At 67.6% G+C, this 56,268-nt stretch carries 59 protein-coding genes, 1 tRNA gene and 1 pseudogene (2 of these 61 cut by a window edge); 24 read left to right on the forward strand and 37 right to left on the reverse strand.

Annotation, left to right across the window (positions count from 1 at the left end):
* Positions 1-426: the final stretch of an NYN domain-containing protein gene (locus tag A5744_RS14525; RefSeq protein WP_076062120.1), read on the forward strand. The gene continues 447 nt to the left of window position 1, outside the view; the window shows 426 of its 873 coding nt (coding positions 448-873); the start codon falls outside the window, past its left edge; its stop codon occupies positions 424-426.
* Positions 423-857, forward strand: a complete 435-nt coding sequence (locus tag A5744_RS14530) for a hypothetical protein (RefSeq protein ID WP_076062122.1) — start codon at positions 423-425, stop codon at positions 855-857. The genes A5744_RS14525 and A5744_RS14530 overlap by 4 nt, the downstream gene beginning before the upstream one ends.
* 1 nt (position 858) lies before the next feature.
* On the opposite strand, the gene A5744_RS14535 is transcribed toward A5744_RS14530, so the two are convergent.
* Positions 859-1,704, reverse strand: a complete 846-nt coding sequence (locus A5744_RS14535; protein ID WP_076062232.1) for a hypothetical protein — start codon at positions 1,702-1,704, stop codon at positions 859-861.
* A gap of 98 nt (positions 1,705-1,802) precedes the next feature.
* Positions 1,803-2,615 (reverse strand): C39 family peptidase, encoded by an 813-nt coding sequence (locus A5744_RS14540; RefSeq protein ID WP_083679299.1) that lies wholly within the window; start codon positions 2,613-2,615, stop codon positions 1,803-1,805.
* A gap of 99 nt (positions 2,616-2,714) precedes the next feature.
* On the opposite strand from A5744_RS14540, the gene A5744_RS14545 reads away from it, so the two are divergent.
* A complete protein-coding gene (locus A5744_RS14545; RefSeq protein WP_076062124.1) occupies positions 2,715-3,863 on the forward strand; it encodes an FAD-dependent oxidoreductase in 1,149 nt (382 codons plus the stop codon).
* Between the two features lie 55 nt (positions 3,864-3,918).
* Positions 3,919-4,359, forward strand: coding sequence for a flavin reductase family protein (locus A5744_RS14550; RefSeq protein ID WP_346425765.1), 441 nt, complete (start codon positions 3,919-3,921; stop codon positions 4,357-4,359).
* On the opposite strand, the gene A5744_RS14555 is transcribed toward A5744_RS14550, so the two are convergent.
* Positions 4,347-4,832, reverse strand: a complete 486-nt coding sequence (locus A5744_RS14555; RefSeq protein ID WP_076062128.1) for a polyketide cyclase — start codon at positions 4,830-4,832, stop codon at positions 4,347-4,349. The two genes, A5744_RS14550 and A5744_RS14555, sit on opposite strands and share 13 nt — an antisense overlap.
* Before the next feature lie 203 nt (positions 4,833-5,035).
* Here A5744_RS14555 and A5744_RS14560 point away from each other — a divergent pair, with 203 nt between their 5' ends.
* The 6 genes from A5744_RS14560 (at position 5,036) to A5744_RS14585 (ending at position 11,036) form a co-directional block, all read left to right on the forward strand.
* On the forward strand, positions 5,036-6,343 hold the full coding sequence (locus A5744_RS14560) for a PPE domain-containing protein (RefSeq protein ID WP_076062130.1): 1,308 nt from the start codon (positions 5,036-5,038) through the stop codon (positions 6,341-6,343).
* Positions 6,344-6,491: 148 nt separating this feature from the next.
* A complete protein-coding gene (locus tag A5744_RS14565) occupies positions 6,492-6,833 on the forward strand; it encodes a hypothetical protein (RefSeq protein ID WP_076062132.1) in 342 nt (113 codons plus the stop codon).
* 96 nt (positions 6,834-6,929) lie between these two features.
* Positions 6,930-8,756, forward strand: coding sequence for a serine/threonine protein kinase PknE (locus tag A5744_RS14570; protein ID WP_076062133.1), 1,827 nt, complete (start codon positions 6,930-6,932; stop codon positions 8,754-8,756).
* Positions 8,757-8,807: 51 nt separating this feature from the next.
* The gene (locus A5744_RS14575; RefSeq protein WP_076062135.1) at positions 8,808-9,482 is read left to right on the forward strand and encodes a hypothetical protein; all 675 of its coding nucleotides are present in this window, start codon (positions 8,808-8,810) and stop codon (positions 9,480-9,482) included.
* A gap of 39 nt (positions 9,483-9,521) precedes the next feature.
* Complete coding sequence (locus tag A5744_RS14580; protein WP_076062137.1) at positions 9,522-10,142, forward strand: TIGR03085 family metal-binding protein; 621 nt, start codon at positions 9,522-9,524, stop codon at positions 10,140-10,142.
* Between the two features lie 6 nt (positions 10,143-10,148).
* On the forward strand, positions 10,149-11,036 hold the full coding sequence (locus tag A5744_RS14585) for a hypothetical protein (protein WP_076062139.1): 888 nt from the start codon (positions 10,149-10,151) through the stop codon (positions 11,034-11,036).
* Here the strand turns inward: A5744_RS14585 and A5744_RS14590 are convergent.
* Positions 11,033-11,350: an STAS domain-containing protein gene (locus tag A5744_RS14590; protein WP_076062141.1), complete on the reverse strand. Its 318-nt coding sequence runs from the start codon at positions 11,348-11,350 to the stop codon at positions 11,033-11,035. The genes A5744_RS14585 and A5744_RS14590 overlap by 4 nt on opposite strands.
* Before the next feature lie 93 nt (positions 11,351-11,443).
* Between A5744_RS14590 and A5744_RS14595 the strand changes: the two genes are divergently transcribed.
* Positions 11,444-12,463, forward strand: coding sequence for a TIGR03617 family F420-dependent LLM class oxidoreductase (locus A5744_RS14595; protein WP_076062143.1), 1,020 nt, complete (start codon positions 11,444-11,446; stop codon positions 12,461-12,463).
* A gap of 215 nt (positions 12,464-12,678) precedes the next feature.
* On the opposite strand, the gene A5744_RS14605 is transcribed toward A5744_RS14595, so the two are convergent.
* Together A5744_RS14605 and A5744_RS14610 are read right to left on the reverse strand one after the other, a co-directional pair.
* Positions 12,679-13,158, reverse strand: coding sequence for a pyridoxamine 5'-phosphate oxidase family protein (locus A5744_RS14605; RefSeq protein WP_076062147.1), 480 nt, complete (start codon positions 13,156-13,158; stop codon positions 12,679-12,681).
* A complete protein-coding gene (locus A5744_RS14610) occupies positions 13,151-13,357 on the reverse strand; it encodes a hypothetical protein (protein WP_076062149.1) in 207 nt (68 codons plus the stop codon). Before A5744_RS14610 ends, A5744_RS14605 begins: the two co-directional genes overlap by 8 nt.
* A 462-nt stretch (positions 13,358-13,819) precedes the next feature.
* Here A5744_RS14610 and A5744_RS14615 point away from each other — a divergent pair, with 462 nt between their 5' ends.
* Positions 13,820-14,644 carry a nickel-binding protein gene (locus tag A5744_RS14615; RefSeq protein WP_170874499.1) on the forward strand — a complete coding sequence of 275 codons (825 nt, stop codon included), beginning with the start codon at positions 13,820-13,822 and terminating at the stop codon, positions 14,642-14,644.
* Positions 14,645-14,648: 4 nt separating this feature from the next.
* Here A5744_RS14615 and A5744_RS14620 read toward each other — a convergent pair.
* From A5744_RS14620 to A5744_RS14650, 7 genes are all read right to left on the reverse strand, one after another.
* A tRNA-Pro gene (locus A5744_RS14620) sits at positions 14,649-14,722 on the reverse strand.
* A 153-nt stretch (positions 14,723-14,875) separates the two neighbouring features.
* On the reverse strand, positions 14,876-16,267 hold the full coding sequence (gene der / locus A5744_RS14625; RefSeq protein ID WP_076062152.1) for a ribosome biogenesis GTPase Der: 1,392 nt from the start codon (positions 16,265-16,267) through the stop codon (positions 14,876-14,878).
* Positions 16,264-16,950, reverse strand: a complete 687-nt coding sequence (gene cmk, locus A5744_RS14630) for a (d)CMP kinase (RefSeq protein WP_083679300.1) — start codon at positions 16,948-16,950, stop codon at positions 16,264-16,266. Before cmk ends, der begins: the two co-directional genes overlap by 4 nt.
* Entirely contained in the window at positions 16,947-17,699 is a 753-nt protein-coding gene (locus A5744_RS14635; protein WP_076062156.1) for a pseudouridine synthase, read from the reverse strand. Before A5744_RS14635 ends, cmk begins: the two co-directional genes overlap by 4 nt.
* The gene (scpB, locus tag A5744_RS14640; protein ID WP_076062158.1) at positions 17,699-18,394 is read right to left on the reverse strand and encodes an SMC-Scp complex subunit ScpB; all 696 of its coding nucleotides are present in this window, start codon (positions 18,392-18,394) and stop codon (positions 17,699-17,701) included. Before scpB ends, A5744_RS14635 begins: the two co-directional genes overlap by 1 nt.
* A complete protein-coding gene (locus A5744_RS14645; protein WP_076062160.1) occupies positions 18,395-19,222 on the reverse strand; it encodes a segregation/condensation protein A in 828 nt (275 codons plus the stop codon).
* Positions 19,219-20,082, reverse strand: a complete 864-nt coding sequence (locus A5744_RS14650; RefSeq protein ID WP_076062162.1) for a ParA family protein — start codon at positions 20,080-20,082, stop codon at positions 19,219-19,221. Before A5744_RS14650 ends, A5744_RS14645 begins: the two co-directional genes overlap by 4 nt.
* A gap of 201 nt (positions 20,083-20,283) precedes the next feature.
* Here A5744_RS14650 and A5744_RS14655 point away from each other — a divergent pair, with 201 nt between their 5' ends.
* A complete protein-coding gene (locus A5744_RS14655; protein WP_076062164.1) occupies positions 20,284-21,036 on the forward strand; it encodes an O-methyltransferase in 753 nt (250 codons plus the stop codon).
* Between the two features lie 12 nt (positions 21,037-21,048).
* Here A5744_RS14655 and xerD read toward each other — a convergent pair whose 3' ends face one another.
* The 13 genes from xerD to tyrS all read right to left on the reverse strand — a co-directional run bounded on the left by xerD (position 21,049) and on the right by tyrS (position 34,221).
* The gene (xerD, locus tag A5744_RS14660; RefSeq protein WP_076062166.1) at positions 21,049-21,990 is read right to left on the reverse strand and encodes a site-specific tyrosine recombinase XerD; all 942 of its coding nucleotides are present in this window, start codon (positions 21,988-21,990) and stop codon (positions 21,049-21,051) included.
* Positions 21,987-22,610 carry an NUDIX hydrolase gene (locus tag A5744_RS14665; protein ID WP_076062168.1) on the reverse strand — a complete coding sequence of 208 codons (624 nt, stop codon included), beginning with the start codon at positions 22,608-22,610 and terminating at the stop codon, positions 21,987-21,989. The genes xerD and A5744_RS14665 overlap by 4 nt, the downstream gene beginning before the upstream one ends.
* On the reverse strand, positions 22,603-24,354 hold the full coding sequence (locus tag A5744_RS14670; RefSeq protein WP_076062169.1) for a CTP synthase: 1,752 nt from the start codon (positions 24,352-24,354) through the stop codon (positions 22,603-22,605). The genes A5744_RS14665 and A5744_RS14670 overlap by 8 nt, the downstream gene beginning before the upstream one ends.
* A 143-nt stretch (positions 24,355-24,497) precedes the next feature.
* Positions 24,498-25,442 carry a copper transporter gene (locus A5744_RS14675; RefSeq protein WP_076062171.1) on the reverse strand — a complete coding sequence of 315 codons (945 nt, stop codon included), beginning with the start codon at positions 25,440-25,442 and terminating at the stop codon, positions 24,498-24,500.
* A 12-nt stretch (positions 25,443-25,454) separates the two neighbouring features.
* Positions 25,455-26,636 (reverse strand): putative cytokinetic ring protein SteA, encoded by a 1,182-nt coding sequence (steA, locus tag A5744_RS14680; protein WP_076062173.1) that lies wholly within the window; start codon positions 26,634-26,636, stop codon positions 25,455-25,457.
* Positions 26,637-26,760: 124 nt separating this feature from the next.
* Entirely contained in the window at positions 26,761-28,512 is a 1,752-nt protein-coding gene (gene recN, locus A5744_RS14685; RefSeq protein WP_076062175.1) for a DNA repair protein RecN, read from the reverse strand.
* Positions 28,513-28,536: 24 nt separating this feature from the next.
* Positions 28,537-29,460 (reverse strand): NAD kinase, encoded by a 924-nt coding sequence (locus A5744_RS14690; RefSeq protein ID WP_076062177.1) that lies wholly within the window; start codon positions 29,458-29,460, stop codon positions 28,537-28,539.
* Complete coding sequence (locus A5744_RS14695) at positions 29,457-30,266, reverse strand: TlyA family RNA methyltransferase (protein ID WP_076062179.1); 810 nt, start codon at positions 30,264-30,266, stop codon at positions 29,457-29,459. Before A5744_RS14695 ends, A5744_RS14690 begins: the two co-directional genes overlap by 4 nt.
* Before the next feature lie 7 nt (positions 30,267-30,273).
* The gene (locus A5744_RS14700; protein WP_076062180.1) at positions 30,274-30,459 is read right to left on the reverse strand and encodes a hypothetical protein; all 186 of its coding nucleotides are present in this window, start codon (positions 30,457-30,459) and stop codon (positions 30,274-30,276) included.
* Between the two features lie 181 nt (positions 30,460-30,640).
* Positions 30,641-31,651 carry an HAD-IIA family hydrolase gene (locus A5744_RS14705; RefSeq protein WP_076062182.1) on the reverse strand — a complete coding sequence of 337 codons (1,011 nt, stop codon included), beginning with the start codon at positions 31,649-31,651 and terminating at the stop codon, positions 30,641-30,643.
* A gap of 13 nt (positions 31,652-31,664) precedes the next feature.
* Positions 31,665-32,462, reverse strand: coding sequence for a tetratricopeptide repeat protein (locus A5744_RS14710; protein ID WP_076062183.1), 798 nt, complete (start codon positions 32,460-32,462; stop codon positions 31,665-31,667).
* A 44-nt stretch (positions 32,463-32,506) separates the two neighbouring features.
* A complete protein-coding gene (locus tag A5744_RS14715) occupies positions 32,507-32,821 on the reverse strand; it encodes a DUF732 domain-containing protein (RefSeq protein ID WP_240563047.1) in 315 nt (104 codons plus the stop codon).
* 134 nt (positions 32,822-32,955) lie between these two features.
* Entirely contained in the window at positions 32,956-34,221 is a 1,266-nt protein-coding gene (gene tyrS / locus A5744_RS14720; RefSeq protein WP_076062187.1) for a tyrosine--tRNA ligase, read from the reverse strand.
* Between the two features lie 111 nt (positions 34,222-34,332).
* Between tyrS and A5744_RS14725 the strand changes: the two are divergent.
* A pseudogene (locus A5744_RS14725) lies at positions 34,333-35,232 on the forward strand (bile acid:sodium symporter); the annotation flags it as partial.
* 13 nt (positions 35,233-35,245) lie between these two features.
* On the opposite strand, the gene A5744_RS14730 reads toward A5744_RS14725, so the two are convergent.
* Entirely contained in the window at positions 35,246-35,869 is a 624-nt protein-coding gene (locus tag A5744_RS14730; protein WP_076062190.1) for a DNA-3-methyladenine glycosylase, read from the reverse strand.
* 45 nt (positions 35,870-35,914) lie between these two features.
* Between A5744_RS14730 and A5744_RS14735 the strand changes: the two genes are divergently transcribed.
* From A5744_RS14735 to A5744_RS14750, 4 genes are all read left to right on the forward strand, one after another.
* Positions 35,915-37,186 (forward strand): ammonium transporter, encoded by a 1,272-nt coding sequence (locus A5744_RS14735; RefSeq protein ID WP_076062192.1) that lies wholly within the window; start codon positions 35,915-35,917, stop codon positions 37,184-37,186.
* Between the two features lie 69 nt (positions 37,187-37,255).
* Entirely contained in the window at positions 37,256-38,020 is a 765-nt protein-coding gene (locus A5744_RS14740) for an ABC transporter ATP-binding protein (RefSeq protein ID WP_076062193.1), read from the forward strand.
* A complete protein-coding gene (locus tag A5744_RS14745; protein WP_205866311.1) occupies positions 37,954-38,772 on the forward strand; it encodes an ABC transporter permease in 819 nt (272 codons plus the stop codon). Before A5744_RS14740 ends, A5744_RS14745 begins: the two co-directional genes overlap by 67 nt.
* Before the next feature lies 1 nt (position 38,773).
* Positions 38,774-39,397, forward strand: coding sequence for a TetR family transcriptional regulator (locus tag A5744_RS14750; protein ID WP_076062196.1), 624 nt, complete (start codon positions 38,774-38,776; stop codon positions 39,395-39,397).
* On the opposite strand, the gene A5744_RS14755 is transcribed toward A5744_RS14750, so the two are convergent.
* The 3 genes from A5744_RS14755 to A5744_RS14765 form a co-directional block, all read right to left on the reverse strand.
* Positions 39,363-39,590, reverse strand: a complete 228-nt coding sequence (locus A5744_RS14755) for a Trm112 family protein (protein ID WP_076062198.1) — start codon at positions 39,588-39,590, stop codon at positions 39,363-39,365. The two genes, A5744_RS14750 and A5744_RS14755, sit on opposite strands and share 35 nt — an antisense overlap.
* A gap of 1 nt (position 39,591) precedes the next feature.
* Positions 39,592-42,606, reverse strand: coding sequence for an acyl-CoA synthetase (locus A5744_RS14760; protein WP_139331355.1), 3,015 nt, complete (start codon positions 42,604-42,606; stop codon positions 39,592-39,594).
* A 66-nt stretch (positions 42,607-42,672) separates the two neighbouring features.
* Complete coding sequence (locus tag A5744_RS14765; protein WP_083679301.1) at positions 42,673-44,142, reverse strand: HNH endonuclease signature motif containing protein; 1,470 nt, start codon at positions 44,140-44,142, stop codon at positions 42,673-42,675.
* Between the two features lie 118 nt (positions 44,143-44,260).
* Here A5744_RS14765 and A5744_RS14770 point away from each other — a divergent pair, with 118 nt between their 5' ends.
* Positions 44,261-44,554: a PepSY domain-containing protein gene (locus tag A5744_RS14770; RefSeq protein WP_076062201.1), complete on the forward strand. Its 294-nt coding sequence runs from the start codon at positions 44,261-44,263 to the stop codon at positions 44,552-44,554.
* 21 nt (positions 44,555-44,575) lie between these two features.
* Here A5744_RS14770 and fetB read toward each other — a convergent pair whose 3' ends face one another.
* The 4 genes from fetB to A5744_RS14790 form a co-directional block, all read right to left on the reverse strand.
* Positions 44,576-45,385, reverse strand: coding sequence for an iron export ABC transporter permease subunit FetB (fetB, locus tag A5744_RS14775; RefSeq protein WP_076062202.1), 810 nt, complete (start codon positions 45,383-45,385; stop codon positions 44,576-44,578).
* Positions 45,382-46,056: an ATP-binding cassette domain-containing protein gene (locus tag A5744_RS14780; RefSeq protein ID WP_076062204.1), complete on the reverse strand. Its 675-nt coding sequence runs from the start codon at positions 46,054-46,056 to the stop codon at positions 45,382-45,384. Before A5744_RS14780 ends, fetB begins: the two co-directional genes overlap by 4 nt.
* A 103-nt stretch (positions 46,057-46,159) precedes the next feature.
* Complete coding sequence (locus tag A5744_RS14785) at positions 46,160-46,528, reverse strand: hypothetical protein (RefSeq protein WP_076062206.1); 369 nt, start codon at positions 46,526-46,528, stop codon at positions 46,160-46,162.
* 58 nt (positions 46,529-46,586) lie between these two features.
* On the reverse strand, positions 46,587-47,555 hold the full coding sequence (locus tag A5744_RS14790) for a DUF1259 domain-containing protein (RefSeq protein WP_076062207.1): 969 nt from the start codon (positions 47,553-47,555) through the stop codon (positions 46,587-46,589).
* Between the two features lie 109 nt (positions 47,556-47,664).
* On the opposite strand from A5744_RS14790, the gene A5744_RS14795 reads away from it, so the two are divergent.
* From A5744_RS14795 to A5744_RS14805, 3 genes are all read left to right on the forward strand, one after another.
* On the forward strand, positions 47,665-48,408 hold the full coding sequence (locus A5744_RS14795; protein WP_076062238.1) for a response regulator transcription factor: 744 nt from the start codon (positions 47,665-47,667) through the stop codon (positions 48,406-48,408).
* Complete coding sequence (locus A5744_RS25230) at positions 48,408-49,757, forward strand: ATP-binding protein (RefSeq protein ID WP_170874500.1); 1,350 nt, start codon at positions 48,408-48,410, stop codon at positions 49,755-49,757. The genes A5744_RS14795 and A5744_RS25230 overlap by 1 nt, the downstream gene beginning before the upstream one ends.
* Positions 49,758-49,839: 82 nt before the next feature.
* On the forward strand, positions 49,840-50,319 hold the full coding sequence (locus tag A5744_RS14805; protein WP_076062211.1) for a hypothetical protein: 480 nt from the start codon (positions 49,840-49,842) through the stop codon (positions 50,317-50,319).
* A 14-nt stretch (positions 50,320-50,333) separates the two neighbouring features.
* On the opposite strand, the gene A5744_RS14810 is transcribed toward A5744_RS14805, so the two are convergent.
* A complete protein-coding gene (locus A5744_RS14810) occupies positions 50,334-50,696 on the reverse strand; it encodes a DUF732 domain-containing protein (protein WP_076062212.1) in 363 nt (120 codons plus the stop codon).
* Between the two features lie 534 nt (positions 50,697-51,230).
* Between A5744_RS14810 and A5744_RS14820 the strand changes: the two genes are divergently transcribed.
* Positions 51,231-52,994, forward strand: a complete 1,764-nt coding sequence (locus A5744_RS14820; RefSeq protein ID WP_076062215.1) for an ABC-F family ATP-binding cassette domain-containing protein — start codon at positions 51,231-51,233, stop codon at positions 52,992-52,994.
* A gap of 14 nt (positions 52,995-53,008) precedes the next feature.
* Positions 53,009-54,292 carry a cytochrome P450 gene (locus A5744_RS14825; RefSeq protein WP_139331357.1) on the forward strand — a complete coding sequence of 428 codons (1,284 nt, stop codon included), beginning with the start codon at positions 53,009-53,011 and terminating at the stop codon, positions 54,290-54,292.
* Here A5744_RS14825 and A5744_RS14830 read toward each other — a convergent pair.
* The gene (locus A5744_RS14830; protein WP_076062219.1) at positions 54,275-55,336 is read right to left on the reverse strand and encodes a 3-oxoacyl-[acyl-carrier-protein] synthase III C-terminal domain-containing protein; all 1,062 of its coding nucleotides are present in this window, start codon (positions 55,334-55,336) and stop codon (positions 54,275-54,277) included. The two genes, A5744_RS14825 and A5744_RS14830, sit on opposite strands and share 18 nt — an antisense overlap.
* Positions 55,337-55,480: 144 nt before the next feature.
* A protein-coding gene (locus A5744_RS14835; RefSeq protein WP_076062220.1) for a type I polyketide synthase crosses the window boundary here: on the reverse strand, positions 55,481-56,268 show its 3' end. The gene runs 2,284 nt beyond the window's last position; the window shows 788 of its 3,072 coding nt (coding positions 2,285-3,072); its start codon lies beyond the right edge, outside the window; the stop codon is at positions 55,481-55,483.

The following is a 56,268-nucleotide window of genomic DNA, read 5'->3' on the forward strand; positions in this document are numbered from 1 at the left end:
TACGTCGTCGGCATCGGCGTGGCGGGCGCCAGCAGCCGCTCGCTGGCCGCCGCGTGCGACGAGTTCGTCACCTACGACGCGCTCCCCGGGATACCGACCGTCGCCGCGTCGGCCCCGAAGAACGGCAGGCGCGGCCGAAAGACCAACGCGTCCGAGCCCGACGACGAACCGGCGCCCGCCGACCCGCAAGCCGCCGCCACCGGACTGCTCGAGCGCGCGCTGCGCATCGGCCAGGAGAAGGACGACGCCGACTGGCTGCATAACTCGGCGGTCAAGGCCCAGATGAAACGGATGGACCCGTCGTTCAGCGAGAAGTCCTTGGGGTTCAAGTCATTCAGCGACTTCCTGCGCTCGCGAAGCGATCTCGTCGACCTCGACGAGAGCAGCACGACGCGCATGGTGCGGCTGCACACCGACACCGCATGAGCAACATCACGCCTACCGCAGTGAAGATCACGCTCGCCGGGATCGTCGCGACGGGCTGCTGTGCGGGAATCCCCGCTGCCGCCGCCGACGACCCGATCTGTTTAGCCGACGTGTGCGCCTTCTATTCCCCGTCGCACAACATCAGCTGCGAGATCGATTACCAACGCGGTGCCGGCATGCCCGACGAGGCCTATTGCCAGACCATGTCGCCGCACCACTCCGTGCGCATGGATCCCACCGGCGCGTTCACGGTCTGCACGGGTGAAACCTGTTTGGGCAACCCAGGATTGGGCCAGGCAACGCTCCCCTACGGCCAAACCGCCGGCATCGGCCCGTTCAGCTGCCGGTCGGAGGTCAGCGGAATCACGTGCACGGTCGCGTCGGGCCGCGGCTTCACGATCTCCAGCTCGGGAATCACGCCCGCGGGCTGACTCACCTGATGTGCAGTCCGCGCTTGCGGACCCACAGCACGGCCAACACGGTTCCCGCCGCCCAGACCGCCAGGGCGATGCCGAGATGCACGAAGCTTTTGGTGTCGCGCCCGAACACCGGCCCGATCGCCGCGGGGACCTGTGTCCACAACACTTTGTGTTCGATTCCGCCCATCGGGTCGGCGAGGTAGTACACCGCATACGGCAGCGCCAGCGCGAAAATCCAGGCGCCGGTGCGCCGCCAGTCGCGGCGATCCTCCCACCGCTGCAGCAACGGCTCGGCGCCCACCGGGAACAGCACGGAGATCAGATTGCCCACGCCCAACCAGGTGATGATGGGCACCGCAACATTGGGAATCGTGACTGCCAGTTGCGCCGGCGTTTGCTTCCACAATGTCAACGCCATCGCCATCGCCAATGTCGGCAGGCCCACGATCACAATCAGGGCCAGGTTCTTGATCAGCAGCACCCGCCAAAATGACACCCCGTCCGACAAACCCTTTGCGACGCGGTGGTGGTCGGCGCCGAGCAGGTTGGTCGTGGTGACGTCGGCCAGCACGAACGAGGCGAAGTAGGTGCTGATCAGGACCACCCAGTCGAAGTGATGGTGATGGTAAAAACCGGCGTGATGGTAGTGGGAGTGGGTGTGGTGGTGCGTGGGTGCGGTCAGGTGCTGCACCACCAACCACGCCACGGCGAGCAACAGGTTGGCCAGTACCCCGGACAGCCAGATGCGCGGCGGGGTGAACGCCCAGCGAACCTCGGACCGCAACGCCGACCATGGACCCTTGCCGAGGTCTTCGGCGGCCCGTTCGGCGGCGACGCGATGGGCGGGCGATGCACTCATCGAGGCGCGCAGCGCGCCGCGCACGGGTTGGCGTTTGGGCCTACTCGACTCCGACATCCGCTCCACCGTAGCGTCCGGGCACCGGCGCCGCGGCGCGCTCAGGCGGGCGGCGAGGTGGCGACGATCGTGTCCTGCCCTGTCTGCCATGCGCTCGTGAACGTGGCGACGGGGATTTGCTCGTCGGCGTGATCGACGCCGGGGTCGCTGAGGTGAACGATTTCCTTGTTCGTGTCGATCGCGGTGATTTCGACGTAGTGATCGGCCTTGGTGCGCTGGTCGGTGCTGTTTCCGGTTTGGTCGCCGATGATCGTGGAATTCACCCAGGCGATGACCTTGCGGCCGCCACCGAGATACTGCTGCAGCTGCTCCATACTGGTCTGGTCGCCATAGGTCATCGCCGATTTGATGCCGAAGTGGTCAAGCAGCACGACCAAATCCTCAACGGAGACACCGCCATTGGCGCCCTCATGGCTCGGATCGTTCGAGGCCGCATAGATCATCGTCCCCGGGTTGACGCTCGACGGCGTGCTCTGCGCCAGCGTGATCATCTCTTGCTCGCTCGGCTGGTTACCGGTGCGCTCACCGACGATGTAAGACACCGCCATCAGCCCACAGTTGTCTTCCTTTGACTGCGCGCGCCAAAACTTCACCGCCGCACCCGGGTCGCCGTACACGCCAGGGCCGATGGTCGGCTGCGGGGTCGACGGCGAGTTGCTGGGCGCTCCCTCGGCAGCCGGGGACGCCGCGTTGCTGGTGGCAAGGGACGGTGCGGCGCTGGTGGACGACGAGGTCGAGGACGTGCCCGAGGCGCACGCTGCGAGGGCGGCGACGGTGGCGATGGCGAGGCAAACGACCACCGCGGCACCGCGTGTCGCGATGAGGGTCCGGGCATCCGTTTTGCTGATGGGCATAGTGAACCATCGTTTTGCCGGCCGTGCACGCTGCTAGAACGTGTTACAGTTTGCCGACTTCGCGTAAGGAGGCTCCCATGGATTCCTACGTGATACGGCGTGAACCGTAAACGCGTCGTCGTAGCGGGATTGGGAGACGTTGGTCTGCTGACCGCGATCCGCCTGGCCGGCCACGCCGACGTCGTCGGGATCTCGGTCAAACCAGCGTTGGTCAGCGGCCAGGAACTCGGCGTACGCCTGGCCCGTCCCCACGACTGGGCCCGCGACTACTGGATTCCGTTCGACAGATTCCGCCGGCTGGACGGGGTCCGGACCGTTCACGCAACGCTGACGGGCGTAGACCTGGCCGCCCGAACGGTCCGTGGGCGGCGCGACGATGGCACCACCATCACGGAGCCATACGACGCGCTGGTCATCTCGACCGGAGTCGCCAACGGCTTCTGGCGGCAGCCGACACTGCAGTCGGCCGCTGAGATCGGCGCCGGCCTGCGCGCCGCACACGATCGGCTGGCGGCGGCCAACTCGGTGATCATCGTGGGCGGCGGCGCGGCCGCGGTCAGCAGTGCCGCCAACATGGCAACCACGTGGCCCGCCAAGCGGATTGACCTCTATTTTCCTGGAGAGCGCGCGTTGGTCGCGTACCACCCGGGGATTTGGCAGCGCATCCGAGGCAGGCTGACCGACCTCGGCGTGGGCGTGCACCCCGGGCACCGCGCCGTGATCCCGGAGGGATTCGCGGGCGACGAGATCACCGGCGAACCGGTCAGCTGGAGCACGGGACAATCCCCGGCTCGCGCCGACGCGGTGCTGTGGGCGATAGGCCGGGTTCAACCCAACACCGCCTGGCTGCCGGCGGAACTGCTCGACGAACACGGCTTCGTGCGGGTGACACCCGACCTGCGCGTGCCCGGCCACCGGGGCGTCTTCGCGGTCGGCGACGTCGCGGCCACCGACCCGCTGCGCAGCTCCGCCCGCAATCGTGGGGATGCCTTGGTGGCCCACAACATCCGCGCCGAATTCACCGGTCGAAAGCTGCGCACCTTCCGGACGCCCGGGCGGCGGTGGGGATCGCTGTTCGGTATCCAGCCCAACGGACTGGAGGTGTTCTTCCCCACCGGCAATGCATTCCGCTTCCCGTCATGGTCGGTCGATCGGGTGGTGATGCCGTGGATCGTTCGCTGGGGCATGTATCGAGGCGTGCGCGAAAACAACCATGCGATTCCGGTGCGGTCCGAGCGGGAACACTGAGCGCGTGGTTGGGACGCAAGCGTTCGAGAAATTGGTTGCGCTGCTGAACTATCCGATGTTCGTCGTCACCACGCAAGCCGATGGCGTCGCGGCCGGATGTCTGGTGGGCTTCGCAAGTCAGGCCAGCATCCATCCGCCCCGGTTTCTGGTCGGTCTGTCAACGCAGAACCACACGTTCCGGGTGGCCACGGAAGCCACCCACCTGGCGGTGCACGTGTTCGACCGCGCGCATCTCGACGTGGTCGAACTGTTCGGCAGTCAAACGGGCGACAAGGTCAAGAAGTTCGACCGCTGTTCCTGGCATCACGGTCCCGCGCAGATGCCCATCCTCGACGAGGCGGCCGCCTGGTTCGTCGGCGAGATCCTCGATCGTTTCTCTTTGGGCGACCACGTCGGGCACCTGCTGCAACCAGTTGACGGCAGCCCTCCGCACGAACTCGAGCGGTGGGTGTCCTTCAGCGACGTTCAGCACTTACCACCGGGTCACGAGGCCTGATAACCGCGGCGCACCGTGCGATCGAGAATGCCCAGCGTCGCCCGTAGCGCGCCCTCGGACAACACCGGGAAGATTCCGGCGTCGCGCCACTTCTGATCGATGTTCGACCAGTCGTAAAACGCGGTGACCACGGTGCCCGTCCCGTCGTCGGCCGGCTGGAGCCGGTAGCCGTAGACGTGGCCGATGGGTGGCTTGATCTGGCCCAGCACCGTCCACGCGATGAGCCGATCCCGCTCGAACTCGGTGATGCTGACGGTGACGTCGTATTTGCCGAACTGCGGGAAGTCGTTCAGCGCTTCGCGGTCCATGTGGACCACGAAGGTGTCGCCGACGGCCGCCACCGGGTCGCCTTCGGCGTCCTGCAGCATCCCCGATGAGTCGATCGCGACGTGCCCCTGCGGGTCACACAGCAGCGCGAAGATGTCGGGCGCCGTGGCCGGGATGATGCGATCGATCTCGATGCGTTCGGTCATGATTCCCCGCAACCCCCGAAGATGAGATGGTCAATCACTTTACGGCTATTCGCCGGGGGAACTCGACCAGATCGGGTGTGCGGCAGTGGGTATACGGTTGGCGCTGGAAAAATCACATTAACTTGCGATTAACGTGGCACGAACGGGGCACGACACGGCGGCGTAGGGCCGCTTCGGCGCGACCTGCGGGAGGGTGTGTAGCGATGGACTTCGCGGCATTGCCACCGGAAATCAATTCCGGGCGGATGTATGCCGGTGCTGGGTCGGGCCCCATGCTGGCCGCCGCCGCTGCGTGGGACACGCTGGCCGCCGAACTGCGTTCCGCGGCCGGTGCGTATCAATCGGTGATGGCCGGATTGATCGCCGGCCCGTGGCTGGGCCCCTCCGCCGCGTCGATGGCAGCCGCCGCTGCCACCAGCGCGGCCTGGATTGACGCGACCGCCGCGCAGGCCGAGCAGACCTCCGTCCAGGCCAAGATGGCGGCCGCCGCATACGAGACGGCGTTCGCGGACACGGTGCCCCCGCCGGCCATCGCGGCCAACCGCAGTTTGCTTGCAATGCTGGTGGCCACGAACCTCTTCGGGCAGAACACCCCCGCCATCGCGACCACCGAGGCCGACTATGCGGAGATGTGGGCCCAGGACGCCGCGGCGATGTACGCCTACGCGTTCTCGTCGGCGTCCGCGACCACGCTCTCGCCGTTCACCGAACCACCGCAAACCACCCGCCCGGCAGCGCTGGCCGACCAGGCCGCCGCCGTCGGCCAGAGCACCGGCACCGCCGCCGGGAGCGTCCAAAGCACCGTTTCGTCGCTGGCCGCGGTGCCCAACGCGCTGACCGGCCTAGCCGCCCCGGCCGCGGCCGACCCACCGTCGCTGCTGACCCTGATCAACCTCCTGGGCAGCCTGAGCTCAATCTTTGTCGACCCAGAAATCGGGGCGGCGGGACTTACCGTCGGCACGGTGGCCCTGCCCTTCGACACTGTGAGTGCCCTGACCGGTACCCACACCGACGAGATCGTCAGTGGCTGGGCTGGCATCCAGCCCTGGCCGGGCAACGCACCGGTGCCGCCGACACCGTTCCCCGTGATCACCAACCTCAGCGGGGGGACGACGGCGTCGGCGTCCCTGGGCGGGGCGAACAAAATCGGCGCACTGTCGGTGCCCGCGGGCTGGACCGCCGAGGCCGCCCCGGCGGTGCGGCCGGCCGCGCTCGGGTTGCCGGCGGCCAGCGCAGGTGCCGCACCCAACGCCGCGCTGACCATTGGTACCGGTAGTCCGCTAGGCGACATGGCCGTCGGGGCGACGGCCAGCCGAGCCCTCAGCGGGGCCCTCGGCACGGGTCGCCGGGAAGGCGCCAGAACGCCTGCCAGTGGCACGGAGTCGCTCGAACGAGGCGGCGTCGTCAAGGGAATCGCCGCCGAGCTGCGGGAACTGGCTGAGCTTCGCGACTCGGGAGTGCTGACCGAAGAAGAATTCCTCGAGCTGAAACGACGTCTTCTCGGCCGCTGACCGGCCGGACGCGCTCGACAGGCGACGAACCGCGGACCTTCCTATGATGAGGGGGTCCGGGGTGAAGCTTTCATCGAATCGCATGCGCGACATCACCTTCAGTCCACGTCGCCGAAATTCTCGCGGGCGTTCTAGGAGGGCCATCGGCGTGAGCAGTGCTAACGACGAGCAGGATTTCCGCAATCTGGCGGTGAATCGACTGCGGCCCAGCGAACTTCACTGGGCGCTCAACCATGACTCGGTGCACGGGATCGCGTACGCGTTCCGGCACCCCGTCGCCGTGGCGGAAGCCACTGACGATCCGAACGACGACAGAAAGACCTACCTGGTCCGGGTCCGCCGCGATGATCTCGCCAACGCGCTGGGAAAGATCAACGACTGGATCACCCAAAATCCGGGCCCCGCCGGCATGCACGCTTACGGATTTGTCCGGGCCCTGTCCCGGGAAGGCCTCAGCGAACGCAGAACCGGCGGCGAAGAACACCGCTGATCCGGCACGCTGCCATTCTCCGCATTCACCGTGCCCCCCGGTTGCCCAAACCATTAGCCTTATGCCTGGCACGCCACCGCGGGTGAGGAGTCGGCGATGAGTGACACGACCGCGGATCCGCGGGAGGGTTCGGAGTTCGGGCCGTATCGGCTGCGGCGGCTGGTCGGTCGCGGCGGCATGGGCGACGTCTATGAGGCCGAGGACACGGTGCGGGAGCGGATCGTGGCGCTGAAGCTGATGTCACCGACCCTGTCCAGCGATCCGGTGTTTCGTTCACGCATGCAACGCGAGGCCCGGACCGCGGGACGCCTGCAGGAGCCCCACGTCGTGCCGATCCACGACTTCGGCGAGATCGACGGGCAGCTCTACGTGGACATGCGGCTGATCGACGGCATGGACGTGGCGACCATGCTGAGTCGCTACGGGCCGCTGTCCCCGCCGCGGGCGGTGGCGATTGTGCGCCAAATCGGCTCGGCGCTCGATGCCGCACATGCCGCCGGAGTGCTGCATCGCGACGTGAAGCCGGAGAACATTCTGGTGAGCGCGGATGACTTCGCCTACCTCGTCGATTTCGGTATCGCCAGCGCCACCTCCGACGAGAAGCTGACGCAGTTCGGCACCACCGTAGGCACCTTCAAATACATGGCGCCCGAGCGGTTTACCGACGCCGACGTGACCTACCGGGCCGACATCTACGCGCTGACGTGTGTGCTGTACGAGTGCCTGACCGGGTCGCCGCCCTATCGGGGCGACCAGATCAGCGTGATGGGTGCACACCTGAATCAGGCGATCCCGCGGCCCAGTGCGGCGCGGCCGAGCATTCCGGTCGCCTTCGACAGCGTGATCGCCTGCGGCATGGCCAAAGAGCCCGCGGACCGCTATGCCACCTGCGGTGATCTGTCGGCGGCCGCGTACGCGGCGCTGGCCACGCCCGATCAGGATCGCGCCACCGACATCCTGCAGCGAAGCCAACTGGCCGCGCGCCCGGCCGCGTTTGCCGGCCAACCCCCCGGCGGTGTCGCGCCGTCGCCGCCCGCGGTCGCAACCCACGCACCGCCGACGGCACCGCCACCGGGCCCGGGCCCGGGCTGGGCGTCGGCCACGGGGTCACCGGTCGGTCCCGGCGGACCGGTGCCACAGCCGACGGGATGGGGAGGCGCTCCCGCCTGGGCGCCAGGCGATTTGGGCGCGGGTACCCCGCCGTGGGGCCAACCGCCTCAGCGCGGCTACAAGCCCTGGCTCTGGGTCGGCGTCGCCGCCGTCGTCGCGGTGGCGGTCGTCGGCGTCGTCCTCGTGGTCGCCCTTCCGTGGCGGAAGGCGTCCCCGCCCGCGCCAACGCCCCCGCCGCAGCCGGCCGACGCCGTCGAGTTGCGAGTGCTCGACGACGGCGTGTTTGTCGGCAGCTCGGCAGCATCGACGACGATCGACATCTTCAATGAACCCATCTGTCCGCCATGCGGCAGCTTCATCCGGTCCAATGCGGGCGATATCGACAGTGCGGTGAACAACAAGAAGCTCGCGGTGCGCTATCACCTGCTCAACTTCCTCGACGACAGATCGCACAGCAAGGACTACTCGACCCGGGCGGTGGCGGCGACGTATTGCGTTGCCGCGCAAAATGATCCGAAGCTCTACAGCGCCTTCTACACTGGGCTTTTCGCGAGCAACTTCCAGCCTGCGGAGAACGCGGCGCAGGATCGCACCGACGGCGAACTGGCCCAGCTGGCCAAAACCGTCGGTGTCGACCCCAGCGTGATCAACTGCATCAAGTCGGGCGAAGACGTCGCGACCGCCAAAACCAAGGCCGGTGCCGGAGACACGACACTGGCCGGGTTCAACGCCACGGGGACGCCGTTCGTGTGGGACGGCACCAAGGCGATCAACTATCAGGACGCGACCTGGCTCACCAAGCTCATCGGGTAATCCCGCGAGTCGCTGCGGCGTTTTGGCCCGTTCTGCGTCGATGATCCATCCATGGCGCGCACCACGAGGGCCTCGATCGCGGCGGCCGCGTGCCTCGTAGTCGCTCCGGTGTGTGGGGCGGTCTCCGTGTCGTGGGTCGCATCGGCCGGCGCGGCGCATGCCGAAACCGGCATGTCCGTCCCGGACGCCAACTACGAGCTGGGGATGTACGGCGACCCCGCCGCGGCCGCGCGCTATTGGCGCAAGCAACATTCCTCGGACTGCGGGGAGATGGCGGTGGCCGACGCGGTTGGCGAGATCACCGGCCGTGAGCCCACCGAGCAGCAGATCACGGCGGTAGCCGAAACCACCCCCAGCACAGCGGGTCCCGGACCGATCTGGAGGCGCTCCGGCAACACCGACATCCGAAACCTGCCGGCGCTGTTCTGGCACTACTGGATCAGGGCCGACAACATCCAGACCACTCTGAATGCGCTGGAGCAGGATTTGGCCGACAGGCGCAAGATCGTCGTGATCCTCAACGCCGAAACCATCTGGAACCGGCCGGGCAGGCGCGACCTGGCCAACCACTTTGTCGCGGTAACCGGCATCGACACCAAGGCCGGTGCGGTGCACCTCAACGACAGCGGGATCGACACCGGCCGCGACGAGCGGATACCGATCGCGACGTTCGAGCGCGCGTGGGCCCCCAACCACAATTCGGCCGTCGTCACAAAGGACCGCTGAGGCACTTCCGCCGATCAGGCCAGCCTCTAGGCTGACAAGGTGTCGGTTGCTCAACGCGAACGTGCCGCCCTCGTCGAAACCATGCGCAGCGTCGGGCCCGAGGCTCCCACCCTCTGCGAAGGCTGGACCACCCGGGACCTGGCCGCCCATCTGGTGATCCGCGAATACCGCCTCGACGCCGCGCCCGGCATCGTCATCCCGCTCTTCGCCGCCCGCACCGACAAGGTGCAAAAGGACGTGGTGCAACGCAGCGACTGGGAGGAGCTGCTGGACAAGGTCGCATCCGGTCCGCCCGTCTACTCGCCGCTCAAACTGCTCGATCCGGTGGCCAACGTCGCGGAGATGTTCATCCACCACGAGGATGTGCGGCGCGCGCAGCCGGGCTGGGAGCCGCGCACGCTCGCGCCGGCTCTGGTCTCCAAACTGCGTCGCACCCTGCCGCTGATGGCCCGGCTAACGCTGGCGAAGGTTCCCGGCCGCATCGCATTGCGCACCCCGGAGGGCAAGACGGTGCTGACCGCGGGGCGGGGCCCGGCCGTCACGGTCACCGGCGCACCAGAGGAGCTGCTGTTGTTCGCCGTCGGGCGCCAGGCGCGAGTCGACTTCACGGGCGATGCGGCCGCGGTCCAAGCGGTTCGCGACGCGCCCAAGGGGTTGTAGCCCGCGATGCCCAGAGAACCGCGACTGGCCCGACGCTTTTACGACCGATTCGAGCCCGTGCACGCGGCGACGTACTTTGCGCCGGAGGCGCGGGCGGCGCTGGACGGGCTGGGTTACCGCGGCTTCTGGATGGGCTACTTCGCCGCCCGGTCCGCGCCGCTGGGCATCGTGCCGACAGAGGTGGTGACCGCGACCTTCTACAACTTCGCGCCCGAGCGCGTCGCGAAGGCCCTGCCCGCGGCATGGCAGATCGCCGGTCCGCAAGCCGCGCTGCACGCCCGGCAGGAATCCGCGGTTGCGGCGCTGAGTCGCTACGGCATCATCGTAGACGAAAACGTCCGCACCGCAGCCGAATTGGCGGCAAAGGCGGCCCGACAGGCCCCTTTCGACGGGCGGCCGCTGTTCGCCGCGAACCTGGCGCTGCCGTGGCCCGACGATCCGCTGGCCGCGCTATGGCACGCGACGACGCTGTTGCGCGAGCAGCGCGGCGACGGCCATGTGGCCGTACTGGCCGCGGCGGGCATCTCCGGTCGGGAATCCAACGTGTTGCACGCTGCGGCGGGCAAAGTCCCCCGTGACTACATCGCCCGCACCCGCGACTACGACGAGGACGCGTGGCGCCAGCAGGAGCAGCGGCTCGCCGAGCGGGGCCTGCTCGATGGCGACGGATCGCTGACCGCGGCGGGCCGGCAGCTGAAGGACCACATCGAAACGAGCACCGACGCACTCGCGCTGTCGGCGCTGGATGCGCTGAGCGACGACGAGGTGGAGGCCCTGTTTCGGGCGCTCACGCCGATCGCCCGGGCGGTGATCGCCGGCGGCGACGTCCCCGCCGTCACGCCGATGAATCTGCACCGCGACGAATTGCACGACGCCAGCGCACATTTGGCCTAGGGCGACGGCGCGGCTTCGACGGTCGCAACCTTGTTGAGACCGCTGATGGTGAGGACGCGAACCAGCAGGGGATGCACGATGACATGCAGGCCGTCGACCTTGTCGGCTTGATCGAATAGCGCGTTGATGGCCCTGCTGTCGAGGTACTTGATCGTGCTGAGATCGACGGTGATTGGGTTGCGAGTCCCCGCGCTGGCGGCGTCGAGCGCATGGATGAACTGACTGATGTTGCTGAGATCGATCTCGCCCGTCGCAATCAGCCGCGGCGTCCCATCGGGGCCACGCTCGATGTTCAGGGTGAGCGGGGGGGCCATCAGGTGATCCTCGCATGCACGTCAACCAGCGTGTCGCGGTGGAGTGAATAGTGCGCGGGCACACCCGCGATCGCAGGGAGGTACCTTTCGACAATGCAGGTCGACGTGATGGCCGTTCCGCAGCCGTTGGGGCAGATCGCCGACATTGCCCGACGCACGCAGGCCTCGGGGTTTTCTGGTCTTCTTTTCACCGAAACGGGGCGCACCGCCTACCTCAACGCCGCGGTTGCCTCGCAGGCCGCGCCCGGCCTCGAACTCTCGACCGGCGTTGCGGTCGCCTTCCCGCGCAGCCCGTTCGTCACCGCGGCGACCGCGTGGGAACTCCAGGAGGCGACCAACGGCAAGTTTCGGCTGGGCCTTGGCACGCAGGTTCGCAGACACGTGGTGCGCCGCTACGGGATGCCCTTCGATCGCCCCGGCCCGCGCCTGCGCGACTACGTGCTCGCCGTGAAAGCATGCTTCACCGCCTTCCGGTCGGCGACATTGGACCACCACGGGGACTTCTACGAGCTGGACTTCATCACCCCGCAGTGGAGCCCGGGACCCATCGACGCGCCCGATCCCAAAGTCGACATCGCCGCGGTGAACCCGTGGATGCTGCGCATGGCGGGCGAGGTGGCCGACGGTGTGCACATCCATCCGCTCGGCGAGCCCGGATATCTCGCGCGCCACGCAACGCCGAACATCGCTGCGGGAGCCGCCAATTCGGGGCGCACGCCGTCGGACATCGCGGTCATCGTGCCGGTCATCACGATCGTCGGCGACACCGACGAAGCACGCCACACCGAACGCGAACTCGTGCGAGCCAGCCTGAGCTTTTACGCAAGCACACCCAACTACGCGTTCATCATGGACGAGGCGGGATTCGAGGGGACGACCGCGCGGATCCGCGAAAAGCAGAAGGCCGGCGACTTCAAAGGCATGGCGGCGCAGATCAGCGACGACCATCTTGCCACCTTCGCCACCGAGTCGACGTGGGACGGCCTGGCCGACGCACTGGTCGACAAGTACCAAGGAATCGCCACCCGCATCGTCCTCTACAACGCCCTCGCCGATCCCGAGCGCTTCGAGCGATACGGCGAGGTCGCGCGGCGCATATCGCCCCGGTCCTGACGGCTTCGAACCCGAGTCTGTGATCTTCGCCAATCCCGGGACGGCGTGGCCGGCGGACTATTACCCTGGCGACAGTCAGGAGGGGAAAATGGACGGATTGTTTAGCTATGGCGTGGGGGTTGGTCCGGCAATTGTGCTGCTGGCCCTAGTGGCAACGGCCTTTTTCCACAACGTTCAGAAGAAGCAGCGCCCCCGCCATTACGACGAGCAAGACGCTAACCGTCGTTGATGAGGTCGGCGAGGAAACCGGGTAACCGGCCGGCGCCAAAGTCATAGAACCGCGCCCAGAGCGGCTCGATCGAAATGCGCACCATCTGCTTATAGGTCGATCGCACGTTGCGTTCGAACTCGGCAAGATCGGATTCGTCCATTGACCTCCTCGCCGCCGCGAGGTACTCGTCGGTGACGCCGTCGACGGTTTCGAGTGTGGCGAGGCCCCGCACCAAAAGCGCCTTCGCCGCTTCTGGGGTCGAGCCGGTGTCGATCGTCAACGCGACTTGCGGGCGGGATGAAAGCGCGCGAACTTTCGGGGAGGTCGGTGCCGTGGAGACGACGATGCGTTCGCCGGTCCAGTAGAACCCGACGGGGATGACCCGCGGGAAGCCGTCGTGTCCGTTGTAGGCGAGCCGGGCCATGGAACCGGAGAGCAGCTTCTGCGCGTCGGGGTGGCCAAGCTCCCGAGCCAACTCACTCATGGTCTTCCTCCCAACCCCACTCGTCATCGTCCAGGACATCCACGGTGAGATCGTTGTCGGCGGCGCCCTTCGTCCCGTAGGCAAAGGTGAGCAGGGTGCGGTCGTCGTCAAGAGATGCGACCGCTATGACGGTGGCGTGCCCGATCTTCATGCGGATCCGGTCTCCGGGCTGCAATTCGTCGACACGTTTAAGGGGCACGCCTTACCCATCAACGCCAGTGAAACTGAACCCGCATTTCGAGATGCCGCCGTGCCCGAGGACGGCCTCCCGCGAGGTCGCGCAGCATCGTCGACTCCGTATCACCAAACCACCACTTCAGCATTGTCACCGGTGTAGCACTGGGTCGACGTCACCACGGCACCATCGATGAGAGCCTAAATCCCTGCACGATCGGTTACATCGGGATTTGAGAAATCTTTGGAGCTGGGTTGTCAGCGATGAGAACCTCTTCGACGTGTGTCGGGCTGACATGGTTGAACCGGCGACCACTATAGCCCAGTCGGACATCGCCCGAATTTGACTGTCTTGCAATGGCTTTCGTAGCCACCTGACCAGCGCAAAGGCGTTCCAGCCGGGCGGCGACGCAGCCAGGACCGCAGCCGCCCGTGCGGATGGGGCTGGCGTGGCGACGGCGTCGTAAGATTGTTTATGCCGTATTACATGGACATTCACGAACTTCCAGACGGCATCACGCGGGCAGATTTGGCCAAAGCCCATGCCCAGGACCTTGCCGTCCAGGAAAAGTACGGCGTCAGCTATCACAAGTATTGGGTCAACGAAAAAGCCGGGAAGGTGTTTTGCCTTTGTCACGGACCCAGCGAGGAAGCCGCCGAAGCGGTCCATCGCGAAGCCCATGGCCTGGTCGCGGAAAAAATTATTCAAGTCGAACCGGGCGTTGCCGATCTGTTCATGGGCGGCAGCGAACTGGATGCGAGCGGCGCCGTCATGCTGCAAGGTGCGCGGGACCCCGCGATTCGGACAATCCTGTTTACCGACATTGTCGGGTCCACCTCGCTGACTCGGAAGATGGGCGACGAGGCCGCTATGGAGGTGCTCGACGTGCACGATTCCATCGTCCGCCAGGAGCTCGCCGCGGCAGGCGGCAGTGAAATCAAGCACCTGGGCGACGGCATCATGGCCTCATTCACGTCCGCCGCAGCGGCGGTCAAATGCGCGACCCGGATTCAACAGGAGATTAGGAAACACGGCGAAGCAAACGAGGCCAACGCGTTCCAACTGCGGGTCGGCATTGCGGCTGGAGAACCGGTCGAACATCATGACGACCTCTTTGGTTGCACGGTCCAGCTCGCCGCCAGGCTGTGCGCCCACGCGCGGCCCGAAGAAATCCTGGTCTCGAATGTCGTCGCCGAACTCTGCGAAGGAAAAAAGCTCTCGTTCCAAAATCTCGGCGAAGTCAGTCTCAAAGGTTTCGAGCAGCCCGTCCTGACACACGCGGTTGCGTGGTGTCCCCAGAGCGCGAAGTAGTTAGTCGGGCTGACAGGATTTGAACCTGCGACCACTTGACCCCCAGTCAAGTGCGCTACCAAACTGCGCCACAGCCCGGATGCCGGCGAGTGCACCGGCAGCAGGTCGAAAGCCTACCGCAGACCCACAGTCGACCGGTCACGGCGTTGCGGAGAATCGAGTGTGCGCTCTGGGCTTTGGGTGTGCACCCAGGGCGCCCTCAGCGCACACTCGAGGCCCCGGGCAACCCGCTCAGCGGCGCTTGCCGCCCCGCTTTTCGCGGACCCGCACGTTGATCCGGACGGGGCTGCCCTCGAACCCGAACGTCTCGCGCAGCCGCCGTTCCAGGAACCGTCGATACCCGGCCTCGAGAAACCCCGTGGTGAACAGCACGAACGTCGGCGGCCGCGCGGTGGCCTGGGTGGCGAACAGGATGCGGGGCTGCTTGCCGCCGCGCACCGGGGGCGGCGTGGCCGCCACCACCTCCTTGATCCACGTGTTCAGCGGGCCGGTGGCGATCCTGGTGTCCCACGACGCCAGCGCGGCCTCCATCGCGGGCACCAGCTTTTGCACCGCCCGGCCCGTCTTGGCAGAGATGTTGACCCGCTGCGCCCAGCGCAGCTGCACCAGCTCGCGGTCGATCTCGCGCTCGAGCAGCTCGCGGCGATCCTCGTCGACCAGATCCCACTTGTTGAATGCCAGCACCAAAGCCCGTCCGGCTTCGATGACCATGGACAGCACCCGCAGATCCTGTTCGGTCAGCGGGTCGGACGCATCGATCAACACGATCACCACCTCGGCGGCATCGATGGCCGAATGGGTGCGCACCGAGGCGTAGAACTCATGCCCGCGGGCCTGGCCGACCTTGCGCCGCAAGCCCGCGGTGTCGACGAACCGCCACACCTTGCCGCCCAACTCGATGAGCGAGTCCACCGGATCCACCGTCGTCCCCGCGACCTCGTGCACCACCGAACGCTGGTCGCCCGCAAGCTTGTTCAGCAGCGAGCTCTTGCCTACGTTGGGTTTGCCGACCAGCGCCACCCGCCGGGGACCGCCCGCCGCGGGTGCCGCTTCAGACACCTCGGGCAGCGCGGCGAGCACCTCGTCGAGCAGATCCGCGACGCCGCGACCGTGCATCGCGCTGATAGCGTGCGGCTCCCCCAGCCCCAGCGACCACAACGCCGCCGCGTCGGCCTCGGCCTTCTCGCTGTCAACCTTGTTGGCGGCCAGGAACACTGGCTTACCGGAGCGCAGCAGGATGCGTGCGGCGGCCTCGTCGGCGGCGGTGGCGCCGACGAGCGAGTCGACCACCAAGATCACGGCGTCGGCGGTACGCATGGCAACCGACGCCTGCTCGGCCACCAACTGCTGCAGGCCCTTCGCGTCGGGCTCCCAGCCCCCGGTGTCCTGCACGACAAACCGGCGTCCGGTCCACAGCGCGTCGTAGGACACCCGGTCGCGTGTGACGCCGGGGACGTCCTGCACCACCGCTTCGCGCCGGCCCAGGATCCGGTTCACCAGCGTCGACTTCCCGACGTTGGGCCGGCCCACCACCGCGACGACCGGCGCGGGGCCCGCTTCCTCGACGCCGGATTCGGCGAACTCCCAATCGCTTTCGTCGGTCCAGGTGCCGTCCTGGGTCACCGCACTGCCCCGTTTCGCTGCTTGACCAACTCCAGCAGGTGCGCGATCACCTGCGCCTCGGTCATGTCGCTGGTGTCGACGATCAGCGCGTCCGGTGCCGCCCGCAGCGGTGACACCGTCCGGGTCGAATCCAGGTGGTCGCGGCGCCGGACATCGGCCAAAACGCCCTCGTAGTCGTCGGCCAGGCCCGCCGCGACGTTCTGCTCGTTGCGCCGCCGGGCGCGAGTTTCGGCCGACGCGGTCAGAAAGAACTTCACCGGCGCGTCGGGCAACACCACCGTCCCGATGTCTCGACCCTCGACGACGACGTTGCCCGGACCCGCGGCCATGGCCCGCTGCAGCTCGACGAGCCGGGTGCGCACCGCGGGAACCGACGAGACCGCCGAAACCGCTCCGGTTACCTCGTCACCGCGGATCTCGACCGAAACATCTTCTCCGTCAAGGTAACACGTGATGCTTTCGGGGTCATAGCTCACCGACAACTGCACCTTAGAGGCGAGCTCGCCGACGGCATCGGCATCGGTCGGCTCGACCCCGGCGCGCAGAACCGCCAGCGTCACGATTCGATACATTGCCCCGGTATCCAGATAGCGCGCACCCAACGCGCGGGCCAATCTCCTTGATACCGAGGATTTTCCGGTCCCCGCCGGCCCGTCGATAGCGACGACGACGTCCACGCTCACAGGCCCACCGCTTTGTACAGCTGCCCGATCTCGTCAAGGCGCAAAGCCCGGATGCTGCCCGGGCGCTGCTTGCCCAGCGACACCGCGCCGATGTCGGTGCGCACCAGCGATTCCACCGGGAAGCCCGCGGCCGCCAGCAATCGGCGCACAATGCGGTTGCGGCCTTCGTGTAACGTCAACCGCACCAACGTCTTTCCCGGAATGGCGTCCACCACGCCGAAATCGTCGACGCGCGCGATGCCGTCCTCCAATTCGATGCCGGCTCGCAGCTTCTTGCCCAGCCCGCGCGGGACCGAACCCGTCACCGTCGCCAGGTACGTCTTGGGCACCTCGTGGGAGGGATGCATCAACCGGTGCGCCAACTCACCGTCGTTGGTGAGCAGGATGAGCCCCTCGGTGTCGGCGTCCAGCCGCCCGACGTGAAAAAGGTTCTTGGTGCCGCGCACCTTGCGCTCGACCAGGTCGCCGATGCAGGGCCGGCCGCGATCGTCGGCCATCGTCGAGTGCATGCCCCGCGGCTTGTTCAGCGCCAGGTACACCATCGAGTCGTCGAGGACCACCCGGGCCCCGTCGACGCGGATCACCGAAACGTCCGGGTCTACCCGGGTGCCCAACTCGGTCACCACCTGCCCGTCCACCTCGACCCGGCCGTCGACGATCAACTTCTCCGCGGCCCGCCGCGACGCGACCCCGGCCTGGGACAACACTTTCTGTAGACGCGTTCCCCGGGGCTCCTCCGGCTGGACCATTAATCCCGATCCACGTCGAACGACAGTGACTGCTCCGGTGCCTGACCGCCCGCGAGTTTGATGAAACGTGGCTCACTGTCCAGTGATTCGCTGAGGTCCTCGATGGTGTCCACATCCGGCAGCAGCGGCGCGATATCGGGAAGGTCGGCCAGCGACGTCAGCCCCAGGCGCTCCAGGAAGAGCTCGGTGGTGGCGAACGTCGTCGCGCCGGTGTCGTCGTCGACGCCCGCCTCCGTGATCAGGCCGCGCGCCAACAGGGTGCGCATGACGGCGTCGACATTCACGCCGCGCACCGCGCTCACCCGCGCCCGCGTGACCGGCTGGCGATACGCCACCACGGCCAACGTCTCCAGCGCGGCCCGGGTGAGTTTGGAGCGCGCGCCGTCCAGCAGCAGCTTCTCCACATAGGGCGCGAAGCGCGCGCGGGTGTACATCCGCCAGCCCTCGCTGGTTTTCCGCAAGTCGATGCCGCTCTCGCGCTCGGTCAGTTCGTCGGCCATCTGCTGCAGCTTCGCTGCGATGCGGTAGACGGGCTGCTGGGTGGCCGCGGCCAGCGCCTCGACGGTGACCGGGGTGTCGACGACCAGCAGCAGCGCCTCCAGCACCGAGCCGAGTTCCTCGGCGTCCATCGGCGCCGCTTCGGCTATCTCGGGGATGCCGTAGCCGAGGTCGATCTCGGGCAGCTCTTCAGTCACTTATTCGTCCCGCACTTCTACCAGGGCTTCGCTGGCCGGACGTTCGCCGGTCCATGAAATCTGGAGCACGCCAAGCGGCTCTGATTGGTCGAATGCTACCGCCCGGGACCGATACAGTTCGAGCAGCGCCAGGAAGCGCCCCACGACCTCCATTGGCGCCTGGCAGTCGGAGACCAGCTCGGAAAACGTCGCCCAGTGGCCGGTGCCCCGCGCTTCGAGCATGGTCAGCAATTTTTGGGCCTGCGCGGGCACCGAGATCTGCAGCTCGTGCAGGTGCTCGGTGGCCACCGTCGGAGCCGGCCTCGGGGTGAACGCGACCGCGGCGATCTCGGCGAACCGCTCGGCGTCGACGCCGAGCATCACCTCGGGCAGCAGTTCGGTGAACCGGTCCTCCAGGGACACCGCGCGCGGATAGCTGCGCAGCGCGGCGGCCTCCAGCTCCGCGAACATCTCCGCAACGTGCTTGAACGCGCGGTACTGCAGCAACCGGGCAAACAGCAGGTCGCGGACTTCGAGCAGCGCAAGGTCCTCTTCGTCTTCGATCTGGCCGGCTGGCAGCAACCGGGCCGCCTTGAGATCGAGCAGCGTCGCCGCAACCACCAGGAACGCCGTCGTCTCTTCGAGCTCCAGCTGGGAACCGATCGCCCGGGTGTAGCCGATGAAGTCATCGGTGACCTGATGCAGCGCCACCTCGGTCACGTCGAGCCGGTGGGCGAAGATCAGCTGCAGCAGCAGATCGAACGGCCCCTCGAAGTTGGTCAGGCGGACTTGAAAACCAGCCGCGTAGCCGTTCTGCGGTGGCGCCTCACCATTGGCGGTGTCGTTCACGCGCCAAATCGGTCGATGAACTCGCGCGCCAGCGCGCGGTAGGCCTGGGCGCCCGTCGACTTCGGCGCCCAGGTGGTGATCGGTTCGCCCGCCACGCTCGTTTCCGGGAACCGCACGGTGCGGGTGATCACCGTATCGAACACCAGGTCGCCGAATCGCTCGACGACGCGGGCCATCACCTCGCGCGCGTTGACGGTACGCGGGTCGTAGCGGGTGAGCAGGATGCCGCTGATTTCCAGCTTGGGATTGAGTCGGTCGCGCACCTTGTCGACGGTATCGGTTAGCAAGGCCAGCCCGCGCAGCGAGAAGAACTCGCACTCGGTGGGGATCACCACGCCATCCGAACAGGCCAGCCCGTTGACGGTAAGTAGGCCCAGCGACGGCTGGCAGTCGATCAGCACATAGTCGTAGCGGTCCAGCACCGGATGCAGCGCCCGGCCCAGGGTCTGCTCGCGGCCCACCTCGTTGACGAGCTGGATCTCGGCCGCCGACAGGTCGATATTGCTGGGCACCAGATCCATGTGCTTGATCCGGGTGGAAAGCAGCACGTCGTCGATCGACACCCGCGGCTCCACCAGCACGTTGTGAATGGTCTTTTCCAGCTCGTAGTGCGGGACGCCGAGCCCCGCCGACAGCGCGCCCTGCGGATCCATGTCCACCAGCAGCACCCGCCTGCCGTACTCGGCAAGCGCGGCGCCCAGGTTGATCGTCGACGTGGTTTTCCCGACACCGCCCTTCTGGTTGCACATCGCGACAACCTTGGCCGGGCCGTGCGAGGTGCGCGGCTGCGGCTCCGGGATCGACCGTGGCGGACGCCCAGTCAGACCGATAGCGATATCGCTGTCGGACGGATCGGTCATCGCCGGTCGAGTGTTCGGGAGGTGAACATCGCAGCAGAGTCTAATGGGTTGACGCGCAGAACCCGGGCGACCCGCGGGCGATATAACCAGCGAATATTGCCGAATCTCGCTGGTAACGGGCACAATAGCGCGCAGCGTTAACACTAGTCACACCAGCAACATTGGTCGGCCATGGCGCGGGCGCCACTATCGTGGATTCCCATGGATCTCAAGCGACGGATACCGCTCCTGCGATGGTCGGTCTGGCGAATGGCCGCCGGGACGCGCAACATCCTGACGACTGGGCAGATCGGTGACGGCCGCGAGGCCGCCGCGGTGGAGTACGTCCTGAAGAACGCGCGCGCCGGCGACATCGACGACGTGCTGGCGACCATCGACAAGTTCGCCTACGAGAAGTCGATGCTGATCAACGTCGGCGACGAGAAGGGGCTGCTGCTCGACTCCGCAGTCCGCCGCGCCAATGCCGCGCTCGCGCTGGAACTGGGCACCTACGTCGGATACGGGGCACTCCGGATCGCCAGGGCCGCCCCCGCCGCCCGGGTGTACTCCGTCGAACTCGCCGAGGCCAACGCCATCAACGCCCGCCAGATCTGGGAACACGCCGGCGTCGCCGACCGGGTGACCTGTGTCGTCGGTACCATCGGCGACGGCGGCCGCACCCTGGACAGGCTGGCCAACGAGTATGGATTCGCTTCTGGTGCACTCGATTTCGTCTTCCTCGACCACGACAAGGACGCCTACCTGAACGACCTGAAAAGCATCCTGGACCGGGGCTGGCTGCATCCGGGCTCGATCGTGGTCGCCGACAACGTCAGGGTGCCGGGCGCACCGAAATACCGCGAGTACATGCGTCAGCAGCAGGGCAAGCTCTGGAACACCGTCGAGCACAAGGCGCACCTCGAATACCAGTCGATGGTCTCCGACCTGGTGCTGGAATCCGAGCTCCTGGCCTGAAATCCGCGCGGGCTATTGGGCGCGGGGATGGGCCCCGGCCCACACCTCGCGCAGCGCGTGCACGGTGACCAGCGTGTAGATCTGCGTCGTCGTCACCGAGGCGTGTCCCAGCAACTCCTGCACCACTCGAACGTCGGCGCCGCCCTCGAGCAGATGGGTGGCGAAGGAATGCCGCAGCATGTGCGGCGACACACCCGAGGTGATCCCGGCGCGCTCTGCCGCGTCCTGCAGCACCTGCCACGCGCTCTGCCGCGACAGCCGACCGCCGCGCACGTTGAGGAAGATGGCCGCCGTCCCCCGGCCGCGGCGAGCCAGCTCCGGGCGCCCCCGCACCAGGTAGGCGTCCAGCGCTTGCACGGCGGGGCGCCCGACCGGCACCAACCGCTGCTTGCCGCCCTTGCCGCGCAACAACACCGACCTGGCCTGGATGTCGATGTCGTCGACGTCGAGGCCGACGGCTTCGGAGATCCGTGATCCGGTGGAATACAACAGCTCTAACAGCGCGCGGTTGCGCAGCGTCAGCGGACCGTCGGCCGGGCTCTCGCCGCCGGCGGCCTCGAGCAGCGCCAGCACCTGATCGATGGTGAGGCTTTTCGGCAGCCGGCGGCCCGGCGTCGGGGGCCGGACCGCCCGCGCCACGTCGAGCTCGGCCAGCCCTTCGGCGGCGGCGAAGCGATGCAAGCCGCGCACGGCGATCAGCGCCCGCGCGGCCGACACCGCGGACAGGGCCGCCGTCCCGGAATCGGGGTCGCCGCGCCGCAGCGCGACCAAGAACTCGCTGACGTCGTCCTCACCGACTTTCGCCAGATCGTGAATTCCGCGGTCCGACAGGTGTTTCGAGTACCGGCGCAGGTCGCGGCGATACGAGCTCAAAGTGTTGGGCGCCACGCCGCGCTCGATCGTCAGGTGGTCGAGGTAGCCCTGCATTTGAGTCTCCAGCGCCGGCGCCGTCATCCCCCGGCCTTTCGCGCGACGAACGCAGTTGGCTTGTCGATCCAGGGACTGTCCAGCGGACGCGGGTCCGCGAAGCCGTTGGTCACCGCGTGGGCGGCCAAAATCCCCGCCACGGCAATGGCATTGACGATCTCGCCGCTGAGCACCTTGCGGGCGGCCTCGGCGAGCGGATACCACTGCAACGTCATGTCGGCTTCTTCGTCGTGCGCCTCGGGCCGTTCCACGTCACTCAGCCCGGTGGCCAGATAGACCCGCACCGACTCGTCGCTGAACCCGGGCGTCGAGTCCAGGTCGACGAGCACCCGCCAGGTATCGGCCCGCAGGCCGGCCTCCTCCTGCAGCTCCCGGGCGGCGGTCAGATGCGCCGCCTCGCCGTCGACGTCGAGGAGCCCGGCGGGCAGCTCCCACAGCCGCCTGCCGAACGCGTGGCGGTACTGATAGACGAGGGGGATGTTGCCATCGTCGTCCATCGCCAAGACGGCGACCGCGCCGAAGTGCTCGACGACGTCGCGGGTGACGACCTTGCCGCCGGGCATCCGCACCTGGTCGCGGCGCAGCGCGAAAATCTTTCCGGTGTGCAGCGTTTCGGATGACGCCGTTTCGAAAACGTGCTCAGCCACGGGTCGCCGGCTCGGGTAACGGCCGCCGTGTGCTGTCTAGATGCTGATCGCCGTTGGACGTGTGCTCGGGGATTTCCACCGGCAACTGCTCGCCCTTCTGGTAGTCGATGGCCGCCCCGACGAATGCCACGAACAACGGGTGCGGCCGGGTGGGCCGGCTCTTCAGTTCGGGGTGAGCCTGGGTGCCGACGACGAACGGGTGGATGTCGCGTGGGTATTCGACGAACTCCACCAGGTGCCCGTCGGGTGAGGTGCCGGAGAAACGTAAACCGCTTTCGGCGATCTTGTCGCGGTAGGCGTTGTTGACCTCGTAGCGGTGCCGATGTCGCTCGGATACCTCCGTCGTCCCATACGCTTGGGCCACAATGGAATCCGGCTGCAGGACCGCGGGATAGGCGCCCAGCCGCATGGTGCCGCCGAGGTCGGCCTCGCCGGCCACGATCTGCTCCTGGTCGGCCATCGTGGAGATGACGGGATCCGGTGTGCCCGCTTCGAATTCGGCCGAGTTGGCCTCGGTGAGACCGACCGAGCGGGCGGCTTCGATCACGATGCACTGCAGGCCCAGGCACAGCCCGAGCACCGGCAAACCGCGCGAGCGGGCGTGTTGGATGGCGCCGATCTTGCCCTCGATGCCGCGGATGCCGAACCCGCCGGGAATCAACACGCCGTGCACGTCCCCGAGTGCCGCCGCGGCGCCGGCGGCGCTCTCACACCCGTCGGAAGCCACCCAGACCATCTCGACCTTCGCGTGGTGCTTGAAGCCGCCCGCGCGCAGCGCCTCGGTGACCGACAGGTAGGCGTCGGACAGCTCGACATACTTTCCTACCAACGCAATTCGCACCGTCTCGTGTGGCTCGTGCACCCTGCGCAGCAGGTCGTCCCATTCGGTCCAGTCGACGTCGCGGAACGGCAGGTTGAGCCGGCGCACCACGAAGGCGTCGAGTTCCTCGCGGTGCAACACCTTCGGGATGTCATAGATCGACGGCGCGTCCGGGGTGGAGATGACGCCGTCGATGTCGACGTCACACATCAGCGCGATCTTGTTCTTCAGCGCTTCGGGGACATCGCGGTCGCAGCGCAGGATCAGCGCGTCCGGGGTGATACCGATGCTGCGCAGCGCGGCCACCGAGTGCTGGGTCGGCTTGGTCTTGAGTTCGCCCGACGGCGCCAGATACGGGACCAGCGACACGTGCAGGAAGAAGACGTTCTCCCGCCCCAGGTCGTGGCGGACCTGGCGTGCCGCCTCCAGAAAGGGCTGCGATTCGATATCGCCCACGGTGCCACCGATTTCGGTGATCACGACGTCCGGCCGGTTGCCGTCGGGGTCCGGTTCGGCCATCGCCATGATTCGCCGCTTGATCTCGTCGGTGATGTGCGGGATGACCTGGACGGTGTCGCCGAGATATTCGCCACGTCGTTCCTGGGCGATGACGGTCGAATACACTTGTCCGGTAGTAACATTCGCCGAGCCGGACAGGTCGCGGTCCAGGAAGCGCTCGTAATGGCCGACGTCGAGGTCGGTCTCGGCTCCGTCCTCGGTCACGAAGACCTCGCCGTGCTGGAACGGGTTCATCGTGCCCGGGTCGACATTGAGATACGGGTCGAGCTTTTGCATCGTCACGTGCAACCCGCGTGCGGTGAGTAGCTGGCCCAGGCTGCTCGCGGTCAGCCCCTTGCCGAGCGACGAAGCGACGCCACCGCTGACGAAGAGGTGCTTGGTGGCGGTTTGCGGGTGCTTACGCACTGGCGACCTCCGTGAAGACGGGCAGGGCTTCGACTTTTCTAGCCTTAACCAGCTGGGCCTGCCGACCCACGGAAATCCACCCTAACATCCACCGTGCCGCGCCGCGGGGAACACGCCCGGTGCGCGGAGTGGCTAGTGAGTGGCTACTGGGGCACGGTGATCGACGTCGCCCCGTGACCGGTGCCGTACTGCCCGACGTGGCCGCCATTGATCAGGTCGTGCAGGCCCAGGATCGCGGTGATGCGCCCGGGCGCGGTGTCGACGTCGTCGACGGTGCTGATCGCCGAAACCATGGCGGCATCGGCACGGGCCACCGCGACCGCGGCGCCGCCCGTCGCGGATCCGTCCCGCCCGGCCAGCAGGGTGCCGGCGCCGTGTGGTGCCAGCGCGGTGGCGAACCGGGCGACGCTGACGCCCTGGTTGCCGGCGTCCTGCGGCAGCCCACCGCCGGTCACGACGAGGGCGGCAGTCCCGGCGCCGAGGTGATCGCTGGGCTGATACGTGATGAAGCCGGTATCACGCAGCGACGCCAGCACGGTGTCCCGCTGCGCGTCGTCCACCGGCGGGATGGCTGGGCTTGGGTTGACCAACAAGGCGATGCCCAACAGGTCGCCGGCCTGCGAGCCCTGGTCGACGAGCTTGGTGCTCAGCTGCTGGCCGGCGGGCAGGACCGACGAGTTGACCACCGTGCGGAGTTTCTCCGCGGAGTTGGCGTCGACGAACTCCTGCGTCAGTGAGACCGTGCCGGTGACCGTACCGCCGGCCTGGCCGACGATTTTCGACACCGCGGCGACATCGTCATCTCGTGCATCGGGCGTGCGGAAGACGACCACCGACTTGCCGCCGAGCGCGTCGTGCACTATTCGACCGCCCAGCTGGGTGTCGAAATTGTTTGCGGCACTGAGCTTCTCGTTCAGCACGTTCTTTTGGTCGTTGAGCCCGCCGATCTGTGTGAACAGGTCCCGCTTCTCGTCACGCAGGCTGGACAAAAGCGCGTCGGACAGAAAGCCCGAACCCAGCACGACTCCCACGGCCAACGCCAGGAAGACCGCGGCCAGCGAGAACGCATGTTGGCGTAACGAGATCACGTGCGCACCGTTCTAGGTCACCCACCTCTGCACGATGAGAGTGAAGTGGTTCCAGTAGTCGGTGATCCAATGCAGCACCACCCCGTCGGTGCGGGATACCCACAAGGCGACGATGACGGCGATCAGCATTGTCAGCGCCAAGAGCGCGATGGCGCCCGTCGAGATGTGGCTGCGGTACAGCGTGGAAACCGCCTTGGCGTCCACCACCTTCTCCCCCACCCGAAGCCGGGTCAGGAAGGTCGACGGATTGCTTTGCGTGCGTGTGCGATCGAAGAACGTCTCGATGTTCGCCGTGTGGCCGGCCGTCACCAGTAGCGACGCGCCATGATGGTCGGCGAGCAGCAGGGCCAGATCGACCGCCGAGCCCGCGGCCGGAAAGGTCATCGCCCCGACGCCGAGATCCTGAATTCGTTCCAGGCCGGGCGCATGCCCGTCGGCGTCGGCGGGCAACACCACGTGGGCGCCGCACTTGAGGGCGTCGGTGCTGATCTGGTCGGGGTCGCCGACGATGATCTGCGGCCGATATCCCGCCTTGCGCAACACATCCGCGCCGCTGCCGACGCCGATGAGCACCGGCTGGTATTCCTTGATGAACGGTTTGAGAGATCGCAGGTCATCCTCGGCGCTCGGCTCGTCGGCGACGATTACCACGTGCCGGCGACGCAGGTCCACGTCGATATCGGGGATGCCGATGCCGTCGATCAACAGCGGGCTCTCGCTCTTGATGAACTCGATTGTGTTGCCGGCGAACGCCTCCAGGTGGGCCGCCAGTCCGCTCTTGGCCTCCCGCATCAGGTCGGCGATGTCGTGGTCGGTGCGCTCGGTGCCGCGGATCAGCCGGCGGTCGCCGGCGTACACGCCGCCCTCGTATAGGCGAATCTTGGCCCCGTCCTTGACCTTCTTGAAGATGTCGGGTCCGGTCTCGTCGATCAGGGTCACCCCGTTGTTGACCAGTACCTCCGGGCCCATGTTGGGATAGCGGCCCGAGACGGATGGGGACGCGTTGACCACAGCCGCGATGTCGGCTTCCACGAGGGCGTCCGCGGTGATGCGGTCCAGATCCAGGACGTCGAGCACCACGATGTCGCCGGGACAGACCCTGCGCAGCAGTCGGTCGATATTGCGGTCAACCCGCGCGGTGCCGGTAAGGCCCGGTCGGGAGGCATTACGAGTTAGCAGGCCTGACATCTTCATGGGGGCGATTCTGTCGGTGAAGCCCGGCCGAGGCGAGGAGGCGCGCCGTAACATTAGCCTCAGAAGTTATCTAGAGTCACATCTGTCACAAGCTCATAACGGCTTGGTTGCGCCCGCGCCGAAATCAGATCTCGTCGTTCTGAGCGGCATCCAGTAGTTCGCGGGCGTGTGCGCGGCCGCTGTCGGACTCGCCGAGCCCGGCCAGCATCCGCGCCAGCTCGGCGACCCGATCGTCGCCGGTCACGCGTTGCACCACACTCGTCCCCCGCGGCCCGGCGGCATGCACGACAAGGTGCACATCGCCGTAGGCCGCAACCTGCGGCAGGTGCGTCACCACGATGACCTGATGGGTGCGCGCCAGCCGCGCGAGCCGTCGCCCGATCTGAACCGCCGCGCGGCCCCCGACGCCGGCGTCGACCTCGTCGAACACCATGGTGGTCCCCGCCGCCGACGCTGCCAGGACCGCCTCCAGCGCCAGCATCACCCGGGACAGCTCGCCGCCCGACGCGCTCTTCGCCAACGGCAGCACCGTCATGCCGCGGTGGGCCGCGAACCCGAACTCGACCTGGTCGACACCATCGCCGCCGGCGCGGGCCAGCTCGCCCGAGGGCAGCGTCAGGGTGGCGGGATCGTCCTGGCCGGACGCGACATCGGTGGTCACGCCGATCGTGAATTCGGCGTCGCCCATCGCCAGCCCGGCCAGTTCGGCCGTCACCGCTTTGGCCAGCCGCTTGGCGACCTTGCGCCGAAGATTGCTGAGATCGACTGCAGCGTCGCATAATTCGCGTGCCAGCTCGTCGACCCGGCGTTCCAGCGCGGCGATGCCCTCCTCGGAGACGTCGATTTGCGCCAACCGTTCCCGGGATTCCTGCGCCCACCGCAGCACGCCGTCGATGTCGGCCGCGTACTTGCGGGTCAGGGTGCGCAGCTGGGCCTGACGGGCCAGCTTGGACTCCAGCGCGCTGGCGTCGACCGGCAGCTGCTCCAGATAGTCGCCGAGTTCGTGTCCCACGTCGGTGACGACGGTGAGCGCTTCGCCGATCTGCGCGGCCAGTGCCCGCAGGGTGGCGTCGTCGGCGGATTCGAGGGCGGTACGCGCGCGCCCGAGGGTGTCGACGGCGCTGGAGCCGAACGCCTCGGTGTCGTCGGCGGACAACGCCGCGCGGGCGGTGGCGGCGGCCTCCCGCAGGGTGTCCAGCTCGGAGAGCCGCCGGATGTCGGCGACCAGTTCCTCGTCCTCCGCGGGTTGCGGGTCGACGGTGTCGATCTCGTTGAGCGCGAATTTCAGCCGGTCGGCCTCCTGCGCGAGTTCGCGTGCATGGTCGCGGCGTTCGATGAGGTCGCGTCGGGCCGACAGCCAGGCGTCGCGCAGCTTGCGGTAGCGCTCCAGCGCCGGGCCCGCGGCCGCGAAGCGGTCCAGCGCGCCGCGCTGCTCCTCGGGCCGCATCAGCCGCAGCTGGTCGTTCTGACCGTGCAGGGTGAGGAGCTCGGCGGTGAAGTCGCCCAGCGACTTCGCGGGCACGCTGCGGCCGCCGAGATACGCCCGCGACGGTCCGTCGCGGCTGACCGAGCGCAGCGCGATCACGCTACCGTCCTCGTCGCGCTCCGCGCCCAGGGATTCCAGCACGCCGTCCAGTTGCGCGACCGTCTCGTCATCGAAATCGGTTGTCGTGAAACGGCCTTCGACCACCGCGCGGTCAGCTCCGGATCGCACCCGGGTGGCGTCGGCGCGTGCTCCGCCGAGCAGGTGCAGCCCGGTCACCACCATCGTCTTGCCGGTACCCGTCTCGCCGGTCAATACGGTCAGACCGCGGCCGAACTCTCCGACCGCGACGCTGATGGCACCCAGCGACTCGATGCGGATTTCAGTCAGCATTCCATCAGCACCGTTGCAGCGTCGTTACTTCCCGCGCCAGCCGGTCACCGGCAACCGGAACTTGCGCACCAGGCGGTCCGTGAACGGCGCGCTATCCAGGCGCGCCCATTTCACCGGTGTGGCGCAACGGGTTACCTCGAGCCGACCGCCGGCCGGTATCAGCATTTCGCGCCGGCCGTCGCAGAACACGAGGGCGTCGTTGCCGCTTGCCTCGATCTCGATCGCGACGGTGGCGTCCGGGCTGGTGACCATCGGCCGGCCGAACAGTGCGTGAGCGTTGTTGGGCACCACCAGGATCGCCTCGAGATCGGGCCAGAGCACGGGACCACCGGCGGAGAACGCGTAGGCGGTGGATCCGGTCGGCGTCGAGATCAACACCCCGTCGCAGCCGAACGTCGACACCGGCCGTCCCTCGATTTCGACGACGACGCCCAACACACCCAGCCGCGGGCCCTTTTCGAGGCTCGCCTCGTTGAGCGCCCAGCCCTGGTCGATGATGCGGCCACCCTGGCGCACGACGATGTCGAGCGTGAGGCGTTCCTCCACCCGGTAGGTCCGCGCGATGACATGGTCCAGCACCGTGTCGATGGCCTCGGCCTCGGCCTCGGCCAGGAAGCCGATGCGGCCCAAGTTGACGCCCAGCACCGGAATGCCGACGTTGCGCGCCAATTCGGCGGCACGCAGGAAGGTGCCGTCGCCGCCGAGCACCAGCACCAGTTCGCAGCCCTCGGCGGCGTGCGGGTCGGCATCGACCACTTCGATTTCGACACCCATGGCCCGCATGTCGTCGGGCGCCAGGTGCAACGATCCCCGGTCGACGGCCTCGGCGGACAGGACGCGAAGCGCAATGCCGTTGTCGCCCAGCACTTTCTGCACGCGCCGCGCCGTCTCGGTCGCTTCGTCGCGTCCGGTGTGGACGATCAGCAGGACGGTACGTTCACTGGTCATTGCGGGCCCTCCGCGACGGCGCGCCGCACCGCATCCACCAGCCCGTCAGCGGACAGCCCCCGATCGGTCTCGGCGCGCAACCACAAGAAGTATTCGACATTGCCCGCCGGTCCCGGTAGCGGACTGGCCATGACGTCGACGGTGTGCCAGCCCAGCTCCCCGGCCCGCCGCGCGACGCCGAGCACCGAGTCGGCGCGCAGCCCGGGATCGCGGACCACGCCGCCGGCGCCGACCTGACCCCTGCCCACCTCAAACTGTGGCTTCACCATGGGAACGATATCCGCGCTGGGGCAAGCGCATCCAGCCAGCGCGGGCAACACGGTGGCCAGCGAGATAAACGACAGGTCAGCGACCACCAGGTCGACCTGGCCCCCGATCGCCTCGGGGGATAGCTCGCGGGCGTTGGTCCGCTCGACGACCACCACCCGCGGGTCGGAACGGAGCGACCACGCCAGCTGGCCGTAGCCGACGTCGGCGGCCACCACCTGGGTGGCCCCGCGGTCCAGCAGGACTTCGGTGAACCCGCCCGTCGATGCGCCGGCGTCCAGGCAGCGGCGGCCCGCGACGGAAATGTCGAAGGCGTCCAGCGCGCCGATGAGCTTGTGCGCTCCGCGCGACACCCAGGTGCGCTCGCCCTCGTCGGCGACGGTCAACGCCGCGGTGACTGCGACGGCGGTGCCGGGCTTGACCGCCGGCAGGCCGTCGATGCTGACCTTCCCGGCGCCGATCAACTCCGCGGCCTGCTGACGAGACCGGGCCAGGCCGCGCCGCACCAGCTCGGCGTCAACGCGGGCGCGTCGAGGCATGGGGCACTCAGCCCTTCTCCGCGGACTCCAGCGCCTGCAGCAGCACGTCGTGCGCCTCGGAAAGGCGGCGGGCAATCTCTTCGAGCTCGGCCAGCGACGGCCCGTTCTCCACGGCCTGTTGGTCCCCCGGATCGGGGAGTTGGGCCAGCAGAGTGTCGATTTCCGCGCGAATCTGTTCAGGATCGATAGTCATTGCGGCCACAATATCCTCGCCCGGCAACTGCGATCAGCGGTGGCCATACGCCACACCGCAATCCGTAACTTGCGGTAACTCGAATGAAACCGCGAAGTGCGACGCTGTAGCCGCGGTGGGGGTTCAGGAGAGGTGTGCCAATTTGTGGGTAGTTTTCTGGCTCCTTTCACTGCGTGACCCGCTAGTCGCCGTACACCAGAGACCAGCGCCGCAGCGCGTCGCGGGCCCGGCCGTCCGCGGCCTCGATTCGCAGCGGCCGCCCGTCGAATGGGGCGCTCCATACCGCGCCGGCGACGGCGCGCACGATCGATAGCCCGTCCCCGTCGTCGTCGCCGCCGGCGCCGACCGTCACCGCCTCCGCGCCGACGTCGACGCGCCATGCCGCCTGCGCACCCACCGCGAGCAGGCCTGCGTCCTGGTGTAGCGAGCGCAGGTCGTGCCCGATATAGGTGGGCCGCTGCCCGGGTTTGGCATAGACGGCGTCCCGCGCGGTATTGACGCCGGTGAGCACCATCAGGCTGGGCAGTTTGGCGGCATTGGCGCCCTCGATGTCGGTGTCCAACCGGTCGCCGATCACCAACGCGGCCCGGAAATCGCCGCGCGCCACCGCGTCCGTCATCAGCGTGGGCGCGGGCTTGCCCGCCACGCGGGGTTCGGCGCCAGTCGCCGTCCGCAGCGCGGCCACGAACGAGCCGTTCCCCGGCAGCAGGCCCCGCTCGGTGGGCAGCGTGGGGTCGACGTTGGCCGCCACCCAGAGCGCGCCGGCCCGGATGGCCAGCGCCGCCTCGGCGAGATCCGGCCAGGCGATGGTCGTCGAAAGGCCCTGCACGACGGCCACGGGATTGTCCTCATATTTGCGCACCGGACGCAGGCCGGCCGCGGCGATCTCGTCGGCCAGGGCGTCGGTGCCGACGATCAGCACCGCCGATCCCGGGGGTAGCTCACCCGCGAGCAGGTGGGCTGCGCTCTGGGCGCTGGTGACGATGTCCTCGCCGGTGACGTCGAAGCCGAGCTCGCGCAGGTGCGCCGCGACCTCGTCGGGGCTGCGCGAGGCGTTGTTGGTGACGTACAGCTTGCGGCTGCGTACTTCGTCGAGCGACTGCACCGCGCCGTGGGTGGGCTGGGCGCCGCGAAACACGGTCCCGTCCAGGTCTATCAGCAGGCAATCATATTCCTGCGCAAGGGTTTTCACGTCAGCCAAACTCTCAGCCGAGCTCGCTGACCCGGTCTTCGGCGTCGGTGACACCGTCGATGTCCGCGGCCGCGGAGTGCAAGAACCACCGCAACGCCTCGTCGTCGCGGCCCAGCGCCAGCAGCGTGTCGGCGTAGGCGTAGAACAACCGCGCGGCCGTCGAACCGGTGCGGGTCGGGTCCAGCTGCGGCGTGGACAAGACGGTCAGCGCCTGCTCCAGCTGCCCGAGATCCGAGCGGGCGCCGGCCGCGACGATGCGCAGCTCGTCGGCGTCGTCTCCGCTGAGCTCGGCCGCCTCCGGCCCGCGGGCCAGTTCGAGCGCCCGCTCCGGGCGGCCGAGGCCGCGTTCGCAATCGGCGATCAGCGCGAGCAGCGAGGACTTGCTGCCCATCCTGCGTGCGGCGCGCAATTCGGCCAGCGCCTGGCCCCAATCGCCGCAGTGGTAGGCGGCGATCCCGACCGCTTCCCGGATGGCGGCGATCCGGCTGGACCGCGACCTCGCCGCCCGCGCATGACGGAGGGCGGCTTCGGGGTCTTCGTCCAGCAGTTCCCCGGCGGCGACCAGATGGCGTGCGACGGCGTCGGCGGTGGCACGATCCAAGGTGCTCAGTTCGCGGCGGATTTCGGGTGCGAGTTGCCTGGCGTCCACGCCGGGCGGTATCGGGGGCCCGTCTTGGGACGTGGCGTCGCGGGACGGGCGGTCCACCGCAGCGCTCTGCGGTTGGGCCGGGCGCGCCCGCCCCGGTCCTGACCACCGCGACGCCGAGCGCGGCCGTCGCTCCCCGTCTCGGCCATGCCTGTCGTCGACCACGCTGCAAAGGATACGGGCACGCCGAATGCCGGCCGCCGGGCGAACTAGGCCTGCAGCCGCCCGTTCAGCAGCGGAGCCAAGACCGCCGGACAGTACGTCGCGATGGCCACGATCGTGAAGACGCCCGCCGACTTCTCGGACATCCCTCTCCTGACGGCCATTTCGCGGACGACCGTGTCGAAAGACTCACCCGGCTGGAACAGCATCGGACACACCGCCTGGCCCGCCGCCGTCGTGCTGATCGGCTGGCTGTAGGGCACGCCGGCGTTGTTCAGCGCCGAGAGAAACGCGTTGCCGAGCATGTCAGCCCGGATCGGAGCCGCCGACACCGTCGTCGCGGCGAGCAGACCCGCTGCCACCGCGGTAAATCGAAGAGCCGTCGCCTGCCGAGTCCCCCGCGCGCAAATCACTGTGACAACAGTGGCCAGCGGAAGTCACGTTTATGGCACAGCGAGATAAAGGTTTGCGCACCAACGCGTTTCGCGGCGCGGTTCTAGACCTTCTCTATGCCCGCGACATTGCGCTTGCCGCGGCGCAGCACCAGCCAGCGGCCGTGCAGGAAGTCCGAGCTCTGGGGCACCCATTCGTCGCTGTCGATGCGAATGTTGTTGACCGACACGCCACCCTCGCCGATCGTGCGCCGGGCCGCACCCTTGCTGGCCGACAGCCCGCTGGCCACCAGCAGATCGACGATCCCGTCCGGGCCGCCGGGCTTGAGCTCCGCGACCGACGTCTCGCGCAATGCCGAGGCCAGCGTCGCCTCGTCGAGCCGGTCCAGCTCGCCCTGGCCGAAGAGCGCCCGGCTGGCGTGTTCGACCGCCTCGGTGGCGGCCTCGCCGTGCACCAGAACGGTGAGTTCGGTCGCGAGCCGACGCTGCGCGGCGCGTTGTTGCGGGCGTTCGGCCGTGGCGCGTTCGAGCTCGGCCAGCTCGTCGGCCGACAGAAAGGTGAACCAGCGCAGGTAGCGGATCACGTCGGCGTCGGCGGTGTTGATGAAGTACTGGTACCAGGCGTAGGGGCTGGTCATCTGCGGGTCGAGCCACAGGCTGCCGCCACCCGTGGACTTGCCGAATTTGGTGCCGTCGGCGGCGGTCACCAGCGGAACCGTGAGCGCATGCACTGTGGCGCCGAGCTTTTGGCGGACCAAGCGGACTCCGGCGATGATGTTGCCCCACTGGTCCGAGCCACCGATCTGCAGCGTGCAGCCGTGCCGCCGGTGCAGTTCGACGTAGTCGTTGGCCTGCAGCAGCATGTAGCTGAACTCGGTGTAGGAGATTCCGTCGCCCTCCAGCCGGCGCCGGATGGTGTCGCGGTCCAGCATCACGTTCACCGAGAAGTGCTTGCCGACATCGCGCAGGAACTCCGTCACCGACATCTCGCGCGTCCACTCGAGATTGTTCTCGACGATCGCGCCGGTGGGTGAGCTGTCGAAGTCGACGAATCGTTCCAGCTGTCCGCGGATCTTTTCGGTCCAGTCCGCGACCGTGCCCGTCTCGTTGAGGGTGCGCTCGCCGACGTCCCGCGGATCGCCGATCATGCCCGTGGCGCCGCCCGCCAGCACGATGGGCCGGTGACCGGCGCGCTGAAAGCGCCGCAACGCCAGCAACGGCACCAGGTGTCCGGCGTGCAGGCTCGGCGCGGTCGGATCGAAGCCGGCGTACACCGTCAGCGGCGGGTCCTCGGCCGCCAGCGCGTCGAGGTCGGTGGACTGTGCGATCAGCCCACGCCAGCCCAGCTCGTCGAGGATTCCGGAAGACATCGCGCACGACTTTAGTCGCTCGCGCGGCCACGATTCGCTACCGCGCGGCTATCTAAGGCAAGCTAACTAGGTGGCGCATCGTCGCGCTATGGCTTTCCCCCTCAGCGCACGACAACCCGGAGCGTCATGAACAACCAGTACTGGCCGTTGGTCGTCGCCATCGTCATGCTCGCGCTCGGGCTGACACTCACGGTCGACGATTTCAAGCGGGCCGCAACGCTGCGCAAACCACTCGTCGTGGCGCTCGCCTGCCAAGCGCTGCTGCTGCCGACCGTGTGCCTGGTGATCGCCGAGGTCTTTCACCTCGAACCTCATCTCGCGGTCGGGCTCATGCTGATGGCGGCCACGCCCGGCGGCACGATGGCGAACCTGCTGAGCCATCTGTTCAATGGTGACCTGGCGCTCAACCTCACGCTGACCGCAATCAACGCGGTGCTATCGGTCGTTGCCCTGCCAGCGATTCTCGCGGTGTCGATGTCCTGGTTCCTCGGCGAAGGGCGGTTTCTCCCCCTGCAGCTGGACAAGCTCCTTTCGGTGATCGGCCTTGTGCTCGTCCCCATCGCGATCGGGGTGGCAATTCGCCACCACTTCCCCGAGCTGGCCCGGCGGCTGCAGAAACCGGTCCGGATAGCCGCGATCGCGCTCCTGGTGCTCGCCGTGCTGGCGGCCTTCGCAGGGGGGCGAACGACGCTGTGGCACAACTTCGGCGTGCTGATCGGAGCCGTCGTCGCGTTCTGCACCGTGAGCCTCTCGATCGGCTATCTGGCGCCGCGTCTGATGCGGCTGGCACCGCGGCAGGCCGTCGCTGTCAGCCTGGAGGTCGGAATGCACAATGCCGTGGTGGCGATGGGCATTGCGCTGAGTCCGCAGTTGTTGAACAGCGCCGAAATGGCCACGCCGGCCGCGATATACAGTGCCGTCGCGCCGCTTTTGGCCGTGACGTTCATTTTCCTCGCGCGCCGCGTGGACCCCGCGTTTCGCGCGGTCGCATCGGCACCCGCCCCGGCCTAGCCGGTCTGGCGGGCTAGTCGCTCGCGCCCGGCGCCGGGGCGCGGGGGCTGCGGCGGTAGGCGGAGACTTCGGGCCGGCCGGCCAGCCACAGTCGCCATGGCCGGTCGGCGGCCTGGCTGATCCCCACGCGCGGGCCCGATACCGCGCCATGCGCCTCGTTGAGCGCCAGCCGCACCGGGCTCTTCGGGTCGAAGACATCGACCCCGTTGTCGGCCATGGTGATTCCCAGGGCCGAGCACAGATTGCCCGGGCCGCGCGCCAGCGCGATGTGGCGAACCGCCTCGCCGCGCCGGGCCTGGGCCGCGTCGAGCCCGTCCTCGATGGCGGCGGCGCGCAGCAACACGGCGGCCGCCACGCCGTCGGGGCCGCACGAGACGTTGGCGCAGACGTGGATCCCGTGGCTGCGGTAGGTGTACAGCCGCCCCGGGGGACCGAACATCACCGCGTTGCGACCATTGCGGCCGCGATACGAGTGGGCCGCGGCGTCCGGCCACGGGCCGTCGGGAACCCCGCCGTAGGCCTCCACCTCGACCACGATGGCGCGCACCCCGCGGCTGATGATTGTCGCACCGAGCAGCCGATGCGCTGCCTCGATCGGGTCGACTGACAGCTGGCCCGCGCCGCGACCGGATCGCACCCACCGAACCTACCGGCACCCCGAACATGGCAGTATCCGGTCATCATGCATGCGATCGACCCCGCGGCCACCGCGTGGCTACTGGCCAGCACCGCACTCGTCCTGCTCATGACCCCCGGCCTTGCGATCTTCTACGGCGGCATGGTCCGCACCACAGGGGTGCTGAACATGATGATGATGAGCTTCATCTCCATCCCGCTGGTCACGGTGGCGTGGCTGCTGGTGGGCTACAGCATCGCGTTCTCCCAGGACGGGGCCGGCGGGTTCGTCGGCAACCTCGGGCACATCGGGATGCTCGGGATCACCCCCGACAGCCTCCATGGCACGGTGCCCGAACTGCTCTATGCGACATTCCAGTTGACGTTTGCGATCATCACGGCCGCCCTGGTGAGCGGCGCGATCGCCGATCGTGCCAAGTTCGCGGCCTGGGTTGTGTTCGTCCCGACATGGGCGATCGTCGTGTATTCGGTTGTCGCACACTGGGTATGGGGCCCCGGCGGCTGGCTGGCCAAGCTGGGCGTACTCGACTACGCGGGCGGGCTCGTCGTCGAGATCGTCTCCGGCTGCTCCGCCCTGGCCCTGGCGCTGGTGCTCGGACCCCGCATCGGCTTCAAGAAGGACGCCATGCGGCCGCACAATCTGCCGCTGCTCTTCGTCGGTGTCGGGCTGCTGTGGTTCGGCTGGTTCGGCTTCAACGCCGGTTCGGCCATGGCCGCCAACGGAACTGCCGCGGCCATCTTCCTCAACACCCTCGTCGCCGGCTGCCTGGGCATGCTCGGCTGGCTATCGGTCGAACAACTCCGCGACGGCAGGCCGACGACCTTCGGCGCGGCGTCCGGTGTGGTCGCCGGCCTCGTCGCCATCACCCCGTCGTGCGGAACCGTCAACACGCTCGGCGCTGCGGTCGTCGGCGTCGCCGCGGGCATCGTGTGCTCGTTCGCCGTGGGCGCGAAATTCCGTTTCAACTACGACGATTCGCTCGACGTGGTGGGTGTGCACTTCGTCGGCGGCGTCGTCGGTGTGTCGTTGATCGGGCTGCTCGCCACCGCCGTCATGACGTCGGGCCCGCGGGGCCTGTTCTACGGCGGCGGCTTCGCCCAGCTGGGCAAGCAGGCGCTCGCGATCGTCGTGGTGGCCCTCTATGCGTTCGTCGTGACATTTGTTCTCGCGAAGTTGATCGATCGCGTGATGGGCTTCCGGGTCAGCGCCGAAGAGGAAACCGCCGGCGTCGACGTCACTCAGCACGCCGAAACCGCCTACGCCGAAGGCGTGCACGGACATCTGCCGCAGCGTCGCCCGGGCGTCGGCGAGCGATAGATTCCCGGCCGGCCAGATCCGGCGCCACCACCCCTTGACAATCCCGCCGCGCCGGCGGATATTCATCACATGATGATTTCATCGCACGATGAATTAAGGCAGGGCGGTACGGAACCGGCCGTCGACATCAACCACCTGCGGGTGATTCGGGGAAAACGCCCAGCTCTTCATGATTTCTCGGTGCGGATTGCCCGCGGCAGCATCACCGGTTTGCTCGGCCCCTCGGGCTGCGGCAAGACGACGCTGATGCGCTGCATCGTCGGCACGCAGATCGTGACGTCGGGGACGGTGACGGTGCTGGGCAACCCGGCCGGATCCGCGCCGCTGCGCCGTCGAGTCGGGTACATGCCGCAGGACGCGACGCTCTACAACGACCTGCGGATCGTCGACAACGTCCGCTACCTGGCGTCGCTGTATGGCTTCGACAGCAGCGCCGCCGACACCGCAATCGACCGCGTGGGCCTGACCGATCACCGAACCGCCTTCTGCGGCAACCTCTCCGGAGGCCAGCGCACCAGGGCCTCGCTAGCGTGCGCGCTGGTCTGCCAACCCGATCTGCTCGTGCTCGACGAGCCCACCGTGGGCCTGGATCCCGTGCTGCGGGTGGATCTTTGGGAACAGTTCACCGACCTGGCTCGCGGCGGCACCACGCTGCTGGTCTCGAGCCACGTGATGGACGAAGCCGACCACTGCGGCGATCTGTTGCTGATGCGCGACGGGTATCTGGTCGCGCACACCACCCCGACCCAACTACGAGAGGACACCGGATGCACGTCACTGGAGGACGGGTTTCTGTCCATCATCAGGCACAGCACCACACGCCAAGCCGGCTAGGCCTCAAGGGGTACACCGCCACGACGACGCGGATCTTGCGCCAATTGGTCGCCGATCGTCGCAGCGTCGCATTGATCCTGCTGGTGCCGGTCCTGGTCATCACGCTGATGTACTTCATGTTCGAAAACGCACCGCACCGCCCGGGCACGCCGACACCGTTCAACAACGCATGCCTGATCCTGCTGGGCCTTTTCCCGCTTTTCGTGATGTTCATCATCACGTCGATCACGATGCAGCGCGAACGGGCCTCAGGCACGCTGGAGCGCATCCTGACCACTCCCCTGCGCCGGCTCGACCTGCTGATCGCCTACGGCACCGCGTTCTCGATAGCCGCTGCGGCGCAAGCGATTCTGGCATGCGGTGTGTCGTTTTGGTTCCTCGGCTTCGACACCGCGGGCAGCCCGCTCTGGGTGTTCGTGATCGCGATCGTCAACGCCGTGCTGGGCGTCGGCCTGGGCCTGCTGTGTAGTGCGTTCGCCCGCACCGAGTTTCAGGCGGTGCAGTTCATACCGCTGGTGATGGTGCCGCAGCTGCTGCTGGCCGGCATCATCGTCCCGCGGGCGTTGATGGCGCACTGGTTGCAGTGGATCAGCAACGTGCTGCCGGCCAGCTACGCGCTGGAGGCGCTGCAGCAGGTGGGCGCGCACCCGAATTTGACGTACATCGCCGTACGCGACATCGTCGTGGTCATGTGTTTCGCGCTCGCCGCGCTGTGCCTGGCCGCGGCCACCCTGCGACGACGGACGCCCTAGCGTGGCAACCGCCCAAACCGGGCGCCGGCGGCCCGGACGACCCGCCGGGGTTTCCGACACGCGGGAGCGGATCCTGACCAGCGCCCGAGAGTTGTTCGCCCGCAACGGCATTGACAGAACCTCGATTCGCGCCGTCGCCGCGGGGGCGGGCGTCGACTCCGCCCTGGTGCATCACTACTTCGGCACCAAGGAGCAGCTGTTTGCCGCTGCGATCAAGCTTCCAGTCGACCCCATGACGGTGCTGGTGCCAATGCGGGAAACGCCGGTGGAGGAACTCGGGTTACGGCTGCCGTCGGTGCTGTTGCCGATCTGGGATTCGGAAATGGGCGCGGGGTTGATTGCGACGGTGCGGTCGCTGCTTGCCGGCGCCGACGTGAGTCTGGCGCGCTCATTCCTGCAAGAGGTGGTTGTCAGGGAGGTGGGTTCGCGCGTCGACACGCCACCCGGGACGGGCAAGATCCGCGCTCAGTTCGTCGCCTCGCAGTTGATGGGCGTGGTCATGGCGCGCTACATCGTGCGGATCGAACCGTTCGCGTCACTGCCGGCCGAACAGATCGCGCACACCATCGCGCCGAACCTGCAGCGTTACCTCACCGGGGATCTGCCGGACGCGCTTGCGCCGTGAGCCGTGCGTGCTCGTCGTCGTCGACGTCGCGGGCCTCGTCGATCAGCAGCACCGGAATGCCGTCCTCGATGCGGTAGGCCCGCCGCAGCCGCGGGTTGTAGAGCAACTCGGCCCCGTCGTCCGCGGACACCAGCAGCAGCGGGCCCCGGTCCGCGGGGCACACCAGAATGTTCAGCAGCGAATCGTCGACCACGTCAGTGCTCGCCGCCCAGTTCCGTCCGCACACCCGGGGTCAGCCGGCGAAACTCGTTGCTGCCCACGTCGAAATACCAGACGTGGCGCCCCGCTTTGGGGATCCCGGCGGCCCGCAGGGCGCTGACGGTGGGACGGTAGGTCGCGCTCAACGTCATCTCCGGCACCACGCAGACGAAGTCGGGTCCCAGCCCGATCGGCATGTTGGCGACGGCCTCGGTCAGGTCCGCCGCGGTGATGGTGGCCCCCGGCAACAACGTCACCGCCGAGACCGCCGCCTCGTGATCACCGACCGGCACGTTGTAGGTCACCGCGAGGTCGACGCCGTTGATGCAGCCCAGCGCGTCGGTGACCGGCTCGCCGTAGACCAATCCGCGCGCGGTGCGGATCACCGTGCCGCGCCTGCCCATCAGCCAGTAGTCACCGTCCTCGTCGCGGCGGAACAGGTACTCCGTCGATATCCACGTGTCGGCGGGAGCGAAGACCCCGCGTTTGACCGACGCGGTCGGGTCGATCGGGCCGTTGGACTGGGCGAGCAGCACGCCGACCTCGTTGGTGTCGGCGACCTGGACGAAGCCGCGCTCGTTCTCCAGGATCAGGTCGTGTTCGGCGTCGTAGGCGCCCAGCTCGACACGGCCCGCCCCGGGCAGCGGGCGGCCCTCGCTGCCGACCTTGATGCCGGAAACGTTGGCCAGCACCGCCTGCCCATCGGTGGTGGCGAAGAATTCGACGACACGGGCGGGCGCGAACGCCTCGACGACCCGGTCCCACAACCCGGTCGGCATGCCCGACCCGATGAACAGCCGCACCGGATGGTTGCCGTGCAGCACGAACGCCGGATCGTCGACCACCTCGCGCAGCATGGCCCAGGTGTAGGCCACCACCGTGACCCCGTACTGCCGTATTTCCTTGACGAACCGGTCCGGTCGCAGCCCACGCGACAGCGCGATGCGCGTACCGCCCACGACCGCGCCACCCAGGCTGACCAGCAGAGCCGACTCATGGTGCAGCGGCGTCAGGCAATACACCGTGTCGCGGCGGTCCAGGTTGGCGGCCGACGCCGTTCCGAACGCGGACACCGCCCACCGAAAATTGGTGATCTGCTTGGCCACCAACTCGCCGCCCGCGGCGCTGAACGCGATGAACGCCAGATCGCGGGCCAATCCCGGGTTCGGGCGATACCACGCCGGCAGCTCGACCGCGTCCGGGTCGATCTGCTCCATGTCGATGACTTGGCCCTGCTCCAAGGCGTCCTCCGGCAGGTGCAGGTCGCGCGTCTCGCCGCCGCCCAGCACCAGCACCTGGCCCGGCATCTCGCGGGCGGCTTCCAGGTTGGTGGGGTCGGTCAGGATCTCGCTCACTCCCCCGAGCCGCACCGAGGCGGCCACGTCGGCGTCGGGGCGCATCACCACGGCGACCGCCCCCAGCCGCGACAGCGCGGCGATCGCCACCAGCGCGCTGGGCCGGGTCTCCATCAGCACGCCGACACGGTCGCCCTGCCGAACGCCGACTTCGATCAGGCCGCGAACGACGTTGTTGATGCGCCGGTTGACGGCCTCGTAGGTGTGCACTCGCCCGTCGAACAACAGGAATTCACCCTGCGGGGCGTCGTGCGCCTGCTCGTCGATGATGCGGCCCAACGAGATTCGGGTGTGATCGTTGATCTGTCCCAGGCGAGCCAACCGGGGCAGGGTGCGCGCGGTCTCCACGGCCAGGGTGCGCATCGACTTGTTGGCCGCGATCACCGCGCCGGCCGCGCCGCGCACCAGTCCCAGCGCCGCCTCGGAGACTTCACCGATGCCGTGCGCGAGCCGGGAGCTGAACGCCACACCGCTGTCGGTGGATTCGGTCGGCTGATCGGCCATCAAGTCGATGCCGACCGGCTTGTCGCCGCCGGTGGACAGCCACTGCACCCATTCGGCGACCGTCGGCCAGCTTTCCCTCGCCGCCTTTGATCCGACGACGAGGCCGAAATGCCCTGTCCGGATGGTGCATTCGTAGACCTCGGCGTTGGGCGCAGCCCGTCGGATCCCGCGCACCGACGCCGGCTGTCCGATGTCGTCGACCTCCCCGACGAAGGCCAGCACCGGGCAGGTGATGTCGGTGAGCGTGACCATCTGCCCGTTGATCGCGAAACCGCCCGTCATCATGCGGTTGTGGGCGATGAACTGCTTCAGCAGCTCCGAGATCGCCGGGCCCGACCACGCGATCCAGCCTTCGCGTTCCAGGAACCTGCGCTGTTGCTCGCGCGGCAGCAGCGCCTCCCGGTCGTGCAGCTGACGCACGAAGTCGAGCCGCGCCTTCGCGGTCTTGAGCGGGTCCATCATCTGAAAACCGGTGCGCGCCATCCAACTTGGGATGTCCAGCCGACTGAAGACGTGATCGGCCATGAAGTTGGCGGCGGGCGCGGCGAAGTTCGCCGGGATACCCATGGGCAGGGCGGCCAGGGTGTCCACCGGGGATCCGAATGCCACGATGCTGGCGATGTTCTTCGAACGGCGGTACGCGGCGGCCTGATAGCAGAACATGCCGCCCTGCGAGTACCCGACCAGATGCACGTCGCTGCCCGTCGCGTCCTTCACGGTGTCGATGGCCTGGCCGAGCGCGACGATGTGGTCGGCCAGGTTGCGGCGCATCCCGCCCTCGACCTTGTCGGGCGACCCGAAGTCGATGACCCAGGGATCGAGACCCGCGGCGTGCAGGATGCCCACCGCGCCGTCCTCGCGGGTGACATCCCACATATCGGCCGACATCATCATCGGATGCACCATCAGCACGGGCGGGCCCACCGGCGCGTGGCCGGGCCTGCTGTCGGGTGGGAAGTAGCGCCGAAGCTTGTACATCGGCACGCTCTCGACGATCTGGGACGGCGACGGGACAGTCCCCGTTTCCAGGCCCCCCAGCCGCAGTACTTCCAGACCGTTTTGCGCCGTGGCGACCAGGCGCTCGACCGGTCGTGTGACCATCGAAATATTGAGATCCACCCGGCGCTCCCTGACTGTTGACAGCGTGGCCATCATGGCACATCGGCAGCACGTGCGGTTCTGGTCAGGGTGTTTTGGCCGGGCGCGATGCCGCCGCGGTCAGAAGGGCGGTGGGTCGGGATCGGTTGGGACGTAGTCGATCTCTCGCGCGGCAAGGGAGACCGCCCGACAGGGTTGACGGTTTCGATAATTACGCTCGCGCTCGGCGTTGACGCGTTGGGCTTTGTTCTGGGCCCGTGTCGTCGCGCGCAGCGGCATCATCGCCGTGCGGTCGCCGCGGCGATCCAGGTCCGCGCGCTCGGGTGTGGGGAGCGCGCCGGTGGGCGCGCACAGGGCAGGAAATAGCAGCGCACTGCCCGGCGTGGTGACGTACGTGTGCCCATCCGGCATGGTCCAGATCACCGTGCCGTCGCGCAGCTGTTGGTCGCGCCACCCCCAGAACGTCTTCAGCAGATGATGAAACCTGCACAGACACTTGATGTTTGACGCATGCGTGGCACCGCCGTCGGCGAACGGGATCGTATGGTCCAGGTCGCATTCGGTGGCCGGGCGATCGCAGCCCGGCGCCCGGCACGTCAGATCCCGTGCTCGCACGTATGCCGCGAGCTTGGCCGACGGAGTGTAGTGGGATTCGGTGCCGCCCGGCGGAAGCAACGGTTGCAGCCGGGCGGTCTTGGCCAGCTCGGCCACCAGCTCGGCGGAGATCAGCCCGTCGGCACCCAACAGCGATCCCGGGTTGGTTCCCCTCCCCTCGACGGTCGCCTGCTCGGCCACCACGTGGATGACCACCGGTCCCGCCGCGGTGCGCCCACCGGCAACACAGTCGGAGCCGCCGCACTGGCAGCCCAGCCGGTCGACGCCCGCGGCGAGGGCCCCTAGGGCGTCGGCCCGCCGCTGATCCTTGGACCGCGGATCGGCCGCGCAGACGGTTGCCGCCAGGGCATCGAGGCGCTTGTCCAACGCTTCAGCGTCCGTGGTGAACAAGGTGCCATAGAGCTGGCTCATCCCACCCTCGGTCTCCCAGATCGACACCTCGCGGTCGCGCATCTTCTCGCGGTGCCGGCGGACCGCATCGGCGTCGGCGAGGGCCACCACCCGATCGACCGCCCCAGCGAGCTTGGCCTGCGTCATCGACGGCCACCGCGGCCCACGCACCGCCAGCTCGGCGTCGACCCGGGCCAGCACCTCGGGATCGGTGATCAGATCGGTTCGGTAGACGATCGTCTGAAACAGTCGGTAATCGATGTCGCCGGCCCGGAACACCCCGGCCACTTGCGGCAACCGCTCGCGCATCGCCAGCGCGTAGCGAAGATAGCTGCCGGCCATGGCCAAGCTGATCCGAAATGCAGCAGCCACCTCGGCACCCACCGCCGCCCACGTATCCACGGCCCAGTCCTGATGTTCGCCACGTTCGGCCCGGCGCAGCTCGAACAGCTCCCCGATCGCGTCCAAGCGATCGGCCACCGCCCGCGCCTCGGTCCGCCACGCCGCGCACATTCGATCTATCAGGGCGCGCGACTGCCCGGTATCGGAAGGCTCCCAGTAGTCGTGGAGCCGTGTATCGAACATGTGTTCGAGTATAGGTGACCCCACCGACAACTTCGGCCCGCATCAAACGATCGCTTTCATCCCGGCTTCATGTGCCGCCGCTAGCGTCGCCTTCGCTACGACCGGAAGGGGTGGATCGATGAGGTTCCGAACGAAAATCGGCATCGGTGTGGCCGGCCTCGCCGTCCTGACGGGCATCGGCATCGGCGTCGCCGCCGCCGATGACCAGGAGATCACTGGACCGGCCGCGGATCAGGCTCGCACCGCGGCGGTACAAGCTGTACCGGGCAAGGCCGGCAAGGTCGAGAAGGAAACCAACGAGGGCGCCGCCTATTACGGGGTGCTCGTCACCAAACCCGACGGCACTCAGATCGAAGTGCACCTCGACCAGGGGTTCCACTTCGTGGGCACGGAAGCCCCGGACAACGACTGATCTCGCGATTTCGATTCGAAACTATCCGGGCTGTCGACGGCGTGCATCGATGAGCAGATCGAGCGAAACGAGCCGGTGTGCGCGGTCGAACAAAGCACGTTCAGCCAAGCGCGCGCAGATGAGCGCCGCCAGCGCCGTAGCGGCGAGCAGCATATACATCACCACAATTTGGTAGCGGATCGCGGTCAGCGGATCGACTCCCGCCAGGATGAGTCCCGTCATCGCGCCCGGAAGGCTAATCAAGCCAACGACTTTGGTGGAGTCGATCGCGGGTATCAGCGCGGTGCGCAGGGCGGATCGTTGGTGCGGCAAGAACGCTTCGCGGGCGGACTGGCCGAGGCACAGCCGCGCTTCAATCGCCGGACGCGCAGCCTGGGCTTCCTCGTGTAGCCGCCGCAACGCAATTCCGGCGGCCAGCATGGCGCCCGAGACGATCATGCCGCCAACCGGAACGATTACCCGCGGCTGGGCGGTGATCACGCGACCCACCAGCAAGGCGACGAGCGTCAGGGCGGTGCCGGTAGCGATGCCGACGGTCGCCGCAATCCGGGCCCGGGGCACGCCCCTGCCGCGACGGCCCGCCACCTGCCCCGCGATCAGCACCATGACGAGCACCCAGCCCGCGGCGCCGGGTAGCCCGGCCCACCGAAACAGGGCAAGCAGAATCGCCCCGGCAGCGATCAACTGCAGCCCGGCGCGAGCAGCCGCAACGACGATGTCGCGGGTCAGACCAAGCCGCTCTCGGTACGCCACTGCGGCAGCCACCGCGACCAGCGTCAGCGAAGCGGCAACCCCGCCCCAGCCCGGCACGGCCAGCCCGGGTGTTGTCATCGTGGCGAAGTGTGGTCGCTGTCGCCGGTACCGCGACCCGCGGTCAGGCGCCCGCGATCGAATTCAAATATTCGGCCAGCGACATCACCGACGAGAGCCGCGTCATGACTAGCGAGTACCACAGTGCCCCCAGCATTTACATGATCACGCACCAGCGTGGCAATGACCGCAGCAGATGGCCCGTCCAGCGCCGAGGTCGGCTCGTCGAGCAACAACACCTCCGGTTCGACGGCCAGCGACCGGGCGAGACATAGCCGCTGCGCCTCGCCACCGGAAAGTCCGGACGTTGGACGTGTTACGAACTTTTCGCCCAGGCCGACCCGCACCAGCAGCCCGGTCACTCGACCTTCAGGAAGGTCTGGGCGTCCGACTCGAACCTCATCGAGCACGGCCTCGGTGAGCAGCACGGGTGGCTGCGCAACGAGGCCTACGCGCCGACGCAACGCGAGCACATCTAGCTCGATGAGTGGTACCCCGTCAAGCAAGACTCGTCCGGCGGTCGGATCGATGAGCCGGTTGAGCAACCGCAGCAGCGTGGTCTTTCCCGATCCACTGGCACCGCGTACTGCACTGCAACGACCACCGGGAAAATGCGCGCTGACCTGCCGCAGCACGGTCGCCTTGTCGCGAACGACGCTGACCCGCTCAAGCACGAAACTATCCACCGCTATCAGGATGCATTACCACCGACAGCCCCTCCACGGTTGCGTTGTAGCCCGCCACCAACCGCCTTCCGGCGCGCGATGACGGAAACCTGGTCGTCGCCGGACGTGCTCAGTAGAGGTAGATATCGACGAGCAGCGCGCCGAGTCCCGCCAGCGTGGCCACGCCCGCGAGTCGCCGTGCCGCGTCTGTGCGTAGTGGCCCGAATCCGAGCAGTAGCGCGGCGACCGCGACGGTGAACACGCCTGACCCGGTGTCTTGCCAGCTGATCGGAAACACCGGAATCGGTGCGTCGTGGAAGAACTGCCCGGCGTGGGTACTGTGCAGGATCGCATTCCAGGCGACCGGTCCCAACAGGGCGCTCACGGCCGCGCACACCAGTACTGATACGCGACGCTCCCGCCCGACGAGAGCAAGCAGAATTGCCGCGGCGACGGCCGACAGCGCAGCCCCGTAGCCGATCACGGCCCACGACAACATCCGAATTCCGTCCTCGGTCAGCTCGACGGTTCGACCGGTTTCGCGGTCAGCATCCGAATCATGACGACTGCAAGTTGGTGGCGTCCAGCGCCGGACGCAGCGCCTTGGCCAGGGTGACAGCGTCGTCCACGGCCCAGTAGTGCATGTAGAACAGGCGGGGCTGCTCGGTCAGCCCGTGGTTATGCAACTCCACGATCTGGATATTGCCGGCGCGCAACGCCTGGATGACCTTCTGCACCTCGGGGGCGGTCAGGATGAAATCGCCGTTGATCGCTGCGCGACCGCCGCCAACAGGCTGAAAATTGATCACGGTCGTTAGGTTCAACGAGACTGCGGGCAGCACGTGCCCGTCCTCGACGATTGTGTCCTTGCGGGGGATGCTGTACTTCAACAGCCCGCCATCTTGGGTTCCCTTGCGGCCCAAGGCCTGTTGCACCTCGCCAACGTCGATGTCGACCGGGGGTTGCTGTGCCGGCGGCGGGGTCGGCGCACCGATCGCTGTGGCGTCCAGCGCCGCCTTGAGCCCCTGGGCCAGTTGGGTGGCATCACCCATGCCGTGAACGTGGGTCCACCACACCGGCGGGTCTTGCTGCAGCAGATGTTTGTGTAGCCCGGTCTGGGCCATGCCATGCGCCTGCAGCGCATCGGTGACCTTGGGCAACTCTTCCTCGGTGATCACTAGATCGCCCATCAGCAGCGTCTCGTTGTTGTCGTATCGGGCGAATGCCGCGTATCCGCCCAACGACAGCGCCGGTTTGATGTCCACACCGTAGGACGTGATGTGAAGATCGTTGCGCGGCAAGTTGATGCGATACGCGGTGTTATTGTCGCCGAGCTTGCCGCTACGTCCCAGCGCGTCGGCCACCGGCTTCCAATCGGCATCGCTGGTGGTCACTGCCGAACGAGGATTGCCCGCTTGGCCGTTGCCGCTACCCCCGCCACCCTTGGAGCCCGAACAACCCGCCAGCACCACCGCCGCGGCGGCGGCACTCGCGATGATCCGCACAGCATGCTTGGTGCCCGCCATGCCCACGGTCTATCGCTTCTTCATGAAGTCACGATGAAGGCCGCCCGCACATCCTCATCGTGGCTTCATCAACGCCGACTACACCTGTTTCACCCGCATAAAGGTGATGATGGATTCGGGCTCGACGCCGAACCCGGGAAGGCTGGTGGCGACGGTGCGTGTGCTGGTCGTCGAAGACGAGCCCAAGATGGCCGACTTGCTGCGCCGCGGCCTGGCCGAAGACGGCTACGCCGTCGACATCTTCGCCGACGGCTCCACGGGCTACGAGGCCGCCATGGTTTACGACTACGACGCGGTGGTGCTGGACGTGATGCTGCCGGGGATGTCCGGCTTCGATATCTGCCGCAAATGGCGCGACCGGCAGAACTGGGTACCGGTGCTGATGCTCACCGCCCGCGGCGCTGTCGCCGATCGTGTCGCCGGACTCGACGGCGGCGCCGACGACTACCTCACCAAGCCCTTTCACCTCGATGAACTCTTCGCCCGGCTCCGGTCGCTTATCCGCCGCGGGCCAACTCCACGACCCAGCGTGTTGTCCGTCGGACCGCTAAGGGCCGATCCCGCCAGTCGCCGATGCTGGCGCGGCGACCTCGAAATCGGCCTGACCACTAAGGAATTCGGGTTGCTCGAACTACTCATGCGTCGACCCGGCACAGTGCTAACCCGCGAGCTGCTGGTGGAACACTGCTGGGACTTCGCGTATGAATCACGTTCGAATGTGGTCGACGTCCACATCCGCGCACTGCGCGACAAGATCGACCGGCCGTTCGGGGTGTGCTCTATCGAAACCGTGCGCGGCATCGGCTACAGGATGCGTACCGACGGCGGTGCACCGGACGAAACGGGCAAATGATGCGGCGCTGGCCGATCCGGATCAGGCTCGCCGCCGCCTTCACTGCTGTGATGGCGATGGTCTTGCTGGCCGTCGGGGCTCTCACTGTCGCCCACACCAAAGAATCGCTCGACGCGGCGATCACCGAGTCCCTGTTCTATCGGCTGGCCAACCTGCGGCCGGTGGCGGTCGCGACCGATCCAACGCTGGCCGGCGGTGACCCCGACACCGCCCAGCAGGTCATTGCCCCTGATGGTCAGGTGTTGGCCGCAACCCCGAATCTCGTCGGGCAGACGGCTCTGTCACCTGCCGAAATGGTCACTGCTCGACGCGGGCAGCTGATTGCGGATCACCCCCGGCTTGGCAACCTCGAGGGCCCGGTGCGGGTGGCGGCTGGCCCGGTGCCCGGCGGACGCGTGGTGGTGGCGGCGCAGAGCCTGGCAGATCGCGACGCCGCCGTGGCCGACTTGCGCAACGAACTGGCCACCGGTTTCCCAATCGTTTTATTGGCCGCGGCCTTGGGCGCGTATCTGTTGGCCGCCGCCGCCCTACGACCGGTCGAGCGTATGCGCGCCCGCGCCGCCGGGCTCAGCGCCGCCGACACACACGCGCGTCTACCCGTCCCGCCGGCCCATGACGAAATCCGCCATCTGGGAACAACCTTCAACGAACTCCTGCAACGGCTGCAAGAAGCGCTGGAACGGGAACGTCGGTTCGTCAGCGATGCGGGCCACGAACTTCGCACGCCCCTTAGCCTGTTGACCACCGAACTCGAACTCGCGCTACGGCGCCCACGAAGCAACCCCGAACTGGTCGCCGCAATCCGTTCAGCGCTGAACGAGACCACCCGGCTGTCCCGCCTCGCGCGCGATCTGCTCACCGTCGCAGACACCGGCAGCTCGGCCGAGCCACCGGCCATCGAGCTTCACAGCCATCTGCAAGTGATCGGCGAGCGCTACCGACACAGCCGCGGGGACGAACTCGAGATCGATTGCGCCGTAGGCCAATACGTTCGAGTCGAGCCGAACGACCTGGATCGGATCATCAGCAACCTTATCGACAACGCCACCCAACACGGTGCCCCGCCGATCACCATCCACGTCCAGCGGGCCACCGCCGACGAGGTCGAGATCCAAGTCGGCGACCACGGCGCCGGATTTGCACCCGACTTCCTCCCACACGCCTTCGACCGGTTCACTCGCGCCGACACCGCGCGTACCACAGGCGGCACCGGCCTCGGTCTGGCTATCGTCGACACCCTCACGCAACGCAACCACGGCACTCTCACCGCCCGCAATCGTCCCGCTGGTGGCGCCGAAATCACCATCCGGCTTGCCGCCGCGTCCACCACCGACCCGGATAGCGACTGATCCGTCGCGATTGTGCGCCTGCGCCCCCGTAAGCAAGACTGGCCGCGGGGGTTTTGCCGCCAAGGAGGTGGTCTCTGTGACGATGACCGATTCAGTCAATACCACTAACGACGAAGCCGCCCAGCTCTGGGTGGAGTCTTACCAGGGCGAAGTATTGGGCGAGGCGTACTTTGCCGGGATGGCGGAGCGCAACACCGACCCGGCCCTGCGCGAGAAGATCGACCTGTTGAGGTGCCTCGAGCGCTCCACCAAGGAGCTGCTGGAGCCCGTGATCGCGCGTTTGGGCATCCCCGCGGAGCCGGACAAGGCCGTGCTCGACGCCGCGGGCAGCGTCACCGAAGTCGAGTACCTGCCCATGCTGCAGAGCTTTGTCGGGGCGGCCGCGGAATACCTGGGTCGGTACACGCGGCTCCGCACGTTGGTCGAGGGTTCGGACGCGCCGATCGTCGATCAGCTCATCGCGCACGAACTCGCGTTCGAGTTGTTCGCTCGCCGCGAGCTGGCCGGAGAGACCGACACCTCGACCGAGCCCATCCGTGCGCTCAGCCACGTGACCTGCTGACCGCGGGCTGGTCGTCAGTGGTGCCAGGGGCAGAGGTCGTTGATTGCGATCCCGACGATCTGGTTCGCCCCGTCCGGACCCAGCCCCGGATTGTCCCGCAGGAAATAGCTCGCCGTCTCCTGCGGTGTGAGGCCTCGGTCCATCAGCCCACACATATCCAGGGCCTGGTCCAATCCCACGGTTCTGCCCCCGGCGTCCCGGTAACCGGCCGCGGCGACGTCTGCCTCGAACGCACGCAGAGCGCAGTCCGGCGCCGGTCCGGGCCCCACGATGCATCCCGGTGGCGGATCGGCGTTCGCGTCAGGGACGGCGGCCACAGCCGCGAAGGCCACGAAGATCGCGCCGGCAGACCGGATGATGCCCGCACTCTTTGCCATACCCACGGCGAAAACAGTAGACGTAGTCCGGTGAAATCGCCTGGCAATTCGTAAAAGTCACCCGCCGGCTACCGGCCGTTGATCACGGCGTTCCCGAACACATGAAGGGAAACCCGCACCATGGCTTCTGCGTCGCTTCGGGCGGCGGCGGGTCGGTTCCCTCCCAAACTCCGGGGGTGACGTTTCCGTGGCCCCAGACGACGCCGTACCACGTGTGGCATTGAGTCTTGTCCCAGTTGACATTTGGCGGGCAGCCGCGGCCGGTTTGAGGGTGAAGGCCACCCTTTTCATCTCCCGGGCAGCATTTGTACGGCCCGGATGCGCCGGGCGGCACTGGCCCGTCTCCCGGGATGACCGGCTGGGCGTGTGCGATACCTAGGCCGAGTCCGGTTCCGGTAAGCGCGAGAACTCCCGACATCAGCGCCCCGGCAACGAATTTCTTTGCGGTTCGGTTGTATGACATTTCCTCAGCTAACCGGGTGTGGGCCGCTACCGATCCCAATATCCGGACTTCGCTCGACTAACGTCGGCCCGGTGGCGCACCTACTCGGGGCCGAGGCCGTACACCTCGAATATCCGACTCAGGTGGTCTTCGATTCGATCACGCTGGGTGTCAACGACGGCGCGCGCATCGGCATCGTGGGGCGAAACGGCGACGGCAAGTCCAGCCTGCTGGCCCTGCTGACCGGCCAGCTGCCGCCCGATTCCGGCCGGGTCACCCGGCGCAGCGGGTTGCGGGTCAGCGCGCTGAGCCAGGCGGACACGCTCGACGCGGATCGCACCGTGGGCTGGACGCTGGTCGGCGAGCGGGCCGATCACCAGTGGGCCGGTGACCCGCGGGCCCGCGACGTGGTCGGCGGCCTGGTCTCCGACATCGCCTGGGACGCGCAGATCGCCACGCTCAGCGGCGGCCAGCGACGTCGGGTGCAGCTCGCCAGGCTGCTGATCGGCGAATGGGACGTGATCGCCCTCGACGAGCCCACCAACCACCTCGACATCGAGGGCATCACCTGGCTGGCCGACCACCTGAAACAGCGCTGGGCGCGCAACACCGGCGGCCTGCTGCTGGTGACGCACGATCGCTGGTTTCTCGACGAGGTCGCCACCACCACGTGGGAGGTGCACGACGGGATCGTCGAGCCATTCGAAGGCGGGTACGCGGCGTATGTGCTGCAGCGCGTCGAGCGCGACCGGCTGGCCGCCGTGGCCGAAGCCAAACGGCAGAACCTGATGCGCAAGGAGCTGGCCTGGCTGCGGCGGGGGGCGCCGGCGCGAACGTCGAAGCCGAAGTTCCGGATCGAGGCCGCCAACCAGCTGATCGCCGACGTGCCGCCCCTGCGCAACCGGGTCGAGTTGGCCAAGCTGGCGACCGCGCGGCTCGGGAAGGACGTCGTCGATCTGCTCGACGTGTCGGTCTCGTTTGGCGGCCGGCCCGTGCTGCGCGACGTCGAATGGCGAATTGCCCCGGGTGAACGCACCGGCATCGTCGGCGCCAACGGCGCCGGGAAGTCGACCCTGCTGGGGCTGATCGCGGGCACGGTTCAGCCGGACACCGGGCGCGTCAAGCGCGGCAAGAGCGTCAAACTCGCCGTCCTCGACCAACGGGGTGAGGAGCTGGCCGCGCTCGCGGGCGACCGTATCGCCGACGTGTTGGGCGAGCTGCGCGGCGGCTATCAGGTCGACGGCCGCGACGTCAGCCCCGCCCAGCTGCTGGAGCGACTCGGATTCGGCCGGGGTCAGCTGTCCGCGCGCGTCGGCGACCTGTCCGGCGGCCAGCGACGCCGGCTGCAGCTCATGCTCACCCTGTTGTCCGAGCCGAACGTGTTGCTCCTCGACGAGCCGACCAACGACGTGGACACCGAAATGCTGACCGCCACCGAGGATTTGCTCGACTCGTGGGCGGGCACCCTGATCGTCGTCTCGCACGACCGGTATCTGCTCGAGCGTGTGACCGACCAGCAGTACGCGATTCTCGACGGCCGGTTGCGGCACCTGCCCGGCGGCATCGACGAATATCTGCGGCTGGCAACCCATTCCGCGACCACCACGCCCACTGCAGAGCCGCCGGGGCCCAAGCCGGGCGCTCAGCGTCGCGCCACCGAAAAGGAATTGGCCGCGGCGGACCGCCAGCTGGCTCGCCTCGCCGAGCGAATCGCGGCAAAACACGCCGAACTTGCCGAGCATGACCAGTCCGACCATGTCGCGCTGACTCGACTGACCGAAGAGTTGCGCGAACTCGAAAAAGAGGTGGCGGCAACGGAAGCGCGCTGGCTCGAGCTATCGGAGGTGCTGGAATGAATGGTTACCGGCCGGTGCCTTACCTGCCCGGCGAGGCGTTGCTCGCGCTGTATCGGCGTCGCGGCGCGGTGATCAACTCTGGTATCGGCCGGCACGGCTACACCTACCTCCTGGGACCCGAGGCGAACAAGTTCGTCTTCGCCAACGCCGACGCGTTCAGCTGGCGCGAAACCTTCGAGAACCTGGCGCTCGTCGACGGGCCCACGGCGTTGATCGTCAGCGACGGGGACGACCACCGGCGTCGGCGCAGTGTGGTGGCGCCGGGCCTGCGGCACCGGCAGATCCAGGACTACGTGCAGACCATGGTGTCCACTATCGACACCGTCATCGACGGCTGGCGGCCCGGGCAACGGCTGGACATCTATCGGCAGTGCCGCTCGGCGGTCCGGCGTAGCACCGCAGAAAGCCTGTTCGGCTCGCGGATCGCGACGCACTCCGACTTCCTCGGGGAGCAACTCCAACCCCTGCTGGACCTGACTCATCAACTGCCGCAGGTGGTGGCGCTACAACGCCGGCTCAACTTGCGGGGATGGCGACGGGCGACGGCCGCGCGCTCGCGCCTGCACGACTTCGTCGACGCCCAAATCGCCTGCGCCCGCGCCGGTCCCAGGCCCGACGACCACATGCTGACCATGCTGATCAACGGTCGCGGCGACGAGGGTTACGCCTTGAGTAACAACGAAATTCGCGACGAGATCGTTTCGCTCATTACCGCGGGCTACGAAACGACCAGCGGCGCGCTCGCCTGGGCGATCTACACGCTGCTGACCCTGCCCGGCGCGTGGGAGAGCGCCGCCGACGAAGTGACCCGCGTGCTTGGTGGCCGGCCGCCGGCCGCCGCCGATTTGAATGCGCTCACCTATCTCAACGGCGTTGTGCACGAGACGCTTCGGCTCTACTCACCCGGGGTGATCTCCGCCCGGCGGGTGATGCGCGACCTCCGGTTCGGCGGGCACCGCATCCGCGCCGGACGGTTGTTGATCTTCAGCGCGTACGTGACGCACCGGCTTCCCGAGATCTGGCCGGACCCAACCGAATTCCGGCCGGCCCGTTGGGATCCCGGCGCGCCCGGTTACCGCAAGCCGGCACCGCACGAGTTCATCCCGTTCAGCGGCGGCTTGCACCGCTGCATCGGGGCGGCGATGGCGACCACCGAGATGACGGTCATGCTGGCCCGGCTGGTCGCCAGGACCCGGCTGCGGCTACCCGCTCAGCGGATTCGCGCGGCCAACCTCGCCGCGTTGGCACCCAAGCCGGGCCTGACCGTCGACGTCGTCGACTCAGTGCCAGCGCAATAGCACCATTTCCGAGGAGAATCCGGGGCCCATCGCAAGCAACAGCACGTGGCTGCCGCTCGGTGGCGGCTTGGCGATCGTGTCGCGCAGGATGTGCAGTACCGAGGCCGACGACAGGTTGCCGATTTCGCCGAGCGAACGCCACGTCAGCTCGAGCGCCTCGGGCGGCAGCTCCACACTCTTGGCGATCGCGTCGATTACCTTCGGTCCACCGGGGTGGGCCACCCACGCACCGATGTCGTCCTTGGTCAGGCCGCGTGAGGCGAGGAAGGTGTTGACGTCGCCGGCCAGGTGGCGCTCGATGAGGGTCGGCAGCTCGGGTGACAGCATGAGCTGCAGGCCGGCGGAATCGACGTTCCAGCCCATGATCTGCAGCGAATCCGGGTACAGGCGGCTGTGCGAATCGAGGATGTCGGGGCCACTCGCCGTCATTTGCTCGGCGCGACGATCGCCGACGGCGACCACGGCCGCCGCGCCGTCGCCGAACATCGCGGTGGCGACCAGACCCGACACGGTCGGCTTGACCGCCGGGAAGCTCAGCGAGCAGAGCTCGACCGACACCAGGACCGCGACGCCGTCGGGCGCGCCGCGCAGGTAGTCGTGCAGCCGACCCAGCCCCGCCGCGCCGGCCGCGCAACCCAGGCCGAACATCGGCACCCGGCGCACGTCGGGGCGCAGGCCGAGGCGTCCGACGATCCGGGCATCCAATGACGGCACCAGAACGCCGGTCACGGTCGTGGTGGCGATCATGTCGATGTCGTGCGGTTGCAGGCCCGCCTCGTCGAGTGCGCCCAGCAGCGCCTCGCAACCCAGCTCCACCGCGTTCTCGATGAAGACCTCGTTCGCCTCGCCGAAGTCGGTCAGCGACGGATATTTCTCCAGGGGCAGAACCAGGTGGCGGCTGTTCACCCGCGCGCCCGCGTGCAGGCGCCGGACGATCCCCTCGTGTTCCTTCAATACGGGGAGCTCGACGAATTGGTCGGTAATTTCGCTTTGGCGGTACCGATGTGGCGGCAAGGCACCGAACACTCCTGCGATGACGCTCATGCCCTACCCTCTGCTCAAATGGGATTTCCCCGGTTCCCAAAGTTTAGCCGTCACGTGTCGGGCGGCAAAGCCAGTGCTATTCAACATCTGTCAAATAGTTGCCCGGGGGCCGTCGCGTAATCGATTCTGCCAGCGCAGCTTTCGTCAAGCAATGCCATCGTCGTCATCTTGTTTGAGCGCCATCGCGATCAACGCATCGGGACTTAAAGAGTCGATAACGTCGTCACTGACGGTGGAATCGGGAACAGCCTTTTCCGATTGGCCGGCGAGCAGTAAAAGCTTGTCGAGCAATCCTGTTCGGCGCAGTTCCTGGAGTGGAATCTTTCGCAGCGTCGACCAAATCTTCTCGTCGTCCGATTCATGATCGCCGTGCAGAAGTTGTTGAAGGTAAGCGGCCAATGCCGCTGGGGTCGGATAGTCGAAGATCAACGTGCGCGACAATGCCAACCCGGTTTCGGTCGTGAGACGGTTGCGCAGTTCGACCCCGGTCATCGACTCGAACCCGAGGTCTTCGAAGGCGCGCTCGGCGTCGATGTCATGGCCGCCGGGATGCCCCAACACCGCGGCGGCGTGCGAGCACACCAACTCCTGCAGCCGGCGGTGCTGCTCGGCCGGAGGCAGCGCCCGCAGCTGCTCGGCCAGGCCCGCCCAGCGGCTCGCGATCGGCGCCCCCGCGGCCGCGCCCAGCCAATACCGGTGGCGGGCGAATCCGTATGTCGGCAAGTCCACTCGACGGGCCGGGGTGCCGGTCAACACCGACGGCCAATCCACCTCCACACCTGCGGTGAACACGCGCCCGGCAGCGCTGAGCAGCGAATCGATTTCGGGACGGTCGTCGGCCAACGTCACCACCGCCCTGCCCCGCTCGCTCGTCAACGATTGCTCGACCGCGGCCGTGAGGCCCGCCCCGGGACCCGCCTCCACAAACACGT

Origin of the sequence: Mycobacterium sp. IS-1264, from assembly GCF_001954195.1 — a bacterium.
In the GTDB taxonomy this organism is placed as follows: Bacteria; Actinomycetota; Actinomycetes; order Mycobacteriales; family Mycobacteriaceae; genus Mycobacterium.

What these genes read in the sequence shown, in the direction of transcription:
- A5744_RS14740 (WP_076062193.1), top strand. Translation starts at nt 37,256, where the DNA reads ATGATGATTTCATCGCACGATGAATTAAGGCAGGGCGGTACGGAACCG.
- fetB (WP_076062202.1), bottom strand. Translation starts at nt 45,385, where the DNA reads ATGACAACACCCGGGCTGGCCGTGCCGGGCTGGGGCGGGGTTGCCGCT.
- A5744_RS14770 (WP_076062201.1), top strand. Translation starts at nt 44,261, where the DNA reads ATGAGGTTCCGAACGAAAATCGGCATCGGTGTGGCCGGCCTCGCCGTC.
- A5744_RS14530 (WP_076062122.1), top strand. Translation starts at nt 423, where the DNA reads ATGAGCAACATCACGCCTACCGCAGTGAAGATCACGCTCGCCGGGATC.
- A5744_RS14810 (WP_076062212.1), bottom strand. Translation starts at nt 50,696, where the DNA reads ATGGCAAAGAGTGCGGGCATCATCCGGTCTGCCGGCGCGATCTTCGTG.
- A5744_RS14535 (WP_076062232.1), bottom strand. Translation starts at nt 1,704, where the DNA reads ATGAGTGCATCGCCCGCCCATCGCGTCGCCGCCGAACGGGCCGCCGAA.
- A5744_RS14590 (WP_076062141.1), bottom strand. Translation starts at nt 11,350, where the DNA reads ATGGCCCCCCCGCTCACCCTGAACATCGAGCGTGGCCCCGATGGGACG.
- A5744_RS14735 (WP_076062192.1), top strand. Translation starts at nt 35,915, where the DNA reads ATGCATGCGATCGACCCCGCGGCCACCGCGTGGCTACTGGCCAGCACC.
- A5744_RS14595 (WP_076062143.1), top strand. Translation starts at nt 11,444, where the DNA reads ATGCAGGTCGACGTGATGGCCGTTCCGCAGCCGTTGGGGCAGATCGCC.
- A5744_RS14745 (WP_205866311.1), top strand. Translation starts at nt 37,954, where the DNA reads ATGCACGTCACTGGAGGACGGGTTTCTGTCCATCATCAGGCACAGCAC.
- A5744_RS14790 (WP_076062207.1), bottom strand. Translation starts at nt 47,555, where the DNA reads ATGGCGGGCACCAAGCATGCTGTGCGGATCATCGCGAGTGCCGCCGCC.
- A5744_RS14635 (WP_076062156.1), bottom strand. Translation starts at nt 17,699, where the DNA reads ATGGTCCAGCCGGAGGAGCCCCGGGGAACGCGTCTACAGAAAGTGTTG.
- A5744_RS14805 (WP_076062211.1), top strand. Translation starts at nt 49,840, where the DNA reads ATGACCGATTCAGTCAATACCACTAACGACGAAGCCGCCCAGCTCTGG.
- xerD (WP_076062166.1), bottom strand. Translation starts at nt 21,990, where the DNA reads ATGACGGCGCCGGCGCTGGAGACTCAAATGCAGGGCTACCTCGACCAC.
- A5744_RS14585 (WP_076062139.1), top strand. Translation starts at nt 10,149, where the DNA reads ATGCCCAGAGAACCGCGACTGGCCCGACGCTTTTACGACCGATTCGAG.
- A5744_RS14650 (WP_076062162.1), bottom strand. Translation starts at nt 20,082, where the DNA reads ATGACCGATCCGTCCGACAGCGATATCGCTATCGGTCTGACTGGGCGT.
- A5744_RS14555 (WP_076062128.1), bottom strand. Translation starts at nt 4,832, where the DNA reads ATGACCGAACGCATCGAGATCGATCGCATCATCCCGGCCACGGCGCCC.
- tyrS (WP_076062187.1), bottom strand. Translation starts at nt 34,221, where the DNA reads ATGTCTTCCGGAATCCTCGACGAGCTGGGCTGGCGTGGGCTGATCGCA.
- A5744_RS14700 (WP_076062180.1), bottom strand. Translation starts at nt 30,459, where the DNA reads ATGACTATCGATCCTGAACAGATTCGCGCGGAAATCGACACTCTGCTG.
- A5744_RS14550 (WP_346425765.1), top strand. Translation starts at nt 3,919, where the DNA reads ATGTTCGTCGTCACCACGCAAGCCGATGGCGTCGCGGCCGGATGTCTG.
- A5744_RS14765 (WP_083679301.1), bottom strand. Translation starts at nt 44,142, where the DNA reads ATGTTCGATACACGGCTCCACGACTACTGGGAGCCTTCCGATACCGGG.
- A5744_RS14540 (WP_083679299.1), bottom strand. Translation starts at nt 2,615, where the DNA reads ATGCCCATCAGCAAAACGGATGCCCGGACCCTCATCGCGACACGCGGT.
- A5744_RS14760 (WP_139331355.1), bottom strand. Translation starts at nt 42,606, where the DNA reads ATGGCCACGCTGTCAACAGTCAGGGAGCGCCGGGTGGATCTCAATATT.
- A5744_RS14690 (WP_076062177.1), bottom strand. Translation starts at nt 29,460, where the DNA reads ATGACCAGTGAACGTACCGTCCTGCTGATCGTCCACACCGGACGCGAC.
- A5744_RS14605 (WP_076062147.1), bottom strand. Translation starts at nt 13,158, where the DNA reads ATGAGTGAGTTGGCTCGGGAGCTTGGCCACCCCGACGCGCAGAAGCTG.
- A5744_RS14695 (WP_076062179.1), bottom strand. Translation starts at nt 30,266, where the DNA reads ATGCCTCGACGCGCCCGCGTTGACGCCGAGCTGGTGCGGCGCGGCCTG.
- A5744_RS14830 (WP_076062219.1), bottom strand. Translation starts at nt 55,336, where the DNA reads ATGAGCGTCATCGCAGGAGTGTTCGGTGCCTTGCCGCCACATCGGTAC.
- A5744_RS25230 (WP_170874500.1), top strand. Translation starts at nt 48,408, where the DNA reads ATGCGGCGCTGGCCGATCCGGATCAGGCTCGCCGCCGCCTTCACTGCT.
- A5744_RS14570 (WP_076062133.1), top strand. Translation starts at nt 6,930, where the DNA reads ATGAGTGACACGACCGCGGATCCGCGGGAGGGTTCGGAGTTCGGGCCG.
- A5744_RS14575 (WP_076062135.1), top strand. Translation starts at nt 8,808, where the DNA reads ATGGCGCGCACCACGAGGGCCTCGATCGCGGCGGCCGCGTGCCTCGTA.
- A5744_RS14655 (WP_076062164.1), top strand. Translation starts at nt 20,284, where the DNA reads ATGGATCTCAAGCGACGGATACCGCTCCTGCGATGGTCGGTCTGGCGA.
- recN (WP_076062175.1), bottom strand. Translation starts at nt 28,512, where the DNA reads ATGCTGACTGAAATCCGCATCGAGTCGCTGGGTGCCATCAGCGTCGCG.
- A5744_RS14615 (WP_170874499.1), top strand. Translation starts at nt 13,820, where the DNA reads ATGGACATTCACGAACTTCCAGACGGCATCACGCGGGCAGATTTGGCC.
- A5744_RS14795 (WP_076062238.1), top strand. Translation starts at nt 47,665, where the DNA reads ATGGATTCGGGCTCGACGCCGAACCCGGGAAGGCTGGTGGCGACGGTG.
- A5744_RS14560 (WP_076062130.1), top strand. Translation starts at nt 5,036, where the DNA reads ATGGACTTCGCGGCATTGCCACCGGAAATCAATTCCGGGCGGATGTAT.
- A5744_RS14785 (WP_076062206.1), bottom strand. Translation starts at nt 46,528, where the DNA reads ATGTTGTCGTGGGCCGTGATCGGCTACGGGGCTGCGCTGTCGGCCGTC.
- steA (WP_076062173.1), bottom strand. Translation starts at nt 26,636, where the DNA reads ATGAAGATGTCAGGCCTGCTAACTCGTAATGCCTCCCGACCGGGCCTT.